Below are 55,112 nucleotides of genomic sequence, written 5' to 3'. Positions count from 1 at the left end.
CGGCTTGTCAGGGTGTGGGGCGGCGGAACCGGCCACGTCGGGATCGCGTTCGTAGGGATCGAGGGATCCCGTCCAAGAAGGTCGTAGAGGGAGAGTCATGGCGTTCAAGAAGCTGCTCGCGAGTCTGGGGGCCGGCGGGGCGTCGGTCGAGACGGTGCTGACCGAGGTCAACGTCGTTCCGGGCGGTGTCGTCCAGGGCGAGGTGCGGATCCAGGGCGGATCCGTCAACCAGCAGATCGAGGGGCTGTCGGTCGGGCTGCAGGCCAAGGTCGAGGTCGAGAGCGGCGACCAGGAGTACAAGCAGGACATCGAGTTCACGAAGCAGCGGCTCGGCGGCGCCTTCGAGCTGCAGGCGGGTGCGGTGCACGCGGTGCCGTTCGGGCTGGAGATCCCGTGGGAGACGCCGGTCACGATGATCGACGGACAGGCCCTGCGCGGGATGAACGTCGGGGTGACCACGGAGCTGGAGATCGCGCGTGCCGTGGACTCCAGTGACCTGGACGCGGTCAACGTGCACCCGCTGCCGGCGCAGAAGGCCGTTCTGGACGCCTTCCTCCAGCTCGGCTTCCGCTTCAAGAACGCGGACCTCGAGCGCGGGCACATCCGGGGCACGCGGCAGAAGCTGCCGTTCTACCAGGAGATCGAGTTCTTCCCGCCGTCGCAGTACCGGGGGCTGAACCAGGTCGAACTGAGCTTCGTGGCCGACGAGCACGCGATGGACGTCGTACTGGAGATGGACAAGAAGCCCGGTCTGTTCAGCGAGGGCAGTGACACCTTCCGCTCGTTCCAGGTGGGTCTGAACGACTACCAGGGCACCGACTGGCCGGCGTACCTCAACCAGTGGCTGTCCGAGGTCGGCAGCAGGCGCAACTGGTTCTAGAAGGTCCCCGGCCGTTCACGGAGCGGGCCGGCGCGGAGGGCCCGGAGTGCCGTACGGCGAACGCTGTCGTGTCCGGGAGGCCTTCCGCGCCGTGCTCGGGCTCGTGCGGGGCGGGGAGGTCGTAGGCTCCGGAGGGAGTGCTTTCCGATCTATCAGGAGGTGTCGAGGTGACCGAGCTGAAGAGGCGGCCGCTGCCCCACGACTTCCATCCGCCGGTGCCGTCGTTCACGGTCACGAGCGAGGACGTGGAGGAAGGGGCGGTACTCAAGGACGCCCAGGTCCTGGCCGCGGGGAACACCTCGCCGCAGCTGCGGTGGGAGGGCTTCCCGGCCGGGACCAAGAGCTTCGCCGTGACCTGTCACGACCCCGACGCTCCGACGGGCAGCGGGTTCTGGCACTGGGTTCTGTTCGACATCCCGGCCTCGGTGACCGAGCTGCCCGCGGGTGCGGGGGGCGGGCGGTTCGAAGGGCTGCCGGAGGGCGCCGTGCACGCGCGCAACGACTACGGCAGCAAGGACTTCGGCGGGGCGGCGCCGCCGCCGGGTGACGGGCCGCACCGGTACGTGTTCACGGTGTACGCGGTGGATCAGGAGAAGCTCGGTCCGGACGCCGACGCCTCGCCGGCCGTGGTCGGGTTCAACCTGCGTTTCCACGCGATCGGCCGCGCCCAGTTGATCGGTGAGTACGAACATCCCAAGGAGGGATGAGTCAGCTCATCGTTCAGACGACGTTTGCCCGCCTCTGGTGTTGGAAGTGATCAGAGGCGGGCATTTTCTTGTTGCCGGGGGTCGCGGGGGTCACCCCCCGTGGAGCAGCAGATATTGCGTTGTCCATCTCGGCGTGCCCGGCCAGAGTTGATCCCAGCCCGCCAGGGGGTGGGCCGGTGCACACAGGAGGTGGGCTGGTATGCGGGACACGCTGGTACTGAACGCGAGCTTCGAGCCGCTGTCGACGGTGACGTTGAACCGAGCCGTCGTTCTGGTGCTTCAGGACAAGGCCGTCGTCGAGCAGGCCCACCCCGAACTGCGGATGCGTGGAGCGGAGGTCGACATCCCCGCGCCCCGGGTGATCAGGCTGTGCAGGTACGTACGGGTGCCGTTCCGAAGACAAGCTCCGTGGTCGAGGCGGGGTGTGCTGATCAGGGACCGTCACCGGTGCGCGTACTGCGGTCGTCGGGCGACGACCGTGGACCACGTGGTGCCGCGGGCGCAGGGTGGTCAGGACTCGTGGCTGAACACCGTCGCCTCGTGTGCGGAGGACAACCACCGCAAGGCGGACCGGACTCCGGAGCAGGCGGACATGCCGTTGCTGCGGAGGCCCTTCGAGCCGACGCCCGCGGACGCGATGCTGCTGGCCCTGGGGCAGGACGACCTGGCCGCGCTGCCGGAGTGGCTGACGCTGGACGCCGCGTAGCCCGTGTCCGTACGTGGCCGGGGCCCGCCTTCTCGCGGAAGGCGGGCCCCGGTCGCGTCCGCGGTCGGCTCGCGGCGGTCAGTCTATGGACGGCTTCTCGCGGCGCTCGTTGCCGCCGCCGTTGCCGGAGTTGTTGCCGCCCGAATTGCCGCCGAACGGGCCGAAGTTGCCCATGGCGCCGGACAGTCCCTTCAGGGCGTCGCCGATCTCGCTGGGGACGATCCAGAGCTTGTTGGCGTCGCCCTCGGCGATCTTCGGGAGCATCTGGAGGTACTGGTAGGACAGGAGTTTCTGGTCGGGGTCGCCGGCGTGGATGGCCTCGAAGACCGTGCGCACGGCCTGGGCCTCGCCCTCGGCGCGCAGGGCCGCGGCCTTGGCCTCGCCCTCGGCGCGCAGGATCTGGGACTGCTTCTCGCCCTCGGCGGTGAGGATGGCGGCCTGGCGCGTTCCTTCGGCGGTGAGGATCGCGGCGCGCTTGTCACGGTCGGCGCGCATCTGCTTCTCCATCGAGTCCTGGATGGAGGTGGGCGGTTCGATCGCCTTGAGCTCGACGCGGTTGACGCGGATGCCCCACTTGCCGGTGGCCTCGTCGAGGACGCCGCGCAGGGCCGCGTTGATCTCCTCGCGGGAGGTGAGCGTCCGCTCCAGGTCCATGCCGCCGATGATGTTGCGGAGCGTGGTGACGGTGAGCTGCTCGATCGCCTGGATGTAGCTGGCGACTTCGTAGGTCGCTGCCCGGGCGTCGGTCACCTGGTAGTAGATGACCGTGTCGATGTTGACGACCAGGTTGTCCTGGGTGATCACCGGCTGGGGCGGGAACGGCACGACCTGTTCGCGGAGGTCGATGCGGTTGCGGATGGTGTCGATGAACGGGACGACGATGTTGAGGCCGGCGTTCAGCGTGCGCGTGTAGCGGCCGAAGCGCTCCACGATCGCGGCGCTGGCCTGCGGGATGACTTGGATCGTCTTGATCAGGGCGATGAAGACCAACACCACCAGAATGATCAGGACGATGATGACCGGTTCCATCGTCGGATCCCCGTACCCTTCTCCGCCTAAGCGTTTCGGAAGATCGTATGTCTGTTGAAGATCTTGCTGGTCGAGTCTGACAGACCGTCGTGCGGCCCGCGAGGTGTTCGGTCGACTTACGTGGTGCGGGAGTTGTGCGAGATCAGATGACGATCGCCGTGGCTCCCTCGATGTCCACGACGTCGACCTCCTGCCCCACGTCATAGGCGCGGTCGCTGTCGAGCGAGCGCGCGGACCAGATCTCTCCGGCGAGCTTGATCCGCCCGCCCGAGCGGTCGACGCGCTCCAGCACGACGGCCTGCTTGCCCTTCAACGCCTCGACCCCGGTCGCGAGTCGGGGTCGCTGCCTGCTGTGCCGGTTCGCGATGGGGCGGACGACAGCGATCAGCGCGACCGAGACGACGATGAAGACGAGCACTTGGGCGACGGCGCCCAGGCCGAGGCTCGCGGCGACGGCCGCGGCCACCGCGCCGACCGCGAGCATGCCGAACTCGGGCATCGCGGTCACCACGAGCGGGATACCGAGCGCTGCCGCACCGACCAGCCACCACACCCATGCGTCGATGTCGTTCACAGGCTCATGGTAGGGCCGGGGTCCCGTCACGGACAGGGCGCGAGGGGGTGGGCACGGGGTCAGGACAGGGGCAGACCCCGGGCGGTCCAGCGGTCGCCGATCTGCTCCACGACGAGCGGGAGGCCGAAGCAGAGGGAGAGGTTGCGGGAGGTGAGTTCGAGCTCGACGGGGCCCGCGGCGAGCACCTTGCCCTGGCGGATCATGAGGACGTGGGTGAAGCCGGGCGCGATCTCCTCGACGTGGTGCGTGACCATGATCATCGAGGGGGCGACGGGGTCGCGGGCGAGGCGGCCGAGACGGCGTACGAGGTCCTCGCGGCCGCCGAGGTCGAGGCCGGCGGCCGGCTCGTCGAGGAGCAGCAGTTCGGGGTCGGTCATCAGGGCGCGGGCGATGAGGGTCCGCTTGCGCTCGCCCTCGGAGAGGGTGCCGAACCTCCGGTCGAGGTAGTCGCTCATGCCGAGGCGGTCGAGGAAGGCGCGGGCGCGCTGTTCGTCGACGTCCTCGTACTCCTCCTGCCAGCCGGCCGTCATGCCGTAGGCGGCGGTCAGCACGGTCTGCAGGACGGTCTGGCGCTTGGGGAGCTTGTCGGCGAGGGCGATGCCGGCCATGCCCACGCGTGGGCGCAGCTCGAAGACGTCGGTGCCGGGCTTGCCGAGGGGTTCGCCGAGGACGGAGACGTCGCCGGAGCTCGGGAAGAGGTAGGTGGACGCGATGTTCAGGAGGGTCGTCTTCCCGGCCCCGTTCGGCCCGAGGATGACCCAGCGCTCGCCCTCCTTGACCGACCAGGAGACCTGGTCCACGAGAGCCCGGCCCTCACGGACCACGGTTACGTCCTGAAGCTCCAGAACATCGCTCATGAGCGCGTTGTCTCCCCTTGCAGTGTGGCCGGTCGGTTGTCGCGGGCGCCTGTGGCTCGGACCGCCGCGCGTGGGTGGGCGCGGCCCCTCCGGGAAAATCTACGCCACCGGCCCGGCGGCCCGTTCCATCGGTCCGGTCCTTAGGCTGGGGGCATGCTTTCCGAACCGCGCTCTGGTCGCCTTGCCGCTTGGGGAAATGCCCTGTTGGCCGGATTCGTCTCGCCGGACGACGCTGTGCTCGCCATCGTCGGGGAGGACGCCGTCCACCGGGTGGAGGGGCTGCCGGGCGAGTCCGCGCCCGTCGGGCTCACGCTCGCGCTGGGGCGGCTGCGGGCGCTCGGGGTGACCGGGCTGCGGCTCGCGCTGCCCGTGTCGGGCCATCCGCTGGGGCTGAGCGGACCGCCGGAGTTCAACGCGCGGGCGCTGGACGCGCAGGAGGCGGTGGTCTGTCACGGCGCCGCTCACGGGCTGGTGCCCGAGGTCTCGGAGGCGGGGCCGGCCGGGGACGTGCACGTCGAGGTGGTGTGGCGCTGCCTTCCGGTGCGGGAGGCGCCGCCGGCGGACGTGCCCTCGCTGGGCGAGGCGGAGCGGGAGCTGGCGGAGGCGATGCGGGACGCCACGGCGGTGCTGTCGCGGCTGGACGTGGCCGGGTCGGGGCCGGTGGCGGAGGCGGCGATCGACGCGTACCGGGCACGGTCGGAGCAGGGGCGGGAGGTGTTGGCGCCGGGGTATCCGCCGCGGGCGGTACGGGTGCTGGAGCTGGCGCAGCGGGTGGGGCTGCTGGTGTCGCTCGCCCAGGAGAACGGGCACGGAGGTGCGGTCAGTTCGGCGGAGATGGCGGACCGCTCCGAGGCGTTGCGGCCGGTCGAGCGGACGGCTCGGCGGGCGCTGGTCGCCGCGTACAACTCCGTTGTGGAGGAGCGGGAGCGCGGGGTCCGGTGAGCGTGGGCGGTGGGACGCCCGAGTCGGTGTGCGCCGCTTCGGGCGGTGCTCCCCCGGACCGCCTCCGTGGCCGAGCGGTTCGGCCCCGGCCGCCGGACCTGCCGGTGGCGCCGGCCCGTGTCGAGGGGCGCTGTCGGGCGCGGGGAGCACGCAGGGGGCGCAGGGAGGGCGCAGGGGCCCACGCGTCGTCGCGTGGGCCCCTGCGTGGCCGCAGCCGTGCGGTCAGCCGTTGACGCCCGTGTTGCCGAAGGCCGGGTTCAGCAGGCCGATCACGTCGACGCTGTTGCCGACCACGTTGACCGGGACGCTGACGGGGGCCTGGACGAGGTTGCCCGAGACGACGCCCGGCGAGCCCTTGGCCACGCCGAGGGCGGAGGCGCCGTCGGCGGCGGAGGCCAGACCGGCGGCCGCGGCCACCAGGCCGCCGGCCACCATCGTCACGGCCGCTGCCTTCTTCAGGTTCTTCACTTCTGAGCCCTCCTCGCGATCGCCGCGGCAGTCGCCGCGGCACGCAGGGAGAACGGCGGAGACCGCCGGAGGATGCGCCGTCCGGGGGACATTCCCACGACGGTATGAATCTCAGACCGGAAGTCGGCCCTTCCCTTCCGGTCGGTGCGCGCCGGCCCGCCGGCGTCGTCCGTCGGCTCGTCTCAGCCTGCCGCCCCGTGGCGCACGGCCCACAGGGCGGCCTGGGTGCGGTCCGCGAGGTCGAGTTTCATCAGGATGTTCGAGACGTGCGTCTTGACGGTCTTCTCGGAGAGGACCAGGGCGCGGGCGATCTCGCGGTTGGAACGGCCGTCCGCGATCAGGCCGAGCACCTCGCGCTCCCGTTCGGTGAGCGAACCACCGCGTCCCTGGACGGAGTTGGCCTCGTCCTGGGACAGGAGCGCGTCGGCGACCTCCGGCTGGAGCAGGATGTGGCCGGCGTGGACCGAACGGATGGCGCCGGCCAGGGCGTCGGGGTCCACGTCCTTGTAGACGTATCCGGCGGCTCCGGCGCGCAGGGCCGGGACGACCGTGCGCTGTTCGGTGAAGCTCGTGACGATCAGCACGCGCGCGGGGTTGGTCAGTTCGCGGAGCCTGCGCAGGGCCTCGACGCCGTCCACGCCGGGCATCTTGACGTCCATCAGGACGACGTCGGGGCACAACTCCTCGGCCAGGGCGACTCCTTCGGCCCCGTCGGCGGCCTCGCCGACGACCTCGATGTCCTCCTGCACCTCCAGAAAGGTGCGCAACCCCCGGCGGACGACCTGGTGGTCGTCGACGAGCAGCACCTTGATCGCGTCAGCCACCAGGAGCCTCCATCTCGATCGCGGTGCCCTTGCCGGGCGCCGATTCCACCGTGAGCGTGCCGCCGACGCCGTTCGCCCGGTCCCGCATCGACGCCAGGCCCAGATGACGGCCGGCCCGGCGGACCGCCGACGGGTCGAAGCCGCTGCCGTCGTCGGTGACGCGCAGGACCGTGTCCTGGCCGCGCTTGTACAGGGTGACGTCCACCCGGTCCGCGCCGGAGTGGCGCAGCGCGTTGTGCAGGGCCTCCTGGGCGACCCGCAGGAGGGCCTCCTCCTGGGCGGCGGGCAGGGCCCGCACGCCGTTGCCGGTGAACGTCACGCGGGCGGTGTGGGCGCGGTCGAGGACCTGGACATGGGTGCGCAGGGTGGCGACCAGGCCGTCCTCGTCGAGTGCGGCCGGCCGCAACTCGACCACGGCGGCACGCAGTTCGTCGGCGGCCTCGGCTGCCAGGGCGGCGACCTGCTGCAGTTCGCCCTTCGCGCGCGCGGGGTCGCGGTCGACGAGGGCCGCGGCGGCCTGGGCCGTCAGGCGCAGGGAGAACAGCTTCTGGCTCACGGCGTCGTGCAGCTCGTGGGCCAGCCGGGAGCGCTCCTCGGCGATCGTCAGTTCACGGCTGCGCTCGTACAGGCGGGCGTTGGTGAGGGCTATCGCGGCGTGCTGGGCGAGGATCGAGAGGAGTTCCTCGTCGTCCTCGGTGAAGCCGCAGCCGCCCTCGGGCTTGGCGCAGTTCTTGTTGGCGAGGAACAGGGCGCCGATGGTCTCGTCCCCGTCGCGGACGGGGAAGCCCAGGAAGTCGGACATCTCGGGGTGGGCCGAGGGCCAGCCCTCGAAGCGCGGGTCCTTGCGGACGTCGGCGAGGCGCTCGGGCCTGGCCTCGTGCAGCATCGCCGCCAGGATGCCGTGCTGGCGGGGCAGGGGGCCGATGGCCTTCCACTGCTCGTCGCTGACGCCGTCCACGACGAACTGGGCGAAGCCGCCGTGGTCGTCGGGGACGCCCAGGGCGGCGTACTGGGCGTCCAGCAGTTCACGGGCGGAGGCGACGATCGTCTTGAGGACGTCGCGCACCTCCAGGTGCCTGCTCATGGCCAGCAGCGCGGAACTCACCGCGGCGAGGCCGGACCGGGGGCCTTGACTCATGTCCTCACGGTACCGGCGGGGGCCGACAGCGTGGATCGGACCTGGGACGGCCGTCCGAAGGGCCGGAGTCCTAGGTCCGAGGTCCCGGGCAGGCCTACGCCGTGCGGACCGGGCTCCGGGGCGTACGACGAAGGGCCCCTCCCGCCTGGGTCCCGCGTCCGAGGCGGGGGCGGCGGACCGGTTCCTAGGTTGGGGTCACCGCCGGGTGAGGCGGTCGGACGAGGGGACGGTTGTCATGCCGGTAGCGATCATCACAGGGGCCTCGAAAGGGCTGGGGCGGGCGTTGGCCGAGGCGCTGGCCGCCCGGGGCTGGGACGTGGTGCTCGGCGCCAGGACGGCGGAGGTGCTGAAGACGACGGCGGCGTCCGTGGCGTCGTACGGCACCCAGGTCGAGGCCTGTGTGGGGGATGTCACCGATCCGGCGCACCGGGCCGGGCTGGTGGCGGCCGCCCGGCGGCTCGGGGGCTGTGACCTGCTGGTGAACAACGCGAGCGCGCTGGGCGCGGAGCCGCTGGTGCGGTTGGAGGCGTTGCCTCCGGACGGACTGCGGCGGGCGCTGGAGGTGAACGTGGTGGCGGCCCTGGGGCTGATCCAGGAGGCGTTGCCGCTGCTGCGCGGGGCGCGGGCGGGCGCGGTGATCACCGTCAGCTCGGACGCGGCCGCCGAGGCGTACGGGACGTGGGGCGGCTACGGGGCGTCCAAGGCGGCGCTCGATCAGCTCGCGGCCGTGCTCGGCGAGGAGGAGCCGGGGCTGCGGGTGTGGGCGGTGGACCCCGGTGACATGGCCACGGACCTGTACGCGGCGGCCGTCCCGGACGACGACGGCCCCCGTCCCGATCCGGCGGCGGTGGCGCCCGCGTTCCTTCGGTTGCTGGACGAGCGCCCGGCGAGCGGGCGGTACGGGGCTCCGGCGCTCTTGGAGGCGCGGCGATGACGCTGACGGCGGGGACCCCGCGCGAGCCCGCCCGGGGGTGGCACAGGGTGCCCGAGGAGCTGTCTGCGCGGGTGCCTGCCGAGCAGCGCGGGCCGGGGCGGGGCCGGGACGACGTCCGGCTGCTGGTGTCGCGGGGGACGGCGGTGGCGCATCACGCGTTCCGGGAGCTGCCCGGCCTGCTGCGGGCCGGTGACGTGCTCGTGGTGAACACCTCACCGACGCTGGCGGCCGCCGTGGACGGGCGGGCCGGGCGCACGCGCGTGGTGGTGCACTTCTCCACGCGCGGGGACGACGGACGGTGGGCGGTCGAGCTGCGCGATCCGGACGGGGCGGGCACGACGCGCGCGCGGGCGGGGGGTCCGGCGGGTTCGAGGGTGCGGCTGCCCGGGGGTGCGCGGCTGACGCTGGAGGAACCCACGGTCCAGGGAGGCGGGCGGCTGTGGTGGGCCCGGGTCTCCCCGGGCGAGGCCGTTCCGGCGCTGCTGCGGGAGTACGGGCGGCCCATCCGTTACGCGTACACGGAACGGGACCAGCCGCTGTCGGTCTACCAGACGGTCTTCGCGCTGCCGTCGGCCGACGGGTCGGGCAGTGCGGAGATGCCGAGTGCGGCACGGCCCTTCACCTCGGCCCTGGTGGCGGAGCTGGTGAGCCGCGGGGTGTTGTTCGCGCCGGTCACGCTGCACACCGGGGTCGCCTCGGCGGAGGTGCACGAACCGCCGTATCCGGAGCGGTTTGCGGTGCCCGGGACGTCGGCGCTGCTGATCGGCGCCGCGCGGGCCGGGGGCGGGCGGGTGATCGCGGTCGGGACGACCGCCGTGCGGGCGGTGGAGTCGGCGGCCGACGCCGGCGGGGTCGTCCGCGCGCGTGCGGGGTGGACGGATCTGGTCGTCACGCCCGCGCGCGGGGTGCGGGTGGTGGACGGGCTGCTGACCGGGCTGCACGAGCCGGAGGCCTCGCATCTGCTGATGCTGGAGGCGGTGGCGGGTCGGGCCGCGATCGAACGCGGTTACGACGAAGCGCTGAGCGCGCTCTACCTGTGGCACGAGTTCGGGGACCTGCACCTCGTCCTGCCGGAGGAGGACGCTGACGCACAGCATTGCTTTGGCAACCAGCCGTGAGAACGATCAGAAGGGCGTGTGAGCCCGCACATAGGGCGCACATCACGTACTAGGGACATTAGGAGACACAGGGGCACCCGATGAACGGGGCAGATGGTTCTATCTGTCCCGTTTTGCCCTTACCCGTTCCACTATCGAGGATCGTACGTCACACCTTTGCCTGGGCATTTTGCGGCCGCTAAGAATTGCTCTCGTCGCTCAGCGGTGCGGCTTCAGGCCGCGGTGATCGTGCCGAAAGCACCCGCTGTCCGCCGTCGGACGAAGAGAGCGACCTCCGCGCTATTCGAAGAGGTCCTTCCGCATGCCCAAGAACACGCACAAGATCGCGATCGCCGGTGCGGCCACCCTCGGCGCCGCCGCCCTCGCCTTCTCCGTGGTGCCGGCCGACGCGCACACGACCACTACGGACGCCGTCTCCTCGGCCCGGGTCGCCTACAGCTCCCAGCCGGTGCGGGACGTCAAGACCAGTGTGACCGACCAGCTGGCCACGACGAGCGTGAAGGTCGACGCGATCGAGGCGAAGAAGAAGGCCGCGGAGGCCGCCGCCGCAAAGAAGAAGGCGGCTGCCGCGAAGGCCGTCGCCGCGAAGAAGAAGGCCGCCACCACGAAGGCCACGGCGACGAAGGCCGCGGCCGCGAAGAAGAAGGCGGCCGCCGAGGCCGCCGCCAAGCGGAAGGCCGCGGCCTCGCGCAAGGCCGAGGAGGCCGCGAACCGCTCCGCCAAGCGCGCCGCGATCAAGAAGGCCGCCGTCCGGCACTACGCCGACAACCTTGACGGCTGGATCAAGCACTCCCTCGACATCATGAAGTCCAAGGGCATCCCGGGCAGCTACCACGGCCTGCACAAGAACATCATGCGGGAGTCCTCGGGCAACCCGAACGCGATCAACGACTGGGACATCAACGCCATCAACGGCATCCCGTCCAAGGGTCTGCTGCAGGTGATCCCGCCGACGTTCAAGGCGTACCACGTCTCCGGAACCTCCTGGAACATCTACGACCCGATCGCCAACATCACGGCCGCCGCCAACTACGCGGCCGACAAGTACGGCTCGATCGACAACGTGAACAGCGCGTACTGACGCACCCCCACGCGCCGAAGGGCGGCGCCTCCCCGGTCGGGAGGCGCCGCCCTTCGGCGGCCGTGCGGACCGATTACTTGCGCATGACCTCGGGCTCGTGGCGGCGCAGGAAGCGGGCCACGAAGAAGCCGCAGATCACGCCGAGGACGATCAGCGCGATCATGTCCAGGCTCCAGGCGCCGACGGTGTGCTCCCACAGCGGGTCCGTGCCGCCGCCGTCCTTGGGCGGGCTGATCTTGTTGAAGTCCAGCGTGGCGCCGGCCGCCGCGACCGCCCAGCGCGAGGGCATCAGGTACGAGAACTCGTTGACGCCGACCGCGCCGTTCAGGGCGAACAGACAGCCGGTGAACACGACCTGGATGATCGCGAACATGACCAGCAGCGGCATGGTCTTCTCGGCCGTCTTCACCAGCGACGAGATGACCAGCCCGAACATCATCGAGGTGAAGCCGAGCGCCATGATCGGGATCGACAGCTCGATCATGGTCGCGCCGCCGAGGACCAGACCCTCCTTCGGGATCTCCCGGCTCGCGAACCCGATCACTCCGACCAGCAGGCCCTGCAGCACGGTGACCACGCCGAGCACGAACACCTTGGACATCAGGTACGCGGACCGGGACAGGCCGGTCGCCCGTTCCCGCTCGTAGATGACCCGTTCCTTGATCAGCTCACGGACGGAGTTCGCCGCGCCCGCGAAGCAGGCGCCCACCGCGAGGATCAGCAGGACGGTGGTGGCCGTGCCATTGGGGATGATCCGCCCGCTCTTGGGGTTGACCGGGTTGGGCAGCAGGCTGTTGCCGGAGTCGATGAGCAGGCTCACCGCGCCGAGGACGGCCGGCAGGATCACCGTCAGAGCCAGGAAGCCCTTGTCGGAGGCGATCACCGACACATAGCGGCGCACCAGCGTGACGAACTGGGACATCCAGCCCTGCGGCTTCGGCGGCTTCATCGCCTGCATCGGCGGCACCTGTACGGACTGCGGCGCGACGGCGTCGATGTCCGCGGCGTACATCTGGTAGTGCTGCGAGCCCTTCCAGCGGCCCGCCCAGTCGTAGTCGCGGTAGTTCTCGAAGGCGGAGAAGACGTCGGCCCAGGTGTCGTAGCCGAAGAAGTTCAGCGCCTCCTCTGGCGGCCCGAAGTAGGCGACGGCACCGCCCGGCGCCATCACGAGCAGCTTGTCGCAGATCGCCAGTTCGGCCACCGAGTGCGTGACGACCAGGACCGTACGGCCGTCGTCGGCGAGGCCGCGCAGCAGCTGCATCACGTCGCGGTCCATGCCCGGGTCGAGGCCGGAGGTCGGCTCGTCCAGGAAGATCAGCGACGGTTTGGTGAGGAGCTCCAGGGCCACCGAGACGCGCTTGCGCTGGCCGCCGGAGAGAGAGGTGACCTTCTTCTCCTTGTGGATGTCCAGCTTCAGCTCGCGCAGCACCTCGTCTATGCGGGCGTCGCGCTCGGCGGCCGTGGTATCGGCCGGGAAGCGGAGCTTGGCCGCGTACTTGAGGGCCTTCTTGACGGTCAGTTCCTTGTGCAGGATGTCGTCCTGCGGGACCAGACCGATGCGCTGACGCAGCTCGGCGAACTGCTTGTAGAGGTTCCGGTTGTCGTAGAGGACATCGCCCTGATTGGCGGGCCGGTAGCCGGTCAGCGCCTTGAGCAGCGTCGACTTGCCGGAACCGGACGGTCCGATGACCGCGATCAGCGACTTCTCCGGGACGCCGAAGGAGACGTCCTTGAGGATCTGCTTGCCCCCGTCGACCGTCACCGTCAGGTGGCGGGCCGAGAAGGAGACCTCACCGGTGTCGACGAACTCCTCGAGCCGGTCGCCGACGACCCGGAACGTCGAGTGGCCCACGCCGACGACGTCGGACGGGCCGAGCTGGACCGAGCCGCCCTTGGGGATCGGCTGGCCGTTGACGTAGGTGCCGTTGTGCGAGCCGAGGTCGCGGATCTCCATCCGGCCGTCGGGCGTCGAGTGGAACTCGGCGTGGTGACGGGAGACCTGGAGGTCCGAGACGACGAGCTCGTTCTCCAGCGCACGGCCGATGCGCATCACGCGGCCGAGGGAGAACTGGTGGAACGTCGTGGGGCTGCGGTCGCCGTGGACCGGCGGCGCCCCCGCGCCACCACCGGGCACCTTCTGTACGTACGGCTCGCCCGGGGCCTGCTGCTGCGGCACGTGCGGCGCCGCCTGCTGCGGCTGCTGCCAGCCGGCCTGCGGCGACTGGTCGGCCTGCGGCTGCGGCGCGCCCTGCTGGGCCCAGCCCGGGTTCGCCGCCTGCGCGGCGTACGGCTGTTGCCGGGGCTGCGCGGCGGGCGTCTGCGCTCCCGAGACGCTCACGCGCGGCCCGTCGGTCGCGTTGCCCAGGTGCAACGCCGAGCCGGGACCGATCTCCAGCTGCTGGATCCGCTGCCCCCTCGCGAACGTGCCGTTGGTGCTGCCGTGGTCCTCGACGACCCAACTGCGGCCGTTGTGGCTGACCGTGGCGTGTCGCCAGGAGACCCTGGCGTCGTCGAGGACGATGTCACCCTGCGGATCACGTCCGAGGGTGTATGACCTGGACGGATCGAGCGTCCAGGTGCGTCCGTTCAATTCCAGTACGAGTTCCGGCACTCCAGCCCCACTGAGTTGTCCCCCGATTCAGCCCCATCGACGGGGAGTCTAGGGATGTCGAACATCGGGGGGAACTATTTCAGTAGCGGCACCCTGACCGAAAGTCGGGCCTTGTGAAGAGCCCGCCCACGCGCATCGGCCGTTCCCGTTGACGGGGTGGATAACCGGCCGGAGAGTGGTAAAAGCATGCGAGGGGGGACGGAAGCGGCGATCTTCGCCGTTCCGCACCGCGGATCGGGGGGTCTGCATGGGCGCCGGCACGGTTGGCGAAGGCTGCGGGAGCGCGGTGCGCGGCAGGGGCGTGCCATGGACGGACGTGCTGCTGGCCGCTGTCGCCGCGGTGAGCTGGGCGTTGATCGGGATGGCGGGGACCGCTGCGCTCGGGCTGCATCTGCTGAAGGCGGACACGGCGGGCTCGTTGGGCCCGATGACGGCCGCGGTGGTGGCCCTGGGGGCGGGCGGCTCGGTGACTCCGTCCGGTGAGGTGTCCGCCTTCGGGCTGACCGGCGCGGAGGCGGACACGGCCATCGAGATCACGCCACTGGGGGTGAGCCTGGTCGGCGCGCTGCTCCTGTCGTGGTTCTTCCTACGGTCCCTGCGCACGGCCGGAGCGGTGATCGCCCCCGCCGAACTCCTCGCGCGCGTCGGGGCGACGGTCGGGCTGTCCGTGGCGATGCTCGGCGGCCTCGCCCGGGCGGGGCACGACGTCATCACCTTCGACGGGCGCGCACCGGGCCTGTCCGGCGGCGGGGGCGGAGGCGGAGGCCTGGACATCCCCGGGCTCGGGGACGTGGGGGACGTGGGGGACGTCGGCGGGCTGCTGCCGGACCGGCTCGGCGGCCTGGTCCACGCGAAGGGCGCGGTCGGCTTCACCGTGGACACCGCGCCCACGCTCCTCGGCGGCCTCGGCTGGTCGCTCGGCATCCTGCTGATCGCTCTGCTGGCCTCGCGCCGCACGCCGCTGCCCCGCGGCTGGGAGGCGGTGCACCGCGTGGTGCGGCCGGCGGTGTCCGCTGTCGTCACGGTGGCGCTGCTGGCGGTGGCAGCCGGGCTCGCCGCGGCGGGCTGGGCGGCGATCGGCGACGACCACCCCCGGCGGATCGCGGGGGCGGCGCTGCTCGGCGCCCCGAACGGGGTCTGGCTGGGCATCCCGGTCGGCCTGTTCGTCCCGTGGGACGGACAGGCGCAGGGCGCCCTGACCACGGTTCTCCCCGACCCGCTGGACGGTCTGCTGGACGCGGGCGCCCGACAGCCCGTGACGCTGGGCCGCCTGGCCGAGCTGGACGGACGGGTGTGGCTGCTGGCAGTCGCGGCAGCGCTGACGATGACGCTGGCGGGAGTGCTGACGGCGGTGCGGACACCGTTCCGGGCCGGGGGACTGCGGAGCAGGCGGGGGGCGGCAACAGCCGGTTCCGGGGAGGTGGGCGCGGCAGGCGCCTGGCAGGTGGGCGCGGCAGGCTCCCATGGGGTGGGGGTCGCGGGCCCGACGAGGGCGGTGAAGGGGGCGGCATACGGCGCCGGGGAGGGTGGTGACGGACGAGATGGCGCGCGGGAGGGTGGCGCTCAGGGGAACGGTGCTCAGGGGAACGGTGTCGCCAGGTTCGTCGGGGGGTGCGCCGTGCGGCTGGGGGGCGCGACGGCGGTGGCGTTGCCGTCCGCGGTCCGGTTGACGGAGGTGTCCGTGAACGCCTCGCTGTCCGTGCTGGGCATCGACGCCTTCGGGGCCGGGATCGAGCTGCACGGACGTCTGGGCCCGGCACTGCTTCTGGGCGCGCTGTGGGGGTCGGGCGCCGGGGCGGTCGGTGCGGCGTTGGCCTGTGCCGTAGGGGCAGCGGGGCGTCGGGCCGCGCCCTTGGCACGCGGTGACACGGGCCGTGGGGCCGCGGACCCGGCCGGGAGCGCGGGGCCTTCGGGACGTGCGGGACGTGCGGGGCCTTCAGTGCCTTTGAGCCGGGCGCCCGGCGCGGCCGGGCCGTACGCGCCGGAGGCGCCCTCGTACCGTCCCCCCAACCCGGCGACGAACCCCTATCTGCGCCTCCCGTACGACCTGAGCGGCGCGCCGGACACCGGGCCGGGGGCCCGGCAGAAACCGGGGGCCGGACAAAGGCAGGGGCAGGGGCAGGGGCAGGGGCAGGGGCAGGGGCAGGGGCAGGGACACGATGGCACGACCGAGCGGTCGCGGTCCCACCGGAGCTCGTGGCAAAACGAGCCGCCGTCTCCCGCATCGGACGACGTCCACGGGGCGCCGACCGTGATCCGTCCGATCGGCCCGCCGCGCAGCCCCGGTGAGTGGCCGCCGCCCGCCTCGGACGACGAGCCGCCACCACCTCCTCCCCCGCCCCCGCCCCGGCCGTCGCCGAGCGGGCCGAGGACGCCGCGCGGATAGCGGTGAAGGACGCGGGGCAGCAGAATCAGGGAGTCGGCAACCCTCCGTCGAGGCGCACGCCACCTCGCCGACATCCACTGTTACCTGTCCGTCAGGCGGACCTCGGCGGCGAACGGCACTGGGTGCCGGATACGGTGGGTACACCATGAGCGCTTCGCAGACCTCGTCCTCCGACGTCCCCACACTCCTTGTCAAGATCTTCGGCAAGGACAGGCCGGGCATCACGGCCGGCCTCTTCGACACCCTCGCCGCCTACTCCGTCGACGTGGTCGACATCGAGCAGGTCGTCACGCGAGGCCGAATGGTGCTGTGCGCGCTCGTGACCCAGCCGCCTGCCGGTCTCGAGGGCGACCTGCGGTCGACGGTCCACAGCTGGGCCGAGTCGATGAAGATGCAGGCGGAGATCATCTCCGGCCTCGGCGACAACCGGCCGCGCGGCCTCGGCCGGTCGCTGGTCACCGTGCTCGGGCATCCGCTCACCGCGGAGGCCACGGCGGCGATAGCCGCGAAGATCACCAAGGCCGGCGGGAACATCGACCGTATATTCCGGCTGGCCAAGTACCCCGTCACAGCGGTCGAGTTCGCCGTCTCCGGTGTGGAGGCCGGGCCGCTGCGCACCGCCCTGGTCAGGGACGCGGGGGTGCTCGGCGTGGACGTCGCCGTCGTGGACGCGGGGCTCTACCGGCGGGCCCAGCGCCTCGTCGTCATGGACGTCGACTCGACCCTCATCCAGGACGAGGTGATCGAACTCTTCGCCGCGCACGCGGGCTGCGAGGACCGGGTCGCCGAGGTCACAGCGGCGGCGATGCGCGGGGAGCTCGACTTCGAGCAGTCGCTGCACGCGCGGGTGGCGCTGCTCGAGGGGCTGGACGCCTCGGTCGTGGACAAGGTGCGCGCCGAGGTGCGGCTGACGCCGGGGGCGCGCACCCTGATCAGGACGCTGAAGCGGCTCGGCTACCAGGTGGGCGTCGTCTCCGGCGGTTTCACCCAGGTCACCGACGATCTGCAGGAGCGGCTCGGGCTGGACTTCGCCCAGGCCAACACGCTGGAGATCGTCGACGGGAAGCTGACGGGCCGCGTCACCGGCGAGATCGTGGACCGGGCCGGCAAGGCGCGGCTGCTGCGCCGGTTCGCCGCCGAGGCGGGCGTGCCGCTCTCGCAGACCGTGGCGATCGGCGACGGCGCCAACGACCTCGACATGCTCAACGCGGCCGGCCTCGGGGTCGCCTTCAACGCCAAGCCGGTGGTGCGCGAGGCGGCGCACACGGCGGTGAACGTGCCGTTCCTGGACACCGTCCTGTATCTGCTGGGCATCACCCGCGAAGAGGTCGAGGCCGCGGAGACGCACGACGAGCAGTAGCCCCCGCACTCCGCACGGTCGGACCGGGCGCCCGTGTGCGCGCGGACGAGAGGTGCGGACGCCTGCGGACGGGTGAGGACGCGTGAACGCGCCCGCGGACGGACGAGGAGAGCCCGGCGCCACCGTGCCGAGTGGTCGCCGGGCTCTCCTGCGTGCCGGTCAGGTCACTCTTCGGGGGCCCAGTAGTCGCGCAGCGTGGCCACGCCCGGCTCCAGGGCCTTCCAGGGGCCCTCGAAGGAGAGCACGGCGAAGGCGGCGGCCGGGAAGCCACGGCGGCTCATGCGTTCGCCCGCGTCGCCTTCGGAACTCCCGGACAGGATGTCCGCGAGACCCTGGATCCCGGGGTTGTGGCCGATCACGACGATGGTGCGCACGTCGTCGGGGCTTTCGTTGAGCAGGGCGATCAGCTCACCCGGAGAGGCCTCGTAGATCCGCTCCTCGTAGACGGTTTTCGGCCGATGCGGGAACTCATGGACCGCGAGTTTCCACGTCTCCCGGGTACGGGTCGAGGTGGAGCACAGGGCCAGGTCCACGGGGATGCCGGTGTCGGTCAGCCTGCGTCCGGCGACGGCCGCGTCCATACGGCCCCGCTCAGCGAGCGGGCGCTCATGGTCGGTCACCTGTGGCCAGTCGGCTTTCGCATGGCGGAAGAGGACGATCCTGCGGGGTTCTGCGACGCTCATGAGTCCCAGCTTCGCATGAAACAGGCCAGTGGGCGCAGGGAGTTGACATGGGTCTTCACCAGCGCTCGGAGGCGGTCCGGATCCGCTCTCCCGGCACGGCGGCGCCCTTCACGGCGGACTGCACGGAATCCGGCGCGGGACTGCACGGCCTCCGGCCCGTGGCGGCGCGGACTCCGGCGGCTGCGCTCCTAGCGGGCGATCAGCATCTGCACGCGCTCGACGAGGTGGGTGATCACCGGGTCGCCGCCGGCCGCGTGGGCGTCTGCGGGGTTCAGTATCAGCAGGAGCAGGGTGGCGAAGGCGAGCGACGGGAGGGCGAAGGCCCACCAGGGCAGCCGGGTGTCGACGCCGCCCGAGGCAGCCGGGTGGGGCCGGGTGTGCGTTGGGGCCGGCATGGGAGCCTCCGCTGTCTTCGAGTGGTCCGTGGACCGTGGCGGTGATCGCTGTCCGCGGTCACATGTCGAAGTTACGGAACGGACGGCCGTCAACCCATCCGGTGACCCACCCACTTGACCCTGACCCTCACCCCCTAGGGGACAGGGGGGCTGACCCCACCCCCGGTCGGAGCCGGTCGCCGTCCACCCCGTCCACGCCGCGACGGCGGACCGGGCAGAGCTGCTGCGAAGGGGGACGGCGAGGAGCGGCGGCGGCGCAGTGGCCGGGACGTCAGGGCGAGGCGAGTGTCGCGATGACGGCGATGATCACGAAGATGGCCAAGAACGAGCCGAAGACGAGCAGCATCTTCTTCTGGCCGTTCTGCGGATTCGGGTCGAGCACTGGCATGCCGCCAGTCTCGCACCCCGGGTCCGCAGCGGCCGCGCCGGGGTCAGCGGGCGGCGGCCTCGTCCTCCACCGTGCGGTCCCGGCCGGCCAGGACCCCCACCGCCGTCTGCGGGATCATCAGGGCCGCCATGAGCGCGAGGGGCAGGCCCCAGCCGCCGCTGTGCTGGTAGAGCACTCCCACCAGGAGCGGGCCCGGGATGGAGATCAGGTAGCCGGCGCTCTGCGCGAAGGCCGACAGCTGGGCGACGCCCGCGCCGGTCCTGGCCCGCAACCCGACCATCGTCAGGGCCAGCGGGAAAGCGCAGCCGGAGATGCCCAGCAGCACGGCCCAAGCCCAGGCCCCGGCGGCGGGCGCAAGGTAGAGCCCGGCGTATCCGACGAGGCCGCAGGCGCCGAGCGCGACCACGATCGGGCCCTGGTGCGGCAGCCGGGTGGCGACCCGCGGGATGACGAAGGCCAGGGGCACGCCCATCGCCATCGTCACCGCGAGGAGCACGCCTGCCGTACTCGCGGACACGCCCGCGTCCCGGAAGATCTGCGGCATCCAGCCCATGGAGATGTAGGCGGCGGTGGCCTGGAGGCCGAAGAAGACGGCCAGGGCCCAGGCGGTCCGGCTGCGGGTGACGCGCAGCGCGGCGCCGGAAGGGTGGCTCCCGCGCGTGGGGTCGTGCGCGTGGTCGTGTACGGCGGGACGAGGCACGCGCGCCCCCTGCCGCGACCGCGCCACCCGCGTCCCCCGGGTCTCCCGCTCCCCCAGCGGTTGCTCCAGCCGCTCCCCCGGCCGCTCCCCCGGTCCCTGGGCCGCCCGTCGGTCCTGCGGCTCTCCGGCAGGTCCCGCGGAGCGTGTCGCCGTCGTGGCGCCGCCCGGTTCCGTCCGCCGGTCGCGTACCAACGGCAGCCACGGCAGGACGGCCGCGGCCGCCAGGCCCGCCCACACCGCGAGGCCGGTACGCCAACTGCCGCCCAGCGCCTCGGTCATGGGCACGGTGACGGCGGCGGCGGCGGAGGTGCCCAGGGCGAGGGCCATCGAGTACAGGCCGGTCATCGAGCCGACCCGGTCGGGGAAGTGCCGCTTGACGATGACGGGCATCAGGACGTTGCCGACGGCTATGCCCATGAGGGCGAGGGCGCTGGCGGCGAGGAAGCCGGCGGTCCCTGCAAGGTACGGGCGGAGGATCAGTCCGGCCGTGACGGCGGCCATGCCCGCGCACACCACCGCGCCCGGCCCGAAACGGCGGGCGAGACGCGGGGCCATGACCCCGAAGGCGGCGAAGCAGAGCGGGGGCACGGAGGTGAGCAGGCCGGCCACGCTTCCGCTCATGCCCAGCCCGTCGCGGACCTCCTCGAGGAGGGCGCCGAGGCTGGTGATGGCGGGGCGGAGGTTGAGGGCGGCCAGGACGATGGCGACGACGAGCAGGCGCGCCGCCCACGCGCGCGGGGCGACGGGCGAGCGCGGCTCGTCCTCCACGGGGACACGGAAGGACGAGGACGTCGTGCGGGTCTGCTCACTCACCATGCCGCCCATCATAGAATCATAGGATGATTGGTTGTCCATGCTCAAGTGCCCCTCGTCGCCCCGGGCCGTGCGAAGGTGTGCCATGCCCCTGAGCCATCCCCGCCGCTCGGCGCTGTCCGAACAGGTCATCGCCGCCCTGCGCACCCAGATCACCTCGGGCGAGTGGCCGGTGGGCTCACGCATCCCGACCGAGCCCGAGCTGGTCGAGCAGCTGGGCGTCGCGCGCAACACGGTCCGCGAGGCGGTCCGAGCGCTCGCGCACAACGGTCTGCTGGACATCCGGCAGGGCTCGGGCACCTACGTCGTGGCGACCAGCGAACTGGCGGGCGTGATGCACCGGCGCTTCGCCGGCGCCGACCCCCGGCACATCGCCGAACTGCGGGCCACCCTGGAGTCGAGCGCGGCCAAGCTCGCGGCCGAGCGGCGCACGGACAAGGACCTGAAGCAGCTGGACGCGCTGCTGCTGCGGCGCGAGCAGGCGTGGGAGTCGGGCGACGCGGAGGCCTTCGTGGCGGCGGACACCACTTTCCACCTGGCGGTGGTGGCGGCCTCCCACAACGACGTCATGACGGCGATGTACGCGGACCTGGGCGAGGTGCTGCGGGACTGGCTGCGCGAGGACGTGGGCGGGCAGCTGACGCCCGAGACCTACATGGACCACTCCCGGCTGGTGGACGCGATCCGCGCGGGCGCCGCGGACACGGCCGCGGTCGAGGCGGCCGCCTATCCGCTGCTCTGCCGGCCAGGGCGGTTCACCGCTTCTGGTGGCTGACCCACGCCGACCCGACCTCCTTCCAGCAACGGCCGGCGAGCCGCACGGAACGGGCGGGGCCGACGTCGGCGGGGGCGCCGTCGGTGTCCACGTCCCACCAGCGCTCGCACTCGATGTGCAGGCTGACGCGGTCGGTGTCGGCGTAGGGGTTGTGACAGCGGGCGACGACGCGGGAGCCGCTGACCTCGATCCGACACTCCGCGCCGAACGGCTCCGGGTGCTCCGCGCGCGCGTGGCCGTACACCCCGTACGGCGGACAGAGGACGAGCGCGACGGCGGCGGTCACTGGAGCGAGACTACGGAACAGGCGCACAAGGGAACCTCCTCGGCAGAGCTGGGGAGGGAAGCGCGCGAGGGGAACGCGCACTTAAGAATGCCTGTTCGGCGGCGTCGGCCGCCCGACCGGATGGGCCGTACGGGTGACGCGGGTGAGGGCCCGCGTCACCCAGGACGCGGGCCCTCACCCGTCAGCGGCGCTCAGGGCGCTCAGTGGCGTTCAGCAGCGCACGGCGGCAGGTCACGCGCCGATGGCGTGCAGACCGCCGTCCACGTGGACGATCTCGCCCGTGGTCTTCGGGAACCAGTCGCTGAGCAGGGCGACGACGCCGCGGCCGGCCGGCTCGGGGTCCTTGAGGTCCCACTCCAGCGGCGAGCGGCTGTCCCACACGGAGGCCAGCTCACCGAAGCCCGGGATGGACTTGGCGGCCATGGAGCCCAGCGGGCCCGCCGAGACGAGGTTGCAGCGGATGTTCTGCTTGCCGAGGTCACGCGCCATGTAGCGGCTGGTGGCCTCCAGGGCGGCCTTGGCGGGGCCCATCCAGTCGTACTGCGGCCAGGCGAACGAGGCGTCGAAGGTGAGGCCGACGACCGAGCCGCCGTTCTGCATCAGCGGCAGGCAGGCCATGGTCAGCGACTTCAGGGAGAACGCCGAGACGTGCATGGCCGTGGCGACCGACTCGAACGGCGTGTTGAGGAAGTTGCCGCCGAGCGCGTCCTGCGGCGCGAAGCCGATGGAGTGCACCACGCCGTCCAGGCCGCCGAGCTCCTCGCCGACGATGTCCGCGAGGCGCCCGAGGTGCTCGTCGTTCGTCACGTCGAGCTCGATGACCTTGGTGGGCTTGGGGAGCTTCTTGGCGATGCGCTCGGTCAGCGTGGGCCGCGGGAACGCGGTGAGGATGATCTCGGCGCCCTGCTCCTGGGCCAGCTTGGCGGTGTGGAAGGCGATGGAGGACTCCGTCAGCACGCCGGTGATCAGGACGCGCTTGCCCTCGAGAATTCCGCTCATGGTGATCAGTGACCCATTCCCAGTCCGCCGTCAACGGGGATGACGGCTCCAGTGATGTACGAGGCGTCGTCCGAGGCGAGGAACCGCACCGTCGCGGCAATCTCCTCCGGCTGCGCGTACCGGCCGAGCGGGACCTGCGAGACGATGCCCGCGCGCTGCTCTTCGGTGAGCGCCTTGGTCATGTCGGTGTCCACGAAGCCGGGCGCGACGACGTTGAAAGTGATGTTGCGGGATCCCAGCTCACGGGCGAGGGAGCGCGCGAAGCCGACCAGGGCGGCCTTGGAGGCGGCGTAGTTCGCCTGCCCCGGCGAGCCGTACAGCCCGACCACCGAGGAGATGAGCACGACGCGGCCCTTCTTGGCGCGCAGCATGCCGCGGTTGGCGCGCTTGACCACACGGAAGGTGCCGGTCAGGTTGGTGTCGATGACCGAGGTGAAGTCCTCCTCGCTCATACGCATCAGGAGCTGGTCCTTGGTGATGCCGGCGTTGGCGATCAGGATCTCGACGGGGCCGTGCTGCGCCTCGATCTCCTTGTAGGCCTGCTCCACCTGCTCGGGGTCGGTGATGTCGCACCGGACGGCGAGGCAGCCCAGTTCCGTCAGGGCGGCCGGTGGCTCGCCCGAGCGGTACGTGATCGCGACCTTGTCGCCGGCGTCGGCGAACGCGCGGGCGATGGCGAGGCCGATGCCCCGGTTTCCTCCGGTGACGAGAACCGAGCGGCTCAACTGATCACCCTTTCGATTGGGGTCTGACACGCCTGCCCGCACTCCGGACGGCAGGCGGCTTCCCTCGAAACCTATCGGTCCGCTTCGGCCCGCGGACATTCGGGCACCGACAGTGGCGCACGGGGCTGGCTGTGGGGTCCCTACAGAAAGTTTGCGGAAGCGCGGCGGAAGGTGTGGTCCACCGGCCGCCGGGCGCGACATGATCGGGGTCTTCACACGCGACGACTCCAGGGAGAGACGTAGGTGCCTCATAGCATCGATGAAAGTTTCACGGCCCTGCCCCTACGCGCACTCGCCGACGCCGCTCTCGCGCGTGCGCGTGCGCTCGGGGCGGCGCACGCGGACTTCCGGTTCGAGCGGGTGCGCAGCGCGTCCTGGCGGCTGCGGGACGCCAAGCCCGCCGGGTCGTCCGACACGACCGACCTCGGGTACGCGGTGCGCGTCGTGCACGGCGGCACGTGGGGCTTCGCGTCCGGCGTGGATCTGACGATGGATGCGGCGGCCCGCGTCGCCTCGCAGGCCGTGGCGATGGCCAAGCTCTCGGCGCAGGTGATCAGGGCGGCCGGGTCCGACGAACTCGTGGAGCTGGCCGACGAGCCGGTGCACGCCGACAGGACGTGGATCTCGTCCTATGAGATCGACCCGTTCACCGTGCCGGACGAGGAGAAGGCGGCGCTCCTCGCGGACTGGAGCGCGCGGCTGCTGGCGGCGAACGGGATCAACCACGTGGACGCCTCGCTGCTCACCGTCCACGAAAACAAGTTCTACGCCGACACGGCCGGCACGGTGACGACCCAGCAGCGGGTGCGGCTGCACCCGGCGCTGAACGCCGTGTCGGTCGACGAGTCCAGCGGCGAGTTCGACTCGATGCGCACGATCGCGCCGCCCGTCGGACGCGGCTGGGAGTACCTCACCGGGACCGGCTGGGACTGGGACGACGAACTGGCCCGGATCCCGGAGCTGCTCGCCGAGAAGATGCGGGCGCCGAGCGTGGATCCGGGGCTGTACGACCTGGTCGTGGACCCGTCCAACCTGTGGCTGACCATCCATGAGTCCATCGGCCACGCCACCGAGCTGGACCGCGCCCTCGGCTACGAGGCCGCCTACGCCGGCACCTCCTTCGCCACCTTCGACCAGCTCGGCAAGCTGCGCTACGGCTCGGACCTGATGAACGTCACGGGCGACCGCACCGCCGAGCACGGCCTGGCGACCGTCGGCTACGACGACGAGGGCGTCGAGGGCCAGTCCTGGGACCTGGTGAAGGACGGCACGCTCGTCGGCTACCAGCTGGACCGGCGGATCGCGAAGCTCACCGGGTTCGAGCGGTCCAACGGCTGCGCGTTCGCCGACTCCCCCGGCCATGTGCCGGTGCAGCGCATGGCCAACGTGTCGCTGCGGCCGGATCCCGCCGGGATGTCGACCGAGGACCTCATCGGCAGCGTCGACCGCGGCATCTACGTCGTCGGCGACCGCTCCTGGTCCATCGACATGCAGCGCTACAACTTCCAGTTCACCGGCCAGCGGTTCTTCCGGATCGAGAACGGGCGGATCACGGGGCAGCTGCGTGACGTGGCCTACCAGGCGACGACGACGGACTTCTGGGGCTCGATGGCGGCGGTGGGCGGTCCGCAGACCTACGTCCTCGGCGGCGCGTTCAACTGCGGCAAGGCTCAGCCCGGTCAGGTCGCGGCGGTGTCCCACGGCTGCCCGTCGGCCCTGTTCAAGGGCGTCAACATTCTGAACACCACGCAGGAGGCCGGCCGATGAGCGCCCGAAGCAACACGCCGCACGAGGTCGTCGAGCGCGCCCTCGAGCTGTCGCGGGCGGACGGCTGTGTCGTCATCGCCGACGAGCGGTCCACGGCGAACCTGCGCTGGGCGGGCAACGCGCTGACGACCAACGGCGTCACGCGCGGGCGCACGCTCACCGTGATCGCCACGGTCGACGGCAAGGAGGGCACCGCCTCGGGCGTGGTCTCCCGGGCGGCGGTGACCGCGGACGAGCTGGAGCCGCTGGTGCGGGCCGCCGAGGCCGCCGCGCGCGGTGCGGGCCCCGCCGAGGACGCGCAGCCGCTGGTCACGGGCGTGGCGCAGTCCCCCGAGTTCACCGACGCGCCCGCGGAGACCTCGTCGGCGGTGTTCGCCGACTTCGCCCCGGCGCTGGGTGAGGCGTTCGCCCGCGCGCGGGCCGGCGGTCGCGAGCTGTACGGGTTCGCCAACCATGAGCTCGTCTCGACGTACCTGGGCACCTCGACCGGGCTGCGGCTGCGGCACGATCAGCCGAACGGGACGCTGGAGCTGAACGGCAAGTCGCCGGACCGGACGCGCTCGGCGTGGGCGGGGTGCTCCACCCGCGACTTCAAGGACGTCGACCCGGCGGCGCTCGACGCCGAGCTGGCCGTACGGCTGGGCTGGGCGCAGCGGCGGGTCGAACTGCCCGCCGGGCGGTACGAGACGCTGCTGCCGCCGACCGCGGTGGCCGACCTGCTGATCTACCAGCTGTGGTCGGCGTCGGGCCGGGACGCGACCGAGGGCCGTACGGTGTTCTCCAAGCCCGGCGGCGGCACCCGGCTCGGGGAGAAGCTGACCGATCTGCCGCTGACGTTGCGCAGCGACCCCGACGAGCCCGGTCTGGAGTCGGCGCCGTTCGTCATCGCGCACTCGTCCGGCGGCGACCAGTCGGTGTTCGACAACGGGCTGCCGCTGCGGTCCACCGAGTGGATCGGCGCGGGCGAGCTGAAGCATCTGACGACCACCCGGCACAGCGCGGCCCTGACCGGGCTGCCGACGGCTCCGGCGGGCGACAACCTGATCCTCGACGGCGGCGAGGACCGCTCGCTGGAGGAGATGGTGGCGAGCACCCGCCGCGGGCTGCTGCTGACCTGCCTGTGGTACATCCGCGAGGTCGACCCGGCGACCCTGCTGCTGACCGGCCTGACCCGGGACGGTGTGTATCTCGTCGAGGACGGCGAGGTGGTCGGCGAGGTGAACAACTTCCGTTTCAACGAGTCGCCGGTCGGCCTGCTGGGCCGTGCCTCGGAGGCGGGGCGCACGGAAAAGACGCTGCCCCGGGAGTGGAGCGACTGGTTCACTAGGGCTGCCATGCCCGCGCTGCGGGTGCCGGACTTCAATATGAGCTCTGTCAGCCAGGGCGTATAACCTCGTAGCCGGCAGTCGTGCGGACGACCGGGCGGACCGCCCGCAGAGCTTCAAGAAGATCATCGAGGAGATACGAGAACCGTGACGGACATCGTCGACGAGCTGAAGTGGCGCGGCCTGTGGGCCCTGTCCACTGACGAGGACGCTTTGCGCAAGGCGCTCGCGGACGGTCCCGTCACGTTCTATTGCGGTTTCGACCCCACCGCGGCCAGTCTGCACGTCGGCCACCTGGTGCAGGTCCTCACCATGCGCCGGCTCCAGCAGGCGGGTCTGCGGCCGCTGGCCCTGGTGGGCGGGGCGACCGGTCAGATCGGCGACCCCCGTCCCACGGCGGAACGCACGCTGAACGACCCGGAGACGGTTGCGGACTGGGTGACGCGGCTGCGTGCGCAGATCGAGCCGTTCCTGTCCTTCGAGGGCGAGAACGCCGCGGTGATGGTCAACAACCTGGACTGGACGGCCGGCATGTCGGCCATCGAGTTCCTGCGGGACATCGGCAAGCACTTCCGCGTCAACAAGATGCTCACCAAGGACTCGGTCGCCCGGCGGCTGGAGTCCCAGGAGGGCATCAGCTACACGGAGTTCAGCTACCAGCTGCTGCAGGGCATGGATTTCCTGGAGCTGTACCGCCGGTACGGCTGCACGCTCCAGCAGGGCGGCAGCGACCAGTGGGGCAACCTCACTGCGGGCCTGGACCTGATCCACCGGCTGGAGCCCGAGGCCGAGGCGCACTGTCTGGCGACGCCGCTGATGGTCAAGGCGGACGGCACCAAGTTCGGCAAGACCGAGGGCGGCGCCGTCTGGCTCGACCCGGAGCTGACGACACCGTACGCGTTCTACCAGTTCTGGCTGAACGTGGACGACCGGGACATCTCGACGTACCTGCGGATCCTGTCCTTCCGGTCCCGCGAGGAGCTCGAGGAGCTGGAGCGGCAGACCGAGGAGCGTCCGCAGGCCCGTGCCGCCCAGCGTGCGCTGGCCGAGGAGCTGACGACGCTGGTGCACGGCGCCGACCAGACCGCCGCGGTGATCGCCGCCTCCAGGGCGCTGTTCGGCCAGGGCGAACTGGGCGCGCTCGACGAGCGGACCCTGGCCGCGGCGCTCTCCGAGGTGCCGCACGCCCGGGTCGCCGAGCCGGGCTTGGTCGTGGACCTGTTCGCCGAGGTCGGGCTCGTGGCCAGCAAGTCGGCTGCCCGGCGGACGGTGAAGGAGGGCGGGGCCTACGTGAACAACGTCAAGGTCACGGCCGAGGACGCGGTCCCCGCGCGGGAGGACCTGCTGCACGGGCGGTGGCTGGTGCTGCGGCGCGGGAAGAAGAACCTGGCCGCCGTGGAGGTCACCGGCTGACCGGCTCGTCATGTACGGCACGAGGGGCGGCTTCCCGCGGGAGGCCGCCCCTTCGGCTCGCTCCGGAGCGGGCCCGCGCGCCCAGGGTCCGGCCGCCTCGGGCGGCGTGCTTCAGGCGGCGCGCTGCTGCTTCCTCTTGCCCAGCGTCGCCATGTACAGCATGTCGCCCAGGGCGACGATGATGACCGCCGCGATCAGCTGGAGCACATGGCGGCTCCAGTCGATGCCGGGTGTGGACTCGACCCCCAGCACACCGGCGAGGGCGTTGCCCACGACCGCGCCCAGCATGCCGAAGATGGTGGTCAGCCAGAGCGGACTGTGCTGCTTGCCCGGGAGGATCGCCTTGGCGATCAGGCCCAGCACGAAACCCACGATGATCGCCCACAGCCAGCCCATCCCCACGCCTCCTCGTACGGCCCTGCGTCAGCATTGCCCTCAGTCTCGGTCCGCTCGCCGTACGGCGCGCGGCGGGTGCGGCCGTACGCGGGACGGCGCAGGGCGTCCGCCCCGGGGAGGGCCGCCCCGGCCTCGTTGGGGGCCGGGGCGCGGCGTACCGTGGAAGTCGGTGAGAGGCCGAGGCGGGCGGACGGTGGAATGTGATGCGGAAGCAAGGTGGCCGTGGGGGCGTCGAGGTGTTCCGGATCACCGGGGCGCGGCAGGGTCTCCAGGACGATGTGCGGGGCCGGCAGCGCCGGTACGTCATCTCGATGTCGGTCCGCACGGTGGCGGTAGTGCTCGCGGCGACCCTGTGGAACGTGGAACGGTATGTGGCCGTCGTGGCGTTGGTCCTGGGGCTGGTGCTCCCGTATATCGCGGTGGTGATCGCCAACGCGGGGCGGGAGAACGTGCCCTCGCTCCCTTCCACCTTCCTCACCTCGCCGGTCCGGCCGATGGTCACCCGGTCTCGCGACGACGACGAGCCCTCGGGGTCCGCCCCGCAAGCGGAATCCCACCCGCAGGAGGAGGGCGCGCCGGGGGCCGTCCGGGAGGAATCCGCACCCGGTTCGGCCGAGCGACGACGGTGAGCGGGCTGTGGGCGAGCGGTGAACGGACTGTGCGCGAACCTCAGGAAAAGCTCAGATCAATCATGTTGTTCCAGTGCCGGGCGGACGGTCGGCCGTGACATACTTCGTACGCGCTCCGCATCCCCCGTCGGAGCGACGGACCGACGCCGGGCAGCTCCCCCCGTGGCTGCTCGGCGTCGCCTTTGTGTGCGTGTGGGTGAGACGAAGCAGTGAGTGACGAGACCCCTGTCTGTTCTGCCAAGGGCTGCCGTGCGGACGCGGTGTGGGTGCTGGCGTGGAACAACCCGAAACTCCACACGCCCGAGCGGCGCAAGACATGGCTCGCCTGCGACGAGCACCGTGAGCATCTGTCGCAGTTCCTCGGCGTTCGCGGCTTCCTCAAGGACGTCGTCCCGCTGACCGAGTGGGAGTCCGCGCGGACCGGGTAGCCGGAGACCGCGCGGCTCGCCGGCCGGGGCGGCGTGGAGCGCGCCGCGCAGAGGGCGGGCCGCCTGGGTGCGCCCGGCGGGTCCTAGCCTCCGATCGCCGACATCGGGCGGTCCGGCTGCAGGAAGCTCGGGTCGTCCAGGCCCGAGCCGGCCTTCTTGCCCCACATCGCCAGCCGCCAGATGCGGGCTATCTCCTCGTCGGGGGCGTCGGAGCGCAGGGCGGCCCTCAGGTCGGTCTCCTCGCGGGCGAAGAGGCAGGTGCGGACCTGGCCGTCGGCCGTGAGGCGGGTGCGGTCGCAGGCGGCGCAGAACGGGCGGGTGACCGAGGCGATGACACCGACGCGGTGGGGCCCGCCGTTCACCAGCCAGCGTTCGGCCGGGGCGGAGCCGCGCTCGTCCTGGGCCTCGGGGGTGAGGTCGAAGCGGGTGCGCAGGGAGGCCAGGATGTCCCCGGCCGTGACCATGCCCTCGCGCTTCCAGCCGTGCTGCGCGTCCAGCGGCATCTGCTCGATGAAGCGCAGCTCGTAGTCGTGGTCGACGGCCCAGGACAGCAGGTCCGGGGCTTCGTCCTCGTTCAGGCCCGGCATCAGGACCGTGTTCACCTTCACCGGCGTCAGGCCCGCCTCGCGGGCGGCTTCGAGGCCTTCGAGGACGTCCTTGTGGCGGTCCCGGCGGGTGAGGGTCTTGAAGACGTCGGGGCGCAGGGTGTCGAGGGAGACGTTGACCCGGTCCAGGCCCGCCGCCTTCAGGGCCGTGGCGGTGCGGCGCAGACCGATGCCGTTCGTCGTCAACGACGTGACGGGGCGGGGGTCGAGGGCCGCGACCCGCTCGACGATGCCGACCAGGCCCGGGCGCAACAGGGGCTCGCCGCCCGTGAAGCGGACCTCCTCGATGCCGAGGGCGGTGACCGCGATGCCGATCAGGCGGACGATCTCGTCGTCCGTGAGGAGGTCGGGCTTCGCCAGCCACTGCAGGCCTTCCTCGGGCATGCAGTAGGTACAGCGCAGGTTGCACCGGTCGGTGAGCGAGACCCTCAGGTCGGTGGCCACTCGGCCGTAGGTGTCGATGAGCACGTGGGCCCCCTCCCTCGTAGCGGTCGCGTGTTCCCTGCCGTCACTTGTGAGCCTACGTGACGCCGCTGACATCGACAGGGGCCGGTCTCACAGGATCCTGGGCGTCAGAGCGGGGCCGCGTCGTAGGGATCTACGACGCGGCCGCGTGAAGGGGCTCGGTCAGCGGTGGTTCAGTGGGCTCCGGTGCCGGTCAGGGAGCGGACCTCCAGTTCGGCGTACTTGGCCTTGTCGGGCTCCTCCTTCGACAGCAGGGTGCCGACGACGCCCAGCAGGAAGCCGACCGGGATCGAGATGATGCCGGGGTTCTCCAGCGGGAACCAGTGGAAGTCGACTTCCGGGAACATCGAGGAGGGCTTGCCCGAGACGACCGGCGAGAACAGCACCAGGCCGACCGCCGTGACCAGGCCGCCGTAGATCGACCACAGGGCTCCGGACGTGGTGAACCGCTTCCAGAAGAGGCTGTAGAGGATCGTCGGGAGGTTGGCGGAGGCGGCGACCGCGAAGGCCAGGGCGACCAGGCCGGCGACGTTCAGGTCGCGGGCGAGGGCGCCCAGGAGGATGGAGACGGCGCCGATGCCTACGGTCGCGTACCGGGCCGCGCTCATCTCCTCCTTCTCGGTGGCGGTGCCCTTCTTGATGACGTTGGCGTAGATGTCGTGGGCGAAGGACGAGGAAGAGGCCAGGGTGAGGCCGGCGACGACCGCGAGGATGGTGGCGAAGGCGACCGCCGAGATGGTGGCGAGCAGGATGGCGCCCCAGTTGGAGTCGACGCCGCCCAGATGGAGGGCGAGCAGGGGCGCCGCCGTGTTGCCCGCCTTGTTGGACGCGGTGATCTCGTCCGGCTTGATCAGCGCGGCGGCGCCGAAGCCGAGGGCGAGGGTCATCAGGTAGAAGGAGCCGATCAGACCGATGGCCCACAGGACCGACTTGCGGGCGGCCTTGGCGGTGGGAACGGTGTAGAAGCGGATCAGGATGTGCGGCAGGCCGGCGGTGCCCAGGACGAGGGCGATGCCGAGCGAGATGAAGTCCAGCTTGGTGGTGCCGGTGGCGCCGTACTTCAGGCCGGGCTCCAGGAACGCCGCGCCCTTGCCGCTGTTGTCGGCGGCCGAGCCCAGCAGGTCGGAGACGTTGAAGTCGAACTTCAGCAGGACCAGGAAGGTGAGCAGCAGGGCGCCGACGATGAGCAGGACCGCCTTGACCATCTGGACCCAGGTGGTGCCCTTCATGCCGCCGATGGTCACGTAGACGATCATCAGTACGCCGACCAGGGCCACGATGCCGATCTTGCCGCCGTCGCTGGTGATGCCGAGGAGGAGCGAGACCAGGACGCCCGCGCCCGCCATCTGGGCGAGCAGGTAGAAGATCGACACGACGATGGTCGAGGTGCCGGCGGCCGTGCGGACCGGTCGCTGGCGCATGCGGTAGGCCAGGACGTCGCCCATGGTGTAACGGCCGGAGTTGCGCAGCGGCTCGGCGACCAGGAGCAGGGCGACCAGCCAGGCCACCAGGAAGCCGATGGAGTACAGGAAGCCGTCGTAGCCGAAGAGGGCGATGGCGCCCGCGATGCCCAGGAACGACGCGGCGGACATGTAGTCGCCGGAGACGGCGAGACCGTTCTGGAAGCCGGTGAACTGGCGGCCGCCGGCGTAGAAGTCGGCGGCGTCCTTGGTCTGCCGACCGGCCCAGACGGTGATGACGAGGGTCGCGGCCACGAACACCGAGAACAGGATGATGATCAGTGTGCGGTGCTCGCTCGCCTCGCCGGCGGCGAGCAGGGCGGTGTGCTGTGCGGGGCTCATTCGCCCGCCTCCATCCGGGACTTGATGGCCTCGGCCCTGGGGTCGAACTTGGCGGCCGCGGTCCGCGCGTACCACCAGGCGATGAGGAAGGTGGTGAGGAACTGGGCGAGACCCAGGGCGAGGGCCACGTTGAGGTTGCCGACGAGCTTGGTGCCCATGAAGTCGCCCGCGTAGTTGGAGAGCAGGACGTACAGCAGGTACCAGGCGATGAAGGCGAAGGCCAGCGGGAAGGCGAAGCCCCGGTAGGCGCCGCGCAGTTCACCGAACTCCGCGCTCTCCTGCACCGCGACGAACTCCTCGGTGGAGGGGAGCTGGGCTGGGGATTTCGAGGGGGGCGGTGTCTCGGTGGCCACGGAGTCTCCTCGTTGCGGGTGCGGGTGGGACGGCGACGGAGGCGAGTGTCCTCTCGCTCCCTGCCCAAGGTCACGGGGCCGCACGAGGACGGGTTCAACGCGTCGGGCGGGTTTGTCGAAGTGGTCTGCGGCCGGTCGTGGCCGGGGAGCTCGGGCCGTTCAGGGTCATGGGTCGGCAAAATCGCCGCCGGGAAATCATTGCTGGCCGGTGAGTCAGGGAGATAGCTTCGGGCCAGCACCACCCGTCATGTACCTGCCCAGGCAGCCACCTGTGCCCGGGCCAGGTCCCGTTTCCGGATGATGTGGAGACCCCATGGCTCATCTGCCTTCCAGACGCCGCCTCGCTCTCGCGGTGCCCGTCGTACTGTCGCTGACCGCCTCCCTCGGCTTCCTGCCGACGGGGGCTTCCGCGGCCCCTGGCACGACGTCCGTCACCCGGGCGACCGACGCCGGAACGCTGGCGTACGTCGTCAACACGAAGGCCGACCACGGCACGATCCGGAAGGTGAAGAAGGCGATAGCGGAGGCCGGCGGCACCGTCGTCGCGGCCTACGACAGGATCGGCGTGCTCGTCGTCCACTCGGCGGCCCCCGACTTCGGTCCGAAGATACGCGCGGTGCGCGGCGTGCAGTCGGCCGGCGCGACCCGTACGGCGCCGCTGAGCGCCGCCGGGACCACCGACGAGGGGGCGGCCCAGGTCCTCTCCCGGGCGGAGGCCGCGAAGATCGAGAAGGCCTCCGACGCGGCGGGCCAGAGCGAGCCGCTCGAGGCCGACCAGTGGGACCTGCGGGCGATCGGGGCCGACAAGGCCGCCGCGATCGACCCCGGCAGCAAGAAGGTGACGGTCGCCGTCATCGACACCGGCGTCGACGACACCCACCCGGACCTCGCGCCGAACTTCTCGGCGTCCCAGTCGGCGAACTGCGTCGGCGGCGTCGCCGACACCACCCCCGGCGCGTGGCGCCCGTACAACCCGGCCGAGGACTACCACGGCACCCATGTGGCCGGTGAGATCGCCGCGGCCCGCAACGGCATCGGCGTGGCGGGCGTCGCGCCCGGGGTGAAGGTCGCCGGCATCAAGGTGAGCGACCCCAAGGACGGCCTGTTCTACCCGGAGAACGTCGTCTGCGCGTTCGTGTTCGCCGCCGACCACGGCGTCGAGATCACGAACAACAGCTACTACGTCGACCCGTGGCTGTACAACTGCATGGACGACCCCGACCAGCGGGCCATCGTGGACGCGGTCAACAGGGCCCAGCTGTACGCCCAGAAGAAGGGCACGCTCAGTGTGGCCTCCGCGGGCAACTCCAACCACGACCTCGACTCCGACGCCCTCGAGGACGCGTCCAGCCCCGACGACTCCACGCCGGTGACGCGTACGGTCGACCCGCACGAGTGCTTCGACGTCCCGACCCAGCTGCCGGGCGTCGTCACGGTGAGCGCGACGGGCGTCAAGGGCACCAAGTCGTACTACTCCAGCTACGGCCTGGGCGTCGTCGACGTCGCGGCGCCGGGCGGCGACAAGTACCAGATCCCGGACACGCCGTCGGCCAACGGCCGCATCCTGTCGACGCTGCCGAACAACGCGTACGGCTTCCTGCAGGGCACCTCGATGGCGTCCCCGCACGTGGCCGGCGTCGCCGCGCTGCTGAAGTCGACGCACCCGCACGCGAGCCCGGCCCAGTTGCAGGCGCTGCTCAAGCTGCAGGCCGACGCGACGAGCTGCCCGACCGAGCCGTACGACGGCGACGGCAACGGCGTCGTGGACGCCACGTGCGTGGGCGGCAAGCGACTCAACGGCTTCTTCGGCTTCGGCGTCGTGAACGCGCTGCGCGCCGTGAAGTAGCCGCCCGGAGCGGGCGGACGACCGGCGAACGGTCAGCGATTCGAGGGCCGGGCGGACTACCGCCCGGCCCTTGACGCGTGCGGTGGCATCTCCTGGGGCGTCCGCCTCCCGCCGCCTCCGTCCCTACATATGTTGATTGAATCAATACAGCATCATGCAGTCATGACTGACATCAAGTTCGCCTGGTCGGCGCTCGGCGGCGATCCGGCCCTCCTCGCAGGCGTGACGGCCGTCGTCCGTGAGGACGTCCTGTCCGCGCGCCTCCCCGTGCGGGATCTGGCGCGGGCCTGTGTCGGCGCATGCGCCCTGGCCGCCGCCGAGCTGGGGGCGTGCCGGACCGGTCGCGCCCGGACGCCCGCGGTGCGGGTGGACGACGGCGCGGTGGCCACCGCGTTCGTCAGCGAGCGGCGGCTGCTCGTCGACGGACGGGCGCCCGTCCTGTTCGCCCCGCTCTCGCGGTTCTGGCGGACGTCCGACGGCTGGGTGCGGACCCACGCCAACTACCCCCACCACCGCGAGCGGTTGCTCCGTGCGCTGCGCCTGCCCGCGGACTCCGGTCCGGCCGCCGTGGAGAGGTCGCTCACCGGGCGCGCCGCCCTGGACGTGGAGGAGGCGGTGTACGCGGCCGGCGGGCTCGCGGTCGCCCTGCGCACGCTCGGTGAGTGGGCGGCGCACGCCCAGGCCGTCGCGATCGCCGCCCGCCCCCTGGTCGAGCGCGGCCGTCTCGACGGGGCACGCGCGCGTGCCTTCGCGCCGCTCGACGGCGCTCCCCTGCTGCCCGCCGCGGGGCTGCGCGTCCTGGACCTGACCCGCGTCCTCGCCGGACCGGTCGCCACCCGCACCCTGGCCCTGCTGGGCGCGGACGTCCTGCGCATCGACGCTCCCCACCTGCCCGAACTCGTCGACCAGCACGCGGACACGGGTTTCGGCAAGCGTTCGGCGCTGCTGGACCTGGCGGCCGACCGGCGCGCCTTCGAGGAGTTGCTCGCGGCGGCGGACGTGGTGGTCACCGGCTACCGGCCGGGCGCGCTGGACCGGTTCGGGCTCTCCCCCGAGGCACTGGCCGAGCGCCGGCCCGGACTCGTGGTGGCGCAGGTCTCGGCCTGGGGCGCGTACGGGCCGTGGGCCGCGCGTCGCGGGTTCGACAGCCTGGTGCAGGCGGCCACCGGCATCGCCGCGACGGAGGGCTCGGCCGAGCGGCCCGGCGCACTGCCGGCGCAGGCCCTGGACCACGGCACGGGCTATCTGCTGGCCGCCGCCGTCCTGCGCGCGCTGACCGAGCAGTCGCACGAAGGCGGCAGCCGGTTCGTCCGGCTGGCGCTGGCGCGGACGGCGGCCTGGCTGACCGAGGGCGCCCGGATGGGCGAAGTGGAGGGAAAAGGGACGGTCAAGGGGGAACCGCCGGTCGCCGGGGACGCCCGCGGACAGGGCGAGGAGAGCGGACACGACGAGGGGAGCGGAGAGGGGTACGGCGAGCGGGACGGGGGCGGCCGGGTCGGCCCGGAGTCCTGGCTGGGGGAGGCCGAGAGTCCGATCGGGCGGCTGCGGTACGCCCTGCCGCCGGTGTCGTTCGACGGCGGGCCACACGACTGGGCGTGCCCGCCCGGACTCTGGGGCGCGGATCCGGCGCAGTGGCTCTGAGCCCGCCGGGGTTCGGCCCGGAGGCCGGACAGTCCGCCACGAACCGGCCGGGCGTCCCACCTCGACCCGCTTGGATACGAGTTGCCCCGCTTCGCGGTGCATGGTGAAGATCCTGGCATGGCCCTCATACGCCCGACCCGAGCAACCGACTCCGCGCCCCGCACCGGCCCCGGCCCCGGCCGGGCGGTGGCCCTGCTCGTCCTGGCCGGGCTCTGGGCACTGGTCCCGCTCCTCGGGCCGCCCGTCGCCGCCCACGGCACCGGGCAGAGCACCGCGTCGGACTCCGGTGCGGTCGCACTGCTGCGGGCGGCGCTGTTCGCGGCCCTGTGCGTGCAGGCCGGCGAGCTGCTCGTGACCGGCCTCGCCCGACGGGTGCCGAACGCCCCGCTCGCCCGGCCCGGCGGCTGGGCGCCGTATGCGGCCGTCGTGGGGTTCGCGGCCGCGGCGGCCACCGGGGAGCTGGCGCCGCACGGCCACGGCTCACGGACCGGCGTCCTCGCGCTCGTGGAGGCGATCGCGTTCGCGGTGGCCGGGCTCTGCGCGCTCTCCCGCCGGCCGAGCCGTCAGGCGTGGCCGCTGGCGGCGGTGGTCCTGGCAGAGGCGCTGCGCGCCCACCCGCCGACCGAGCACGCGCCCCTGGTCGGATCAGCTTCGACCGCCGTGCATCTGATGTGCTCGGCGTTGTGGGCGGGCGGTCTGCTGGCCGTGTTGCGCACGTTGCGCCGGTGGGACGGGGCCGAGGCGGGCGCAGCGCTGCTCGGCCTGTACGCGCGCGTGGCGGCCGTGCTGGTCGCGGCGGTCGCCGCGACCGGGCTGTTCAGCTCACTGCGCCGGATGCCGTCGGGCGCGGTGCTCGGCCTGCTGACCACGACGGCTTACGGGCGCGTGCTGCTCGCCAAGATGCTGGTGGTCGGCGCGGCCGCCCTGCTCGCCCTGTGGGCGCGGACGCGGCTGCGGCGGTCTCCCGACCCGCTGACCGCCTGCACTCCCGCGCGCGTGGAGATCGTCGCGCTGGGTGCGGCGGTGGCGGTCTCAGGGCTGCTGACAGCCCTGCCGCTGCCCGTCAGGAGTTGACGGCCGCCCGTCGACGGCGTCGAGGACGCCGCGGACCAGCAGGAACTGTGCGGCGAGGTACGTGAGCATGATCCACAGGTCGGGGCGCGGGGGCTGCGGCCAGTGGGCCACGCCGCCGGCGATGAGAGTGTCGGAGAGCAGGAACAGCAGGCCGCCGGCGCCGGCGACGGGGCCGAGTCCGACGGCGGCGGTGCAGGCCATGGCCGTGAGCAGGGCGCTGTACATGGCGACGGGCGGACGCAGCTCCTGGGGAAGACCGGGCCACAGCAGGACGACGGTGGCGACCAGGACGACGGCGTAGCAGGGGGCGAGCACGGCGGCCCGCGCGTGGGGACGGCCGACGCGGGCGAACAGCACGAGGTAGCAGACGTGGCCGGCGGCGAAGCACGCCATGCCGCCGAGGAAGGCGGGGTCGGCGTCGAAGAGCAGCAGGGTGTCGCCGGCCCAGCCGCACGCGAGGGCGGCCAGAAGGAGCCTGGGCGCCCCGTGCGGGGCGGCCCAGGCGGCGAGCAGGGGCATGAGCAGCGGCTTGGCGAGGGCATGCCCGGGGCCGAAGCCGACCGCGAGGCTGAGCAGGTCGACGGCGGCGGCGAGCGCGCACAGGGCGAGGAGGACGCGGGAGCGGGTCACGCGGCCGTGGTCTCCTCAGCCTTGGTCTCGGCGGCCGTGGTCTCAGCGGCCGGGGCCGCGTTGGAGGCGGGGCCGGGCACCGCGGACGCGGGCTGCCACCCCGGCCCGCGGAAGACGCGTCCCGCCCGCTCGCGCCAGCCGGACGCCGCCCTCACGTCCTTGACGATCGCGACGTATTCATGAGTGGCCACCTTGATCGGGTTGAACGTGTTGATGTTCTTCGTCAACCCGTAGACGGGCCGGTCGACCTCCGGGACGAACGAGCCGAAGAGCCGGTCCCAGACGATGAGGATGCCGCCGAAGTTGCGGTCCAGATAGCCGCCCTGGGAGGCATGGTGGACGCGATGGTGGGAGGGCGTGTTGAACACGAACTCGAACCACCGTGGCATCCGGTCGATCCGCTCGGTGTGGATCCAGAACTGGTAGACGAGGTTGGCCGACGAGCAGAACGCGAGCGCGGCCGGGTGGACGCCCACCGCGACGAGCGGGACGTAGAACGGCCAGACGGTCAGCGATGTCCAGGGCTGGCGCAGGGCGGTGGTGAGGTTGAACTTCTCGCTGGAGTGGTGGACGACGTGGCAGGCCCACAGGACGCGGACGACGTGGTGGCCGCGGTGGGACCAGTAGTAGAAGAAGTCCTGCGCCAGCAGCATCAGCGGGAGCGTCGCCCACAGGACGGGCACCCGCAGCGGCGTGAGTTCGTAGACCGCCGTGTAGACCGCGACGATCGGGATCTTCCAGACGAAGTCGAAGACGAGGCTCCCGAGCCCCATGCCGACGCTCGTCACGGCGTCCTTCGTCTCGTATCCGGCGGCGGCGCCCTCGTCGGCGGGGTGAAGCCGGACGCTGATCACCTCGACCACGGTGAGCAGCACGAAGGCGGGTATCGACCACAGCACGACATCGGGCAAATTCGGCATGGGGGAAACGTAGAACCGCTGGTGGGCTGCGGCTAGACGTTGTTACCGACAAGTATTTCCAGGGGTATGCGCTTGCTTGTTGGCGATCCCCGCCAACCGGCCGGGCGAACGGCCCCGGTGCTTCACGCCCTCTTCACACCCCGGCCGCCCCCAGCAGCGCCCCGACGGCATACGTGACCCCCATCGCCAGCGCCCCGCCCGCCACGTTGCGCAGCACCGCCCGGCCCGGCGCGGCCGAGCCCAGACGGGCGCTGCTCCACCCCGTGCCGGCCAGCGCCACCAGGACCGACGCGACCGTGACCGGGAGCCGCCAGGACACCGGGGGCAGCACGATGGCGAGGAGAGGCAGCAGGGCGCCGACGGTGAAGGCGAGGAAGCTCGCCCAGGCCGCGTGCCAGGGGTTGGTGAGCTCGTCCGGATCGATGCCGAGCTCCACGCGCGCGTGGGCCTTCAGCGCGTCCCGCTCCGTGAGCTGGACGGCGGCCTCCCGCGCCACCTCCTCCGACAGCCCCCGATCCTCCAGCAGCTCGGTCAGTTCGTCGAGTTCGGCCTCCGGCTCCTCGCTCAGCTCTCGGCGCTCCAGCGCGAGGGCGGCCTTCTCGGAGTCCCTCTGGGTCGACACGGAGACGTACTCCCCCGCCGCCATGGACATGGAGCCGGCGAGCAGACCTGCGAGGCCGGCGGTCAGCAGCACGGAGCGGTCGTCCGTGGCGCCGGCCACGCCGACGACGAGGCCCGCCGTGGAGACGATGCCGTCGTTGGCGCCGAGCACGGCGGCGCGCAGCCAGTTCAGCCGGGATCCGAGCGCGCCCTCGTGGGCCTCGGCGTGGGTGGGTTCCGTCACAGGAGGGAGGATGACACCCCGTGGGGCGCGGGCGCCGCACCGATGCCCGCCACCATCAGAACGAATGGGACAAAAAGCCTCAAGTGCGGCCGAAACAAGCGGTGGTCCAAGCGGGGCGGCCCAACCGGTTTCCGGAACCGCGCGGTTGGTGCGCCGTCAGCCGCCGGACAGGCACGCGCGTGCGTGCACACAGCGAACTCCCGTACGTCCCGGAAGGCTTCTCCCGCCGTCCCTCCGGGGCAGGTGCGGCGAGCTGTCAGCGGGGGCCCGTATCCTCAGTGACCATGCTCGAGGACCACACGACGACAGCGTCGTCCCCCACGGAGTGGCCGACCGCGTATCCCCAGGGATACGCGGTCGTTGACGTGGAGACCACCGGCCTGGCCCGGGACGACCGGATCATCTCCGCCGCCGTCTACCGGCTGGACGCCCGCGGCGAGGTCGAGGACCACTGGTACACGCTGGTCAACCCCGAGCGGGACCCGGGCCCGGTATGGATACACGGTCTGACGAGCGACGTCCTCGAAGGCGCGCCCCTGTTCCGGGACGTGGCCGAGGAGTTCGCCGCGCGGCTCGACGGGCGGGTCCTCGTCGCGCACAACGCGGTCTTCGACTGGCAGATGATCGCGCGGGAGTACGCGCGCGCACAGCGCGAGGCCCCGGTGCGACAGCGGCTGTGCACGATCGCGCTGTCCAAGGAACTGGGCCTGCCGCTGCCCAACCACAAGCTGGAGTCGCTGGCGGCCCATTTCGGGGTCGTCCAGCAACGGGCGCACCACGCGCTGGACGACGCGCGCGTGCTCGCGGAGGCGTTCCGGCCGAGCCTGCGGGCCGCAGCGGCAGGCGGCGTCCGCCTGCCGCTGCTCGAGTGCCGCCCGCTGACCGAGTGGACCGACCGGCCCACGCCCAGGATCGGCCGGCAGGCGAGCGGTCCGGGCGGCTACGGCGCGTACCGTCCGGGCACCTGGCGGCCGTCCCGCAGAAGGCCCGCGTGCCCGCACCCCAACCCCGGGCGGTACGAGGACGGCAAGCGGCTCAAACAGGGCATGCGGGTCGCCTTCTCGGGGGACACGTCGGTCGAGCGCGAACTGCTGGAGGACCGCGCCGCCGAGGCCGGGCTGCATGTGGCGACGAGCCTGTCCCGGCTGACCAGCCTGCTGGTCACCAACGACCCCGACTCGGGCACGTCGAAGGTGGTGAAGGCGCGGCAGTTCGGGACGCCCGTCGTCGACGAGGCGGCCTTCGGACAGCTCCTGCGGGACGTGGAGCCCGCCGACGGGTGACCCGTGCGTACGGGTGATTGCCACGCGACTCGCCCGCCGCCCGCTCGCCCGCGCGGGGCCGACGGCTCACCCTGTGGCGCATGGCGAGATGCGAAGTTTGCGGCAACGACTACGGAATGACCTTCGAGGTGCACGCGCAGGGCGCGGTCCACGTCTTCGACTGCTTCTCCTGTGCGATCCACCGCATGGCCCCCATCTGCGAGCACTGCCGGGTCCAGATCATCGGCCAGGGCGTCGAGGTGGAGGGGCACTGGTACTGCGGCGCGCACTGCGCCCGCGCGGAGGGCGGGGTGGGCATCGTCGACAAGGCGTGAGCCTTCGCGGAACCCCTGCGCGGAACCCCCTCCGCGGCCCCTGCCCGCGAGGTTGCTTCCGGCACCCGGCCGAGTACACCCCACGACCGAGTTGTACGGTCATGGGGTGTACCGCTTCCTGTTGTCCCGGCAGTGGGTGATCCTCACGCTGGTCTCCCTCCTCCTCATCCCCACGATGATCAGGCTGGGCTTCTGGCAGATGCATCGCCACGACGAGCGCGCCGCGCGCAACCAGCTGGTCTCCGACGCGCTGGCCGCCGACCCGGTGCCCGTGGAGACGCTGACCACCCCGGGACACGACGTCACGCGCAGCGAGCGGTACCGGGGGGTGACCGCCACCGGAGCCTTCGACACCGGGCACGAGATCGTCGTCAGGCGCCGGGTCAACGCCGACGAGAAGGTCGGCTTCCACGTCCTGACCCCGTTCGTGCTGACGGACGGCAGGGTGCTGCTGGTCAACCGGGGCTGGATCCCCGCGAACGCCCCCAGCCAGACCGACTTCCCCCGGATCCCGGCGCCGCCCCACGGCCGGATCACCGTCACCGGCCGGCTGATGCCCGACGAGACGACCGCGGCCAGCGGCATCAAGGACCTCAAGGGGCTGCCGGACCGGCAGGTCATGCTGATCAACAGCGAGCAGGAGGCGCGCCGCCTGGGGGCCCCGGTGCTCGGCGGCTACGTCGTGCAGACGGCGCCCGAGCCCAAGGGGGACACCCCGGAACTGCTCGGCCCGCCCGGCAGCGAGGACTCGGCCCTGAACTTCGCGTACGCCATCCAGTGGTGGCTGTTCTCCGCGGGGGTCCCCTTCGGCTGGCTGACCCTGGCCCGGCGTGAGGCCCGCGAGCGTGCTGCGGCCGCCGCGCAGGCCCCGGAGCGCACCGAGCCCGCCCCGGTGTAGCGCGGGCGGGCTCGCGCGCTCCGCGGGCACACCGCGCCGGCGACGGCCTCGCGGGTGCGCGGCGGGTCGTCACCCGCCCGGCCGCACCGCTGATTGCCGTACGTGTCCGCCGGGAACCCGGAACCCCGTGCACCCCCGCATCGAGGACTACGCCCTGATCGGCGACGAGCAGACCGCGGCCCTGGTCGGCACGGACGGTTCGATCGACTGGCTCTGCCTGCCCCGCTTCGACTCCGGGGCCTGCTTCGCCCGGCTCCTCGGCGACGAGGACAACGGCCACTGGCGCATCGCTCCCCTGGGCGGGAAGGGCTCCTGCACCCGGCGCGCGTACCGGCCGGACACGCTCGTCCTGGACACCGAGTGGGAGACCGCCGGGGGCGCGATCCGGGTCACCGACCTGATGCCGCAGCGCGACCGGGCCCCGGACGTGGTGCGCGTCGTCGAGGGGCTGCGCGGCCGGGTGACCGTCCGCAGCGTCCTGCGGCTGCGGTTCGACTACGGCTGGGTCATCCCCTGGATGCGCCGGGTCGACGGGCACCGGGTGGCGATCGCCGGACCCGACGCGGTCTGGTTCCGCAGCGAGCCGGAGGTGCGCACCTGGGGCAAGGACTTCACCACGCACGCCGAGTTCACCGTCGCCGAGGGCGAGTCGGTCGCCTTCGTGCTGACCTGGCACCCCTCGCACGAGTCCCGCCCGCCGCTCGTCGACCCGTGGGAGGCGCTGCGCGTCAGCGTCGACGACTGGCGCGAGTGGGCCGCGCGCTGCCGCTACGACGGACCCCACCGGGACGCCGTGGTGCGCTCCCTGATCACCCTCAAGGCCCTCACGTACGCCCCCACCGGCGGGATGGCCGCCGCGCTCACCACCTCCCTGCCCGAGGAGGTGGGCGGGGTCCGCAACTGGGACTACCGCTACTGCTGGCTGCGCGACTCCACCCTCACCCTGGGCGCGCTCCTGGCAGCCGGATACGAGGACGAGGCCGAGGCGTGGCGCAACTGGCTGCTCCGCGCCGTCGCGGGCGATCCGGCCGACCTGCAGATCATGTACGGGCTGGCGGGCGAGCGCCGGCTGCCCGAGTACGAGCTGCCGTGGCTGTCGGGCTACGGCGGCTCCACCCCCGTGCGCATCGGCAACGGCGCCGTGGACCAGCTGCAGCTGGACGTCTACGGCGAGGTCATGGACTCGCTGTCGCTGGCCCGTACCGCGGGGATGTCGCCGAAGCCGCACATGTGGTCGCTGCAGTGCGCGCTGATGAACTGGCTGAGCGAGAACTGGCGGCAGCCGGACGAGGGGCTGTGGGAGGTGCGCGGCGGCCGGCGCCAGTTCGTGCACTCCAAGGTGATGGTGTGGGTGGCCGCCGACCGGGCCGTGCGCGCGCTGGAGCAGTACCCGAAGCTCAGAGGCGACCTGGAGGGCTGGCGGGCGCTGCGCGACGAGGTGCACCGCGAGGTGTGCGAGAAGGGCTACGACCCGCGGCGCAACACGTTCACCCAGTACTACGGATCGGCCGACCTGGACGCCTCCCTGCTGCTCGTCCCGCGCGTCGGCTTCCTGCCGCCGGACGACCCGCGGGTCGTCGGGACCGTCGACGCGATCCGCGACGAACTCGGACACAGCGGCCTGGTGCGCCGCTACAGCACGGACGGCGCCCCCGTCGACGGGCTGCCGGGTGCCGAGGGGGCGTTCCTGGCCTGCTCGTTCTGGCTGGCGGACGCCCTGCACATGACCGGCCGCACCGAGGAGGCGCGGGAGCTGTTCGAGCGGCTGGTGGGACTGGCCAACGACGTGGGGCTGCTGGCCGAGGAGTACGACCCGGTGGCCGGCCGGCACCTGGGCAACTTCCCGCAGGCGTTCAGCCACATCGGCCTGGTGAACACCGCCCTCGCCCTGTTCGGCGGCGAGGAGGCAGGATAGGGGTCATGGATCTTGGACTGAAGGACCGGGTGTACGTCGTCACCGGGGCCACACGGGGCCTCGGCAACGCCACCGCGCGCGAGCTCGTCGCGGACGGCGCGAAGGTCGTCCTGACCGGGCGGGACGAGGGGCGCGTCGCCGCCGCGGCGGCCGAGCTGGGACCGAACGCCGTCGGCGTCGCCGTGGACAACGCCGAGCCCGGCGCGGCGGCCCGGCTGACCGCCGCGGCGCGGGACGCCTTCGGCGGGTTCGACGGGGTGCTGGTGAGCGTGGGCGGACCGCCGCCCGGGTTCGTCGCGGACAACACGGACGAACAGTGGCTGGCCGCGTTCGAGTCGGTGTTCCTCGGGGCGGTCCGGCTGGCGCGGGCCGCGGCGGCCGAGCTGGATGCGGGCGGGGTCATCGGGTTCGTGCTGTCGGGTTCGGTGCACGAGCCGATCCCGGGGCTGACGATCTCCAACGGTCTGCGTCCGGGGCTCGCCGGGTTCGCGAAGTCACTCGCGGACGAGCTGGGGCCCCGCGGGATCCGGGTCGTGGGGCTGCTGCCCGCGCGGATCGACACCGACCGGGTGCGCGAGCTGGACGCGCTGTCGGCGGACCCCGAGGCGACCCGGACGGCGAACGAGTCCCGGATTCCGCTGCGCCGGTACGGCGCCCCGGAGGAGTTCGGCCGGGCCGCGGCCTTCCTGCTGTCCCCGGCGGCGTCCTATCTGACGGGGATCATGCTGCCGGTCGACGGCGGGATGCGGCACGGCTTCTGACGCGCGCCGAGGCCCCGGCACGGGCCCGCTCCGGGGAGTGGTCGGGCGGCTCAGCTGACCCTTTCCGCCTTGTGCTTGGCGCTCTTCATGCGCACCGTCGCCGGCAGGGCCCGCAGCGCCGCCGAGTCCCTCGCATGGGCCAGGGCCTCGGTCGTCAGGCGGTTCAGCGTCGTCGCCGGGTCCACGTGGGGCTCCAGGAGCAGCCGGACCTGCGCGGCCGGGGCGTCGCTGCGGCCCGTCAGGCGGGCGTGGGCGTGCGCGACGCCGTCCAGCCGGCCGGCCTCGCCCGCCAGCACGCCCTCCAGGGCCCTGCCCCGCAGCAGCGCGCCCGCGCCGTCCCCCGTGTCGACGAGGACCTCGCCGAGCCGGCGACGGCGCAGATCCGCGGCCAGCCACCACAGGAGCAGCAGCACGAGGAGGGCCAGGCCGGCGATGACCGCCGGCCACCACCAGGCCTCGTCGCGCCAGCGGGTGCGTTCGGCGGTGGTGAGGAGGACGTCGTGGCGGCTGTCGTGGAGCCACCAGGAGGGCGGGGAGGCGCCCAGTCCGACGGCCAGCACCGCGCCGCCGACGGCGAGCAGCACCAGCCCGACGATCCCCACGAGCACGCGGTTGACGGTCCTGAGCATCGCCGTCACCCCTTCTTCCCGGGCCGGCGCACCCGGACCGACAACCCGGGCGGGCGGGCCAGGCCCAGACCGCGGATCGCGTCGGTCAGGACGGTGTCCAGGTCCGCGTGGACGTCGTCCAGGTCCCGGAAGTGGCAGACCGCGCGGACATCGGCCCTGCGACGGCGCACGCGTACCCGGGCGGACTGGACGCCGGCGATCTCCATGGCCCGGTCGCGCAGCACCAGCCCGGCGGCGTCCCGGTGGAGTCCGGCGCGGACGTCGGGGTGGGGGCGGCTCATGGGAAGGACGTGCCGCAGGCCCGGGGTGGCGGCCAGGACGATCAGCCACAGGCCGAGGGCGGCCGCGACGCCGGCGCCGACCAGCACCCAGACGTCGTCCAGCGGACGCTCGGCCAGCTGCTGGGCGAGCGCGCGCCGCCAGGCCATGCCGGGCCGGTGAACCCGGACTGCGGCGATGTCGTAGAGGAAGGCGGCCGCGACGACCAGCAGCAGCACCGCGACGACGACGGCGGGCGTCCGGCGCGCCGACCAGAAACGGTGGTCGGCGGGTGTGGCGGCCCGCTCGGGGACGTCGTCCCGGGCCGGCTTGTCCAGCACGGGCGCCGCGCCGCCCCGCGGGCCTTCGGGCTCGCTCATCGTGTCCTCCCCTGTGCCCTGCCGGGGGCCGGCGCCAGGTGCAGCCGTTCCACCTGGACGACGACCTCCGGTACCTCCATTCCCACCAACGCGCCTACCCGCTCGGCGACATGTCGACGCACCTCGTGACAGCGGGCCCCGATGTCGGTGGGATAGCCGAGTTCCAGATGGACCCGGACGTGCGCCGCGTCCACCGGGGGTCCACCGGGCGACGGGGTCCGCGCGTGCGGCCGGACGGCGACGGTGGCGCTCGGGGACCCGGCGTCCGGCGGCAGCGGGCCGACGGCCTCGCGCGCGGCCTGGGCGGCGACCTTCGCCACGACCCGGTCGGCGATGCGCGTCGCGCCGCGCCGGCCCGCGGGGACGGCGGCCGGGCGCCGGCCGGCGCCGTCGCCCCACTCGTTCACGGTGGTCACCTGCGGCGGTCGTCGCGGGTGCGGAAGAAGTCGCCGAGTTCCAGGTCCCCTTGCAGGAACCGGCCGACGACGAACCCCACGGCGCCCAGCGCCGCCACCAGCAGGAAGGCCCCGAACCCGCCGAAGTATCCGGCGAAGCCCAGTGCCATGCCGGCGATCATGCCGGCCACGGCCATGCTCAAGGTGCTCTCCCCTCGGCGGTCCGGTCACCCGGGCCCGCTGCGTGTGGTCCTCGGGTCACTGGATCCGGGGCTGCTCCGGCTCCTCGTCCTGTTCGTCGGGCAGTTTGACGTCGCTCACGGCGATGTTGACCTCGACGACCTCCAGGCCCGTCATGCGCTCCACTGCCGCGATGACGTTCTCCCGCACGGCCTGGGCGACGTCGGCGATGGCCACGCCGTAGTCGACGACGATCTCCAGGTCGAGCGCGGTCTGCACCTCGCCCACCTCGGCCTTGACGCCCCGGGTGACGGACTTCGAGCCGCCGGGCACCCGGTCGCGCACGGCGCCGAAGGTCCGGCTGAGGCCGCTGCCCATGGTGTGGACGCCCAGGACGTCCCGGGCCGCGAGCCCCGCGATCTTCTCGACGACGCCGTCGGCGATGGTGGTCCGCCCGCGGGTCGCCGGGTCCCCTCCGCCGCGCCGGGCCGCCCTGCGGTTCTGCGGCTGCTCGGTGCCGCCGTCGGGGGTCTGCGTCCGGTTCTGCTCGACTGACTCGGTCATCGCCGTACGTCCTTACGTCCGGTTCCCTTGTGCCCCCTTCGACCACGGTAAGCGCGGTTGCCCGTCCTCGCTCCGGGGATGCGGCACGCTGGAGTAATGACGGTGGACGGATGGACGAGCGCGGTACGGCATCAGCTGAGCCTGGGCAGACTGCTCCCGCTGGGCGGTCCGCGGGACGGTGCGTGGATCACGGAGGCGGCGGCCGGGGCGGTGCTGCGGCGGGCGGCACGCCAGGTGGAGGGCGTCCGGCTGGTGGCGCTGCGGATCGGGGCGGCCGACTCGGCGGAGGCGCCGGAGCCCGCCGTGCCGCCCCCGCCCGGCGCGCTGCCGGCCGGGCCGGTGCGGGTGACGGCGGACATCGCCGTGCACGCGTCCGAGCCGCTGCCGGCGGCGGCCTCCCGCCTGCGCTCGGCGCTGGCGACGGCCTCGACGGAGCGTCTCGGCCTGGTGGTGTCGGAGGTGGACCTGCGGGTGACGGCCCTGCTGGACGAGGAGCGGGAACCGGAGGCGGTAGGGCCCGGACCCGAGCCGCCGTCCGTCACGGCGGCACAGCACGGCGACGAGGAGCGCGCGGCCGTGGCCGCGCTGTCCGTTGCCGGGGTGATCCGGCTGACCGACGTCGTCGGCAGGGCGGTGCGCATCGAGGAACGCGAGCACGCGACCGCCCTGCCGCACCGCCACGCACGCGTGGAGATCGCGGTGAGTGCGCACCACCGGGCCCTGGACGTGGCCCGGCAGGTACGCGCGGCGGTGTCGGAGGCGCTACGGGATCACCCGACGGTGACGGTGCTGGTCACGGCCGTGGAGTGACCGGTGCGCGCGAGGAACGGGTTCATTCGCCGACGCCGGCCATGTCCCGCAGCCGACGGGCCTGGGCGGCGCGCTCGGCGGCGCGCTGCTCGTCGTAGCCGCGGTCGCCGGCGCCGCGCAGCAGCGCCTTGGTCTCGATGACCGCCTCGCGGGGCGCGGCCAGGATCGCCGTGGCCAGGTCGCGGACGGCGGCGTCGAGGCCGGGCGCGGGCACGGCGAGGTTGGCGAGGCCGGTGCGCACCGCTTCCTCGGCGTGCACGAAGCGGCCGGTGAGGCAGATCTCGACCGCGCGGCCGTAGCCCACCAGGGAGACGAGGGGGTGCGTGCCCGTCAGGTCCGGTACCAGGCCGAGGCTGGTCTCGCGCATCGCGAACTGCACGTCGTCGGCGACGACGCGCAGGTCACAGGCGAGGGCCAGCTGGAAGCCCGCGCCGATGGCGTGGCCCTGGACGGCGGCGATGGACACGACGTCGTTACGCCGCCACCAGGTGAAGCCCTCCTGGAACCCGGCGATGGCGGCGTCGAGTTCGGCGTCGCCACTGCGTGCGAGATCGATGAAGGACGGTTCGCCCTCGATCCCCTCGGGCGTGAACATCTGCCGGTCGAGTCCGGCGGAGAAGGACTTGCCCTCGCCGCGCAGCACGACCACGCGGACGGAGCCCGGCACCAGCCGGCCGGCTTCGGCGAGGGCCCGCCACATGGCGGGGCTCTGCGCGTTGCGCTTGGCCGGGTTGGTCAGCGTCACCGTGGCGAGCGCGTCGTCGACGGTGAGCCGTACGCCGTCCTTGTCGAGCAGGGGAACGAGTTCCTGGTCGGGCGTGGCCATGGGGCGCCTCCGGTGGGTGCGGTCAGCTAGCGGTCAGCTAAGTGACTGCACAGTAACCACCCGGCCGATCGGAACACCGACCGGGTGGCCACCGTCGAAGCCGATGGGCCGCCCGGAGGTCAGGACGAGGCGGCCTTCTTGCCTCGGGTCGCCCCGCCACGCCCACGGAGCGTGACGCCCGACTCGCTGAGCATCCGGTGCACGAAGCCATACGAGCGGCCGGTCTCCTCGGCCAGTGCCCGGATGCTCGCACCGGAGTCGTACTTCTTCTTCAGGTCTGCCGCGAGCTTGTCGCGCGCGGCGCCGGTCACCCGGCTGCCCTTCTTCAGAGTCTCGGCCACCCGTGCCTCCTCATGGGAAGTGCGCTCTGGTCTCCTCATGATCACCCCTCCGGGACGTGATGGCCACCCATTCGGCAAGGTCCGTGCGAGACGGTTTTGACGACAGGAGCGCGTACCCACAAGCGGAATCCCTGATTCCATGAGTACGCGTTCGTACCGCCGAACGTGTTCTTTCGCGAAATAGCAGGTCAGGGACGCGAAACGGCCGACCCCTTGTCGACAAAGGGATCGGCCGGGAAATCGATGTATGACACACCTCGATACGAGGAGATCTCACACAGATGATGGATCACCGATGGGCCGAATGATCCATCACCGATGATCAAGCCAGGGCGACGAGATCCGCGTAGTCGGAGCCCCACAGGTCCTCGACGCCGTCGGGCAGCAGGATGATCCGCTCCGGCTGGAGCGCCTCCACCGCGCCCTCGTCGTGGGTGACGAGGACGACCGCGCCCTTGTAGGTGCGCAGCGCGCCGAGGATCTCCTCGCGGCTGGCCGGGTCGAGGTTGTTGGTGGGCTCGTCGAGGAGCAGGACGTTGGCCGAGGAGACCACGAGGGTGGCCAGGGCCAGCCGGGTCTTCTCGCCGCCGGAGAGGACACCGGCGGGCTTGTCGACGTCGTCGCCCGAGAACAGGAACGAACCGAGGGTCTTGCGGACCTCGACCAGATCCAGGTCGGGGGCGGCGGACCGCATGTTCTCCAGGACCGTGCGTTCCGGGTCGAGGGTCTCGTGCTCCTGCGCGTAGTAGCCGAGCTTGAGACCGTGGCCGGCCACGACCTCACCGGTGTCGGGCTGTTCCGCCCCGCCGAGCAGCCGCAGCAGCGTCGTCTTGCCGGCGCCGTTCAGGCCGAGGATGACGACGCGTGAGCCCTTGTCGATGGCCAGGTCGACGTCGGTGAAGATCTCCAGGGAGCCATAGGACTTCGACAGGCCCTCGGCCATCAGAGGCGTCTTGCCGCAGGGCGCGGGCTCGGGGAAGCGGAGCTTGGCGACCTTGTCGGACTGACGGACCGCCTCCAGGCCGGAGAGCAGCTTGTCGGCACGGCGGGCCATGTTCTGCGCGGCGACCGTCTTGGTGGCCTTGGCGCGCATCTTGTCGGCCTGCGAGTGCAGTGCGGCGGCCTTCTTCTCGGCGTTCTGGCGCTCGCGCTTGCGGCGCTTCTCGTCGGACTCGCGCTGCTGCTGGTAGAGCCGCCAGCCCATGTTGTAGACGTCGATCTGGGAACGGTTGGCGTCCAGATAGAACACCTTGTTGACCACCGTCTCGACCAGGTCGACGTCGTGGCTGATGACGATGAAGCCGCCGCGGTAGGTCTTGAGGTAGTCGCGCAGCCAGACGATGGAGTCGGCGTCGAGGTGGTTGGTCGGCTCGTCGAGGAGCAGGGTGTCCGCGTCGGAGAACAGGATGCGGGCCAGCTCCACGCGGCGGCGCTGACCGCCGGAGAGCGTGTGCAGCGGCTGGCCGAGCACCCGGTCGGGCAGGTTGAGCGCGGCGGCGATGGTGGCGGCCTCGGCCTCGGCGGAGTATCCGCCCTTGGTGAGGAACTCCGTCTCCTGGCGCTCGTACTGGCGCATCGCCTTGTCGCGGGTGGCGCCCGAGCCGTTCGCGATCCGCTGCTCGTTCTCGCGCATCTTGCGGATCAGGACGTCCAGTCCGCGCGCGGAGAGGATGCGGTCGCGGGCGAGGACGTCGAGGTCGCCGGTGCGGGGGTCCTGGGGCAGGTAGCCGACCTCGCCGGAGCGGGTGACCTGACCGGCGGCCGGGATGCCCTCACCGGCCAGGACCTTGGTCAGGGTGGTCTTGCCGGCGCCGTTGCGCCCGACCAGACCGATGCGGTCGCCCTTGGCCACACGGAAGGAGGCGTTCTCGATGAGGATGCGGGCACCGGCGCGCAGCTCGATGCCGGAGGCGGAGATCACGGACAGACTCCAGTGCGGGGTCGTTGGCGGGATGGGCGGCTGAGGACGTTCCCGCCGTCTAATGCGCGAGGAGAATGGCCATGACGCCAGTCTAACGGGACGCTGCAAGCATTTTTTCTGGGTCCGGGTGTTCGGTCCCGCGGCGCCACCGGCTCCCGCACTCCCCCGCCTCCGCGCGCTCTTCGGCCCGGCCCGCGTCCGGTTCTCCGGCCGGTCTTCGGTCCGGTGCGCTGTCAGTGCCGGGTGCCAGACTGGGAGACGGCTCAGGAAACCGGTTCGGACAACGAGGGAGTGATCGGCATGGCGGCTACGAACGGCGGGCGTCCCAGCCTCTTTCCGACGGTGTTGTACGCGGACGCGAAAGGGGCGATCCGGCAGCTCACCGAGGCTCTGGGCTTCACGGAACTGTCCGTGTACGAGGGGGAGGACGGCTCGGTCATGCACGCCGAGCTGGCCCAGGGCAACGGTGCGGTGATGCTGGGGTCCAAGGGCCGCGGCGGTGTCTTCGACGCGGCGATGAAGGACGCGGGCCCGAGCGGCGTCTACGTCGTGGTGGACGACGTGGACGCGCATCACCGGCGAGCCGCGGAGCACGGCGTGGAGATCCTGATGCCCCCGACGGACCAGGAGTACGGCTCGCGGGACTACATGGCCCGCGATCTCGAGGGCAACATCTGGAGTTTCGGCACGTACGCGCCCGAGATACCGGGCTGAGCGGCCCACGCGCAGCCCGCCGGTCGCCCGCCGCGCTGCCGCCCGCCGTGTTTGCCGCCCGCCGTGCACGTCCGCCCGCGCAGCCCGTCAGCTGCTCCCGGTGTGCACCTGGAAGGCGGCCCGGCGCACGGCCTTGGCCAGCGCCGGGTCGGGGTGCGCGGCGGCCAGCGCCACCAGCACCTGCACGGTGCGCGGATGCCCCACGGCCCGTACCTCGGTCAGCAGGGCCGGCACGGTCGGCTGCAGCGCGGACTCCAGGTGACGCACGAGCATCGGCGCCTCGCCGTGGTCGGCGACGGCCGCGGCGGTGTCGACCCACAGCCAGGTGGCCTCCTCCCGGGTGAGCACCTCGTGGGCGTCCTCGGGATCGACGCCGTCGTGCTCGGCGAGCCAGAGCAGGGCGTAGGGCCGCAGGGCGGGCTCGTCCACGACCGCGCGGACGTCGTGCTCGGCCGGAGCGCCCACGACGCGCAGCGCCTCGAAGGCGAGGCCGCGCAGCAGGGCGTCGTCCCCGCGGGCGGCCAGCAGCAGTTCGCTGACGGCGCTGCCGACGGTGCGGGCGGCGAGCCAGGCGCGGTACTCGGCGCGGGCCGCGTTGGGGCGCAGCTGGGCGCAGCCGCGGAGCATGGCCTCGGCCGACTGCTCGATGTTCCCCGCGGGGCTCTGCGCGGCGACGCAGATCTGTTCCAGCTTGACCCAGACCGCCCAGCTGCCCAGCGGGGTGAGGGTGGCGTGCGCGTCGCCGTAGGTGAGGGCGCCGACGGAGGCGAGGGCGTGCAGGGCCCAGTCGAGGAGGGGGGCGAGTTCGGCGTCCTGGGCGGGCTCGGCGGGCTCGACGTCGGCCGAGGTGACCGGGGCGAGCGGCGTCGCGGGTTCGGAACCGGCGCTGTAAGGGACTTCGCAGCGTTCCGTGCGCAGTTCGGTGACGCGCTGGCGCAGCAGGTCCAGCAGTTGCTCGACGGGGACGGGCCCGGCGGACAGCTGGAGGAAGGAGAGTACCTGAGGCATGGCCGAGACGACTTCGGCGACCGCGCCGGGCTCCTGGTCCCCGGGTTCCGGAGAGGCCAGGGACCAGGCGTCGAACAGGGCGACCCAGCCGCGCAGGACGGCGCTGTCGTCGCGGTTCCAGGCGCGCAGCCGCCAGCCGGGGCGGGCGCTGTCGCCGTGCACCTCGACGAGGCCAGCGAGCCGGGCGGTGTCCCAGTCGGCGCGGATCCGGTCCATGGTCAGGCCCAGATCGGCGGCGGCTCGTTCCGCGGTCGCGTCGGAGAGCGTGGCCTTGCCGTCGGTGGTCGCGGCGTCTCGGCCGGGGCCGAGGGCGTTGTCGGCCCAGCGGGCGACACGGGCCGCGGCGGCCAGTCCGGAGCGCGCCATTCTGGCCAGCTCCGCGGGCGCAGGGGTGCCCTCCGGCGGGCGGGGTGCGGGGCGGCGCGGGCGCCGCTCGTTCACAGCTGAGGGGGCGGCGGCCAGGGGTCGCGGGCGGACGAGTCGAAGCCTGGAGTCGCGCGGGATACGGGACGTCACGGGTGCAGTCTTCCGGTTGACGGTCCGAAAACCCAAACGGAACGTCACGGGGGCCCGGGGGTCCGGTCGGCGCACGGGGTGGAGCCAGGGGGTGGAGGGCGCCTTCGGGCCAGTGGTACGGCCTTGAACGGAACCTTCGCGAGCGCCGGGGGCCCGGCCGGCGGGCGGGCGTCCGGTCACATCAGCGGGGTCAGGAAGCGGCGCAGCGCCTCTTCGTAGGCGGCGGGGCCGGCGTTCCACATGGCGCCGTGCGGGGCGTCCGCGACGGTGTGCAGGGTGACGAGGTCGGGGCGGCGGGCGGCGAGGCGGCGGGAGGGGCCCCAGGGGGCGACGACGTCGTCGGGCCCGTGCACGATCAGCGTCGGGACCCGCAGCCGGTCCGCGGCCGCGGCCGCCGGGTCGCCGGCCCCGGATTGCAGGCCGGTGCGGCCCTCGGCGGCGCGGACGGCGAGCGGCAGCAGCGCGCCGGGGGTGTGGCGGGCGGCGGCGAGGGCGCGCAGCGTCGTCCGCCAGTCGAGGACCGGGGAGTCGAGCACGAGCCCCGAGACGCGCTCGCGCAGACCCGATCCGGCGGCCGCGCGCAGCGCCATGGCGGCGCCGGTGGACCAGCCGAGCAGGACGACGCGTTGGGCGCCGTGGCGCACGGCGTACCGCATCGCCGCGTCCAGGTCGCGCCACTCGGTCGCGCCGAGGTGGTTCAGCCCGTCCGGCGGGCGGGGCGCGCCGAGGTCGCCGCGGTAGGCGAGGGCGAGCACGGGGAAGCGCCGGTGGTGCAGGAAGCCCATCACGTTCAGGGCGTGTTCCCTGGTGGCGCCCAGGCCGTGCACGGCGATCACCCAGGTGCGGCGGGCGCCGGGCACGAACCAGGCGGGCAGGATGCCCAGTTCGCCGGGGACGTCGACGTCGGCGTGGTCGAGGCCGAGGGCGCCGCCCGGGTCGCCGGTGTGCAGGTTCGGGGTCAGCCAGACCGCGTCCCCGGAGCTCAGCGAGCCCTGGGTGACGCGTTCCAGGCGGCGCACGACGGTGTCGACGGCGTGCGGGGCCATGGGCAGGACCGGGCCGACGACCGCGTGCGAGCCGTTGCCCGACAGGCCGTAAGTGCCGGGGCGCAGGGCGGCGAGGTCACGGGTGAGGGTGATCTGCCCGGCGGCCGTGCCGTGCACGGTGAGCCGGGGCTCGGTGGGCAGGGGCCGGCCGGGCGGCGCCTTCAGCGCGGCGTCGCTGGCGAACCGGCCGGCGGCGACACTGGCGGCGCCGGCGGCCAGGACTGCGGTGACGGCGGCGGCCGTCGCTGTGACAGTGCGCACCCGACCAGTGTCCAGGCCGACCCCCGCAGCGGCCAGTGGTGAGCCCGCCCGGGGTGACGCACGCCCGGCCGGGGGTGGGTGCTCGTGCGGCATGCGCGGGGACCGATGCCAGGCCGTGAAGCCGACGCGGAGCCGCCGCAGCTCGGGCCGGGGGCTCGGGTCGGGCCCGGGTCGGGCTCGGACTCAGGTCGGGCCCGGGCTGGTGCTCTGGTCAGGATCGGGATCGGAGTCGGGTCGGGGCCCGGTCGGGGTCCGGCCGCAGCCGAGTCGGTCGCGGCCGGGGCGTCCCGGTGTCGTCGGCCGCGGAACCCCGGGGCTGCCGCACCCGCGGCCGTTCCGCCGCCGAGTCGTGCGGGCACGCCCACGGCCGCAACGGGCCGGGGGTCGGCGGTCGGGGCCAGGGCCAGCGGTCGGGCCCGGCGGCCGACGGTCGGCGGCCGAGGGTCGGGGGTCGGCGGCCGGGGGTCGGCGGCCGGGGGTCGGGGGTCGGCGGCCGGGGGTCGGGGGTCGGCGGCCGGGGGCCGGGGGCCGGGGGCCGGGGGCCGGGGGTCGGGGGTCGGGGGTCAGCCTCGCTG

General features: G+C 72.5%; 56 protein-coding genes. 25 read left to right on the top strand and 31 right to left on the bottom strand.

What is annotated here, in order from left to right; all coding sequences use genetic code 11:
• The first annotated feature begins 97 nt into the window (after positions 1-97).
• From IE239_RS36995 to IE239_RS36985, 3 genes are all read left to right on the top strand, one after another.
• Positions 98-880, top strand: coding sequence for a sporulation protein (locus tag IE239_RS36995; RefSeq protein WP_190153844.1), 783 nt, complete (start codon positions 98-100; stop codon positions 878-880).
• Positions 881-1,047: 167 nt separating this feature from the next.
• The gene (locus IE239_RS36990) at positions 1,048-1,587 is read left to right on the top strand and encodes a YbhB/YbcL family Raf kinase inhibitor-like protein (RefSeq protein ID WP_190153843.1); all 540 of its coding nucleotides are present in this window, start codon (positions 1,048-1,050) and stop codon (positions 1,585-1,587) included.
• 199 nt (positions 1,588-1,786) lie between these two features.
• Positions 1,787-2,293, top strand: coding sequence for an HNH endonuclease (locus IE239_RS36985; protein ID WP_190153842.1), 507 nt, complete (start codon positions 1,787-1,789; stop codon positions 2,291-2,293).
• 78 nt (positions 2,294-2,371) lie between these two features.
• Here IE239_RS36985 and IE239_RS36980 read toward each other — a convergent pair whose 3' ends face one another.
• The 3 genes from IE239_RS36980 to IE239_RS36970 form a co-directional block, all read right to left on the bottom strand.
• Positions 2,372-3,322, bottom strand: a complete 951-nt coding sequence (locus IE239_RS36980) for an SPFH domain-containing protein (protein ID WP_190153841.1) — start codon at positions 3,320-3,322, stop codon at positions 2,372-2,374.
• A 142-nt stretch (positions 3,323-3,464) separates the two neighbouring features.
• The gene (locus IE239_RS36975) at positions 3,465-3,896 is read right to left on the bottom strand and encodes an NfeD family protein (protein ID WP_190153840.1); all 432 of its coding nucleotides are present in this window, start codon (positions 3,894-3,896) and stop codon (positions 3,465-3,467) included.
• A gap of 59 nt (positions 3,897-3,955) precedes the next feature.
• A complete protein-coding gene (locus tag IE239_RS36970) occupies positions 3,956-4,753 on the bottom strand; it encodes an ABC transporter ATP-binding protein (RefSeq protein WP_190153839.1) in 798 nt (265 codons plus the stop codon).
• A gap of 153 nt (positions 4,754-4,906) precedes the next feature.
• Between IE239_RS36970 and IE239_RS36965 the strand changes: the two genes are divergently transcribed.
• Positions 4,907-5,695: an Rv1486c family protein gene (locus IE239_RS36965; protein ID WP_229878621.1), complete on the top strand. Its 789-nt coding sequence runs from the start codon at positions 4,907-4,909 to the stop codon at positions 5,693-5,695.
• 222 nt (positions 5,696-5,917) lie between these two features.
• Here the strand turns inward: IE239_RS36965 and IE239_RS36960 are convergent, their stop codons facing one another.
• From IE239_RS36960 to IE239_RS36950, 3 genes are all read right to left on the bottom strand, one after another.
• Positions 5,918-6,163: a chaplin gene (locus IE239_RS36960; RefSeq protein WP_190153837.1), complete on the bottom strand. Its 246-nt coding sequence runs from the start codon at positions 6,161-6,163 to the stop codon at positions 5,918-5,920.
• A 182-nt stretch (positions 6,164-6,345) separates the two neighbouring features.
• Positions 6,346-6,987 carry a response regulator gene (locus IE239_RS36955; protein WP_190153836.1) on the bottom strand — a complete coding sequence of 214 codons (642 nt, stop codon included), beginning with the start codon at positions 6,985-6,987 and terminating at the stop codon, positions 6,346-6,348.
• Positions 6,980-8,125 carry a GAF domain-containing sensor histidine kinase gene (locus tag IE239_RS36950; protein ID WP_190153835.1) on the bottom strand — a complete coding sequence of 382 codons (1,146 nt, stop codon included), beginning with the start codon at positions 8,123-8,125 and terminating at the stop codon, positions 6,980-6,982. The genes IE239_RS36955 and IE239_RS36950 overlap by 8 nt, the downstream gene beginning before the upstream one ends.
• Before the next feature lie 235 nt (positions 8,126-8,360).
• On the opposite strand from IE239_RS36950, the gene IE239_RS36945 reads away from it, so the two are divergent.
• From IE239_RS36945 to IE239_RS36935, 3 genes are all read left to right on the top strand, one after another.
• Positions 8,361-9,059: an SDR family NAD(P)-dependent oxidoreductase gene (locus IE239_RS36945; protein ID WP_190153834.1), complete on the top strand. Its 699-nt coding sequence runs from the start codon at positions 8,361-8,363 to the stop codon at positions 9,057-9,059.
• Complete coding sequence (locus IE239_RS36940) at positions 9,056-10,177, top strand: S-adenosylmethionine:tRNA ribosyltransferase-isomerase (protein ID WP_190153833.1); 1,122 nt, start codon at positions 9,056-9,058, stop codon at positions 10,175-10,177. Before IE239_RS36945 ends, IE239_RS36940 begins: the two co-directional genes overlap by 4 nt.
• A gap of 301 nt (positions 10,178-10,478) precedes the next feature.
• Positions 10,479-11,258, top strand: a complete 780-nt coding sequence (locus IE239_RS36935; RefSeq protein ID WP_190153832.1) for a transglycosylase SLT domain-containing protein — start codon at positions 10,479-10,481, stop codon at positions 11,256-11,258.
• 73 nt (positions 11,259-11,331) lie between these two features.
• Here IE239_RS36935 and IE239_RS36930 read toward each other — a convergent pair whose 3' ends face one another.
• Positions 11,332-13,869: an FHA domain-containing protein gene (locus IE239_RS36930; protein ID WP_190153831.1), complete on the bottom strand. Its 2,538-nt coding sequence runs from the start codon at positions 13,867-13,869 to the stop codon at positions 11,332-11,334.
• Positions 13,870-14,116: 247 nt separating this feature from the next.
• Here IE239_RS36930 and IE239_RS36925 point away from each other — a divergent pair, with 247 nt between their 5' ends.
• Both IE239_RS36925 and serB read left to right on the top strand, forming a co-directional pair.
• Positions 14,117-16,255, top strand: a complete 2,139-nt coding sequence (locus IE239_RS36925; RefSeq protein WP_229878619.1) for a streptophobe family protein — start codon at positions 14,117-14,119, stop codon at positions 16,253-16,255.
• Positions 16,256-16,400: 145 nt separating this feature from the next.
• Positions 16,401-17,615 carry a phosphoserine phosphatase SerB gene (gene serB / locus IE239_RS36920; protein ID WP_190153829.1) on the top strand — a complete coding sequence of 405 codons (1,215 nt, stop codon included), beginning with the start codon at positions 16,401-16,403 and terminating at the stop codon, positions 17,613-17,615.
• Positions 17,616-17,779: 164 nt separating this feature from the next.
• On the opposite strand, the gene IE239_RS36915 is transcribed toward serB, so the two are convergent.
• The 4 genes from IE239_RS36915 to IE239_RS36905 form a co-directional block, all read right to left on the bottom strand.
• Positions 17,780-18,298 (bottom strand): SixA phosphatase family protein, encoded by a 519-nt coding sequence (locus IE239_RS36915; RefSeq protein WP_190153828.1) that lies wholly within the window; start codon positions 18,296-18,298, stop codon positions 17,780-17,782.
• Positions 18,299-18,486: 188 nt separating this feature from the next.
• Positions 18,487-18,693 (bottom strand): hypothetical protein, encoded by a 207-nt coding sequence (locus IE239_RS36910; protein ID WP_190153827.1) that lies wholly within the window; start codon positions 18,691-18,693, stop codon positions 18,487-18,489.
• Between the two features lie 271 nt (positions 18,694-18,964).
• Positions 18,965-19,081 carry an SGM_5486 family transporter-associated protein gene (locus IE239_RS43070; RefSeq protein ID WP_107450844.1) on the bottom strand — a complete coding sequence of 39 codons (117 nt, stop codon included), beginning with the start codon at positions 19,079-19,081 and terminating at the stop codon, positions 18,965-18,967.
• Positions 19,082-19,124: 43 nt separating this feature from the next.
• Positions 19,125-20,609, bottom strand: coding sequence for a CynX/NimT family MFS transporter (locus IE239_RS36905; protein ID WP_229878617.1), 1,485 nt, complete (start codon positions 20,607-20,609; stop codon positions 19,125-19,127).
• A gap of 70 nt (positions 20,610-20,679) precedes the next feature.
• On the opposite strand from IE239_RS36905, the gene IE239_RS36900 reads away from it, so the two are divergent.
• Positions 20,680-21,369 carry a FadR/GntR family transcriptional regulator gene (locus tag IE239_RS36900; RefSeq protein WP_190153825.1) on the top strand — a complete coding sequence of 230 codons (690 nt, stop codon included), beginning with the start codon at positions 20,680-20,682 and terminating at the stop codon, positions 21,367-21,369.
• Here IE239_RS36900 and IE239_RS36895 read toward each other — a convergent pair.
• The 3 genes from IE239_RS36895 to fabG all read right to left on the bottom strand — a co-directional run bounded on the left by IE239_RS36895 (position 21,350) and on the right by fabG (position 23,379).
• Entirely contained in the window at positions 21,350-21,682 is a 333-nt protein-coding gene (locus tag IE239_RS36895; protein ID WP_190153824.1) for a hypothetical protein, read from the bottom strand. The genes IE239_RS36900 and IE239_RS36895 overlap by 20 nt on opposite strands.
• Positions 21,683-21,886: 204 nt before the next feature.
• The gene (fabI, locus tag IE239_RS36890) at positions 21,887-22,654 is read right to left on the bottom strand and encodes an enoyl-ACP reductase FabI (RefSeq protein ID WP_069772942.1); all 768 of its coding nucleotides are present in this window, start codon (positions 22,652-22,654) and stop codon (positions 21,887-21,889) included.
• Between the two features lie 5 nt (positions 22,655-22,659).
• A complete protein-coding gene (gene fabG, locus IE239_RS36885) occupies positions 22,660-23,379 on the bottom strand; it encodes a 3-oxoacyl-[acyl-carrier-protein] reductase (RefSeq protein ID WP_190153823.1) in 720 nt (239 codons plus the stop codon).
• Between the two features lie 243 nt (positions 23,380-23,622).
• Between fabG and IE239_RS36880 the strand changes: the two genes are divergently transcribed.
• The 3 genes from IE239_RS36880 to tyrS all read left to right on the top strand — a co-directional run bounded on the left by IE239_RS36880 (position 23,623) and on the right by tyrS (position 27,884).
• Positions 23,623-25,146, top strand: a complete 1,524-nt coding sequence (locus IE239_RS36880; protein ID WP_190153822.1) for a TldD/PmbA family protein — start codon at positions 23,623-23,625, stop codon at positions 25,144-25,146.
• A complete protein-coding gene (locus IE239_RS36875) occupies positions 25,143-26,537 on the top strand; it encodes a metallopeptidase TldD-related protein (RefSeq protein WP_190153821.1) in 1,395 nt (464 codons plus the stop codon). The genes IE239_RS36880 and IE239_RS36875 overlap by 4 nt, the downstream gene beginning before the upstream one ends.
• An 81-nt stretch (positions 26,538-26,618) precedes the next feature.
• Positions 26,619-27,884 (top strand): tyrosine--tRNA ligase, encoded by a 1,266-nt coding sequence (gene tyrS, locus IE239_RS36870; RefSeq protein WP_190153820.1) that lies wholly within the window; start codon positions 26,619-26,621, stop codon positions 27,882-27,884.
• Between the two features lie 111 nt (positions 27,885-27,995).
• Here tyrS and IE239_RS36865 read toward each other — a convergent pair whose 3' ends face one another.
• A complete protein-coding gene (locus IE239_RS36865) occupies positions 27,996-28,280 on the bottom strand; it encodes a GlsB/YeaQ/YmgE family stress response membrane protein (RefSeq protein WP_190153819.1) in 285 nt (94 codons plus the stop codon).
• Between the two features lie 203 nt (positions 28,281-28,483).
• Between IE239_RS36865 and IE239_RS36860 the strand changes: the two genes are divergently transcribed.
• Both IE239_RS36860 and IE239_RS36855 read left to right on the top strand, forming a co-directional pair.
• Positions 28,484-28,909, top strand: a complete 426-nt coding sequence (locus IE239_RS36860; protein ID WP_190153818.1) for a DUF3099 domain-containing protein — start codon at positions 28,484-28,486, stop codon at positions 28,907-28,909.
• 209 nt (positions 28,910-29,118) lie between these two features.
• On the top strand, positions 29,119-29,337 hold the full coding sequence (locus tag IE239_RS36855; protein WP_190153817.1) for a hypothetical protein: 219 nt from the start codon (positions 29,119-29,121) through the stop codon (positions 29,335-29,337).
• A gap of 83 nt (positions 29,338-29,420) precedes the next feature.
• On the opposite strand, the gene moaA is transcribed toward IE239_RS36855, so the two are convergent.
• The 3 genes from moaA to IE239_RS36840 all read right to left on the bottom strand — a co-directional run bounded on the left by moaA (position 29,421) and on the right by IE239_RS36840 (position 32,562).
• On the bottom strand, positions 29,421-30,410 hold the full coding sequence (gene moaA, locus IE239_RS36850) for a GTP 3',8-cyclase MoaA (RefSeq protein ID WP_229878616.1): 990 nt from the start codon (positions 30,408-30,410) through the stop codon (positions 29,421-29,423).
• A gap of 170 nt (positions 30,411-30,580) precedes the next feature.
• Entirely contained in the window at positions 30,581-32,209 is a 1,629-nt protein-coding gene (locus IE239_RS36845) for a monocarboxylic acid transporter (RefSeq protein ID WP_190153815.1), read from the bottom strand.
• The gene (locus IE239_RS36840) at positions 32,206-32,562 is read right to left on the bottom strand and encodes a DUF485 domain-containing protein (RefSeq protein WP_190153814.1); all 357 of its coding nucleotides are present in this window, start codon (positions 32,560-32,562) and stop codon (positions 32,206-32,208) included. Before IE239_RS36840 ends, IE239_RS36845 begins: the two co-directional genes overlap by 4 nt.
• Before the next feature lie 313 nt (positions 32,563-32,875).
• On the opposite strand from IE239_RS36840, the gene IE239_RS36835 reads away from it, so the two are divergent.
• From IE239_RS36835 to IE239_RS36825, 3 genes are all read left to right on the top strand, one after another.
• Positions 32,876-34,408 carry a S8 family serine peptidase gene (locus tag IE239_RS36835; protein WP_190153813.1) on the top strand — a complete coding sequence of 511 codons (1,533 nt, stop codon included), beginning with the start codon at positions 32,876-32,878 and terminating at the stop codon, positions 34,406-34,408.
• Between the two features lie 162 nt (positions 34,409-34,570).
• Entirely contained in the window at positions 34,571-36,049 is a 1,479-nt protein-coding gene (locus IE239_RS36830) for a CoA transferase (protein ID WP_190153812.1), read from the top strand.
• A gap of 117 nt (positions 36,050-36,166) precedes the next feature.
• Positions 36,167-37,123, top strand: coding sequence for a CopD family protein (locus IE239_RS36825; RefSeq protein ID WP_190153811.1), 957 nt, complete (start codon positions 36,167-36,169; stop codon positions 37,121-37,123).
• On the opposite strand, the gene IE239_RS36820 is transcribed toward IE239_RS36825, so the two are convergent.
• The 3 genes from IE239_RS36820 to IE239_RS36810 all read right to left on the bottom strand — a co-directional run bounded on the left by IE239_RS36820 (position 37,082) and on the right by IE239_RS36810 (position 39,517).
• Complete coding sequence (locus IE239_RS36820) at positions 37,082-37,753, bottom strand: lysoplasmalogenase (protein WP_190153810.1); 672 nt, start codon at positions 37,751-37,753, stop codon at positions 37,082-37,084. The two genes, IE239_RS36825 and IE239_RS36820, sit on opposite strands and share 42 nt — an antisense overlap.
• On the bottom strand, positions 37,750-38,673 hold the full coding sequence (locus IE239_RS36815; protein WP_190153809.1) for a sterol desaturase family protein: 924 nt from the start codon (positions 38,671-38,673) through the stop codon (positions 37,750-37,752). Before IE239_RS36815 ends, IE239_RS36820 begins: the two co-directional genes overlap by 4 nt.
• A 133-nt stretch (positions 38,674-38,806) precedes the next feature.
• Positions 38,807-39,517 (bottom strand): VIT1/CCC1 transporter family protein, encoded by a 711-nt coding sequence (locus IE239_RS36810; protein ID WP_190153808.1) that lies wholly within the window; start codon positions 39,515-39,517, stop codon positions 38,807-38,809.
• A gap of 284 nt (positions 39,518-39,801) precedes the next feature.
• Here IE239_RS36810 and IE239_RS36805 point away from each other — a divergent pair, with 284 nt between their 5' ends.
• The 5 genes from IE239_RS36805 to IE239_RS36785 all read left to right on the top strand — a co-directional run bounded on the left by IE239_RS36805 (position 39,802) and on the right by IE239_RS36785 (position 44,688).
• Positions 39,802-40,800: a DEDDh family exonuclease gene (locus tag IE239_RS36805; RefSeq protein ID WP_190153807.1), complete on the top strand. Its 999-nt coding sequence runs from the start codon at positions 39,802-39,804 to the stop codon at positions 40,798-40,800.
• 80 nt (positions 40,801-40,880) lie between these two features.
• Positions 40,881-41,114: a metallothionein gene (locus tag IE239_RS36800; protein WP_190153806.1), complete on the top strand. Its 234-nt coding sequence runs from the start codon at positions 40,881-40,883 to the stop codon at positions 41,112-41,114.
• A 106-nt stretch (positions 41,115-41,220) separates the two neighbouring features.
• The gene (locus IE239_RS36795; protein WP_190153805.1) at positions 41,221-42,012 is read left to right on the top strand and encodes an SURF1 family cytochrome oxidase biogenesis protein; all 792 of its coding nucleotides are present in this window, start codon (positions 41,221-41,223) and stop codon (positions 42,010-42,012) included.
• Positions 42,013-42,139: 127 nt separating this feature from the next.
• Complete coding sequence (locus IE239_RS36790) at positions 42,140-43,927, top strand: glycoside hydrolase family 15 protein (RefSeq protein WP_190153804.1); 1,788 nt, start codon at positions 42,140-42,142, stop codon at positions 43,925-43,927.
• Between the two features lie 5 nt (positions 43,928-43,932).
• Complete coding sequence (locus IE239_RS36785; RefSeq protein WP_190153803.1) at positions 43,933-44,688, top strand: SDR family oxidoreductase; 756 nt, start codon at positions 43,933-43,935, stop codon at positions 44,686-44,688.
• Between the two features lie 50 nt (positions 44,689-44,738).
• Here the strand turns inward: IE239_RS36785 and amaP are convergent, their stop codons facing one another.
• The 5 genes from amaP to IE239_RS36760 are packed head-to-tail and all read right to left on the bottom strand — an operon-like array spanning position 44,739 to position 47,094.
• Entirely contained in the window at positions 44,739-45,317 is a 579-nt protein-coding gene (gene amaP, locus IE239_RS36780; protein WP_190153802.1) for an alkaline shock response membrane anchor protein AmaP, read from the bottom strand.
• 5 nt (positions 45,318-45,322) lie between these two features.
• Positions 45,323-45,955, bottom strand: coding sequence for a DUF6286 domain-containing protein (locus tag IE239_RS36775; RefSeq protein WP_190153801.1), 633 nt, complete (start codon positions 45,953-45,955; stop codon positions 45,323-45,325).
• Complete coding sequence (locus IE239_RS36770) at positions 45,952-46,371, bottom strand: Asp23/Gls24 family envelope stress response protein (RefSeq protein ID WP_190153800.1); 420 nt, start codon at positions 46,369-46,371, stop codon at positions 45,952-45,954. Before IE239_RS36770 ends, IE239_RS36775 begins: the two co-directional genes overlap by 4 nt.
• On the bottom strand, positions 46,368-46,553 hold the full coding sequence (locus IE239_RS36765; protein ID WP_190153799.1) for a hypothetical protein: 186 nt from the start codon (positions 46,551-46,553) through the stop codon (positions 46,368-46,370). The genes IE239_RS36770 and IE239_RS36765 overlap by 4 nt, the downstream gene beginning before the upstream one ends.
• A 55-nt stretch (positions 46,554-46,608) precedes the next feature.
• Positions 46,609-47,094: an Asp23/Gls24 family envelope stress response protein gene (locus IE239_RS36760; protein ID WP_190153798.1), complete on the bottom strand. Its 486-nt coding sequence runs from the start codon at positions 47,092-47,094 to the stop codon at positions 46,609-46,611.
• Positions 47,095-47,190: 96 nt separating this feature from the next.
• On the opposite strand from IE239_RS36760, the gene IE239_RS36755 reads away from it, so the two are divergent.
• Positions 47,191-47,904: a nucleopolyhedrovirus P10 family protein gene (locus IE239_RS36755; protein ID WP_190153797.1), complete on the top strand. Its 714-nt coding sequence runs from the start codon at positions 47,191-47,193 to the stop codon at positions 47,902-47,904.
• 22 nt (positions 47,905-47,926) lie between these two features.
• Here the strand turns inward: IE239_RS36755 and IE239_RS36750 are convergent, their stop codons facing one another.
• The 3 genes from IE239_RS36750 to abc-f form a co-directional block, all read right to left on the bottom strand.
• The gene (locus IE239_RS36750; RefSeq protein ID WP_190153796.1) at positions 47,927-48,730 is read right to left on the bottom strand and encodes an enoyl-CoA hydratase/isomerase family protein; all 804 of its coding nucleotides are present in this window, start codon (positions 48,728-48,730) and stop codon (positions 47,927-47,929) included.
• 119 nt (positions 48,731-48,849) lie between these two features.
• Entirely contained in the window at positions 48,850-49,071 is a 222-nt protein-coding gene (locus tag IE239_RS36745) for a helix-turn-helix domain-containing protein (protein ID WP_004002281.1), read from the bottom strand.
• 322 nt (positions 49,072-49,393) lie between these two features.
• Positions 49,394-50,992 carry a ribosomal protection-like ABC-F family protein gene (gene abc-f, locus IE239_RS36740; RefSeq protein WP_190153795.1) on the bottom strand — a complete coding sequence of 533 codons (1,599 nt, stop codon included), beginning with the start codon at positions 50,990-50,992 and terminating at the stop codon, positions 49,394-49,396.
• Positions 50,993-51,292: 300 nt separating this feature from the next.
• Here abc-f and IE239_RS36735 point away from each other — a divergent pair, with 300 nt between their 5' ends.
• Positions 51,293-51,706, top strand: a complete 414-nt coding sequence (locus IE239_RS36735; protein WP_190153794.1) for a VOC family protein — start codon at positions 51,293-51,295, stop codon at positions 51,704-51,706.
• 87 nt (positions 51,707-51,793) lie between these two features.
• Here the strand turns inward: IE239_RS36735 and IE239_RS36730 are convergent, their stop codons facing one another.
• Both IE239_RS36730 and IE239_RS36725 read right to left on the bottom strand, forming a co-directional pair.
• A complete protein-coding gene (locus IE239_RS36730; RefSeq protein WP_190153793.1) occupies positions 51,794-53,230 on the bottom strand; it encodes a hypothetical protein in 1,437 nt (478 codons plus the stop codon).
• A 176-nt stretch (positions 53,231-53,406) separates the two neighbouring features.
• Positions 53,407-54,537, bottom strand: coding sequence for an alpha/beta hydrolase (locus IE239_RS36725; protein ID WP_190153792.1), 1,131 nt, complete (start codon positions 54,535-54,537; stop codon positions 53,407-53,409).
• Positions 54,538-55,112 lie beyond the last annotated feature (575 nt).

This window comes from Streptomyces humidus (assembly GCF_014649655.1).
Classification (GTDB): Bacteria; Actinomycetota; Actinomycetes; order Streptomycetales; family Streptomycetaceae; genus Streptomyces; species Streptomyces humidus.
This window is presented reverse-complemented; position numbering and strand designations above follow the sequence as displayed.

Bases quoted from the DNA above. Each gene is read 5' to 3' on its own strand.
- IE239_RS36735 (WP_190153794.1), top strand. From the start codon at position 51,293: ATGGCGGCTACGAACGGCGGGCGTCCCAGCCTCTTTCCGACGGTGTTG.
- IE239_RS36945 (WP_190153834.1), top strand. From the start codon at position 8,361: ATGCCGGTAGCGATCATCACAGGGGCCTCGAAAGGGCTGGGGCGGGCG.
- IE239_RS36915 (WP_190153828.1), bottom strand. From the start codon at position 18,298: ATGAGCGTCGCAGAACCCCGCAGGATCGTCCTCTTCCGCCATGCGAAA.
- IE239_RS36905 (WP_229878617.1), bottom strand. From the start codon at position 20,609: ATGATGGGCGGCATGGTGAGTGAGCAGACCCGCACGACGTCCTCGTCC.
- IE239_RS43070 (WP_107450844.1), bottom strand. From the start codon at position 19,081: ATGCCAGTGCTCGACCCGAATCCGCAGAACGGCCAGAAGAAGATGCTG.
- IE239_RS36950 (WP_190153835.1), bottom strand. From the start codon at position 8,125: ATGAGTCAAGGCCCCCGGTCCGGCCTCGCCGCGGTGAGTTCCGCGCTG.
- IE239_RS36910 (WP_190153827.1), bottom strand. From the start codon at position 18,693: ATGCCGGCCCCAACGCACACCCGGCCCCACCCGGCTGCCTCGGGCGGC.
- serB (WP_190153829.1), top strand. From the start codon at position 16,401: ATGAGCGCTTCGCAGACCTCGTCCTCCGACGTCCCCACACTCCTTGTC.
- IE239_RS36865 (WP_190153819.1), bottom strand. From the start codon at position 28,280: ATGGGCTGGCTGTGGGCGATCATCGTGGGTTTCGTGCTGGGCCTGATC.
- IE239_RS36925 (WP_229878619.1), top strand. From the start codon at position 14,117: ATGGGCGCCGGCACGGTTGGCGAAGGCTGCGGGAGCGCGGTGCGCGGC.
- IE239_RS36755 (WP_190153797.1), top strand. From the start codon at position 47,191: ATGACGGTGGACGGATGGACGAGCGCGGTACGGCATCAGCTGAGCCTG.
- IE239_RS36760 (WP_190153798.1), bottom strand. From the start codon at position 47,094: ATGACCGAGTCAGTCGAGCAGAACCGGACGCAGACCCCCGACGGCGGC.
- IE239_RS36830 (WP_190153812.1), top strand. From the start codon at position 34,571: ATGACTGACATCAAGTTCGCCTGGTCGGCGCTCGGCGGCGATCCGGCC.
- IE239_RS36800 (WP_190153806.1), top strand. From the start codon at position 40,881: ATGGCGAGATGCGAAGTTTGCGGCAACGACTACGGAATGACCTTCGAG.
- IE239_RS36965 (WP_229878621.1), top strand. From the start codon at position 4,907: ATGCTTTCCGAACCGCGCTCTGGTCGCCTTGCCGCTTGGGGAAATGCC.
- IE239_RS36875 (WP_190153821.1), top strand. From the start codon at position 25,143: ATGAGCGCCCGAAGCAACACGCCGCACGAGGTCGTCGAGCGCGCCCTC.
- IE239_RS36860 (WP_190153818.1), top strand. From the start codon at position 28,484: ATGCGGAAGCAAGGTGGCCGTGGGGGCGTCGAGGTGTTCCGGATCACC.
- amaP (WP_190153802.1), bottom strand. From the start codon at position 45,317: ATGCTCAGGACCGTCAACCGCGTGCTCGTGGGGATCGTCGGGCTGGTG.
- IE239_RS36980 (WP_190153841.1), bottom strand. From the start codon at position 3,322: ATGGAACCGGTCATCATCGTCCTGATCATTCTGGTGGTGTTGGTCTTC.
- IE239_RS36970 (WP_190153839.1), bottom strand. From the start codon at position 4,753: ATGAGCGATGTTCTGGAGCTTCAGGACGTAACCGTGGTCCGTGAGGGC.
- IE239_RS36785 (WP_190153803.1), top strand. From the start codon at position 43,933: ATGGATCTTGGACTGAAGGACCGGGTGTACGTCGTCACCGGGGCCACA.
- IE239_RS36835 (WP_190153813.1), top strand. From the start codon at position 32,876: ATGGCTCATCTGCCTTCCAGACGCCGCCTCGCTCTCGCGGTGCCCGTC.
- IE239_RS36815 (WP_190153809.1), bottom strand. From the start codon at position 38,673: ATGCCGAATTTGCCCGATGTCGTGCTGTGGTCGATACCCGCCTTCGTG.
- IE239_RS36845 (WP_190153815.1), bottom strand. From the start codon at position 32,209: ATGAGCCCCGCACAGCACACCGCCCTGCTCGCCGCCGGCGAGGCGAGC.
- IE239_RS36825 (WP_190153811.1), top strand. From the start codon at position 36,167: ATGGCCCTCATACGCCCGACCCGAGCAACCGACTCCGCGCCCCGCACC.
- IE239_RS36935 (WP_190153832.1), top strand. From the start codon at position 10,479: ATGCCCAAGAACACGCACAAGATCGCGATCGCCGGTGCGGCCACCCTC.
- IE239_RS36750 (WP_190153796.1), bottom strand. From the start codon at position 48,730: ATGGCCACGCCCGACCAGGAACTCGTTCCCCTGCTCGACAAGGACGGC.
- IE239_RS36775 (WP_190153801.1), bottom strand. From the start codon at position 45,955: ATGAGCGAGCCCGAAGGCCCGCGGGGCGGCGCGGCGCCCGTGCTGGAC.
- IE239_RS36940 (WP_190153833.1), top strand. From the start codon at position 9,056: ATGACGCTGACGGCGGGGACCCCGCGCGAGCCCGCCCGGGGGTGGCAC.
- IE239_RS36985 (WP_190153842.1), top strand. From the start codon at position 1,787: ATGCGGGACACGCTGGTACTGAACGCGAGCTTCGAGCCGCTGTCGACG.
- IE239_RS36805 (WP_190153807.1), top strand. From the start codon at position 39,802: ATGCTCGAGGACCACACGACGACAGCGTCGTCCCCCACGGAGTGGCCG.
- IE239_RS36995 (WP_190153844.1), top strand. From the start codon at position 98: ATGGCGTTCAAGAAGCTGCTCGCGAGTCTGGGGGCCGGCGGGGCGTCG.
- fabI (WP_069772942.1), bottom strand. From the start codon at position 22,654: ATGAGCGGAATTCTCGAGGGCAAGCGCGTCCTGATCACCGGCGTGCTG.
- IE239_RS36900 (WP_190153825.1), top strand. From the start codon at position 20,680: ATGCCCCTGAGCCATCCCCGCCGCTCGGCGCTGTCCGAACAGGTCATC.